Raw genomic sequence first — 55,081 nt, 5'->3', positions numbered from 1 at the left:
CGTGGTGGTATGTCCTAGCCGTCGTCGTCGCCCTGGCACTGGTCGTGACGGCCGCGCGGGTGCTGGACGCCCCGGACGGGCAGGTCCCCGCCCCTCCCGCGCAAGCGTCCGCGCCGCAAGACCAGCCGACGGACCCGCCGGGCACGCGCGGGCCGCGGGGCTTTCCCGGCGCGGATGACACCGGCGTGCCGCCCGGCACGCCGCTCACGGACGTCGTCGGCGACCAGACCTTCGCCGAGGACGGCGAGGTCGTCGAGGGCAAGGTCTTCTACGGCTTCGTCGTGGTGACCGCGAGCGACGTCACGTTCCGTAAGTGCGTCTTCCGCGGCGGCCCCACCCAGGACGTACGCCCGCTGCTCGACACCGAGCACGCCCGCGGCACCGTGATCGAGGACTCGGAGTTCCACCCCACCCGCCCCTCCCCCTCGATCGACGGCATCTGGGCCGCCCGCACGGAGATCCACCGCTCGGAGTTCCGCGGCACGGTGGACGGGATCAAGGCCCACACCGGCACTCTCGTCCAGGACTCCTACATCCATGACCTGAGCTGGTTCGCCGCGGACCCCGACCAGGGCGGCGGGCCCACGCACAACGACGGCGTGCAGGCGTTCGCCGGCCAGACGGGCGTCACGCTGCGGCACAACACGATCGACCTGTCCACCACCGAGGACCCGAACGCGGCCGTGCAGTCGTCGGCCGACGAGTTGCGCGTGGAGGACAACTACCTCGACGGCGGGGCCTGCGTCGTCAACATCGACCACACGCCGCTGGGCCGCCCGCTGACCGGCCAGCGCGTCACCGGCAACCGGTTCGGCCGTAATTCGGCGCACGAGTGCCCGATCCTGCTGAGCACGCGGTCCGAGCTCCGGGCCGCGGACGGAAACGTCTGGCACGACACGGGCGATCCCATACCGGCACCCGAGCAACACGACTGAAAGAGGGCGTATGTGGCAGGGGACGCGGGCCCTGGTGACGGGCGCGACCGGTTTCATCGGGGCGCACCTCGTCCGGAGGCTGGATGAGCTGGGGGCGGAGGTGCACGCGGTCAGCCGGCGGGGCCGGCCGGGGCGCGAGCGGTGGCACCAGGCGGACCTGACCGACGCCGCCGCCACCGCCGACCTGGTCGGGCGGGTCCGGCCCGAGGTGGTCTTCCACCTGGCCAGCGAGGTCACGGGGGTGCGCGAGCCGGCCGTGGTGGCCCCGACCCTGGCCGCCAACCTGGGGGCCGCGGTGAACCTCCTCACGGCGGTGACCGGCACCGGGGTCCGCAGCGTGGTGCTGGCGGGCTCGGTGGAGGAGCCGGGCGACGGCCGGGCCCCGGGCTCGCCGTACGCGGCGGCCAAGGCGGCGGCGACCGGTTACGCCCGCATGTTCCACGCTCTGTGGCAGGTCCCGGTGTCGGTACTGCGTGTGGCCATGGTCTACGGTCCCGGCGAGCCGAACCCGCGCAGGCTCGTCCCGTACGTGACGTCGTCGCTGCTGCGCGGCGAGTCCCCCGAGCTGACCTCCGGCACCAGGCTGGTGACCTGGGTGTACGTCGAGGACGTCGTGGACGCGTTCGTCCGGGCGGGGGCGGGCGGCGACGCGGCCGGGCACGTGCTCGACATCGGCGCGCCCGAGCCCGTCTCCATCCGCGACACGGCGGAGCTGATCGCCGGCATCGTCGGCGGCCCGGCCCGGCCGGTCTACGGCGCCGTGGCGGCCCGGCCGCTGGACCGCACGCAGCGTTCGGACATCGAGCCGGCCGCGCGGGTGCTGGGCTGGCGGCCGGCCACCTCTCTGACAACGGGCCTCACCAACACTGTCGAATGGCATGCAAAACATCTGTAACGGTCCATCCCGGGTGGCGATATCACTCCTGGCGGCACTCTGATCAGGGGGCGGGATGCGTGCGGTGACGAACCTGACCGTGCACGGCATCGGCGAGACGACCCGGGAGCTGGATCGGGGCGAGGACACGACGTGGGTGTCGGTCGAGCAGTTCGAGCGGGTGGTGGACGCGGTGGCCGGCCGGCCGGACGTGCGCATCACGTTCGACGACGGCAACGCCTCCGACGTGGAGATCGCCCTCCCCCGACTGCTGGAGCGCGGGCTGACGGCGGAGTTCTTCGTGCTGGCGGGGCTGCTCGGCGAGCCGGGCCGGCTGACCGCCGACGGGGTCCGGGAGCTGGTCGGCAGGGGCATGCGGGTCGGCTCGCACGGCTGGGCGCACCGCGACTGGCGCACGGTCACGGCCGATCAGGCGGCCGAGGAGTTGTCGCGGGCCCATGAGGTGCTCGGCGAGCTGACCGGCGGGCCGGTGTCGCGGGTGGCGATCCCGTTCGGCTCGTACGACCGGCGGGTGCTGCGCCGGTTACGCGGGGCCGGGGTGACCCGGGCCTACACCAGCGACGGCGGCCGGGCCAGGCCGGGCTCCTGGCTCCAGGCGCGCAACAGCCTCCGGCACGACCTCGACGCCTCCTGGATCGGCCGGGTGCTGAGCGGGCCCCCGCTCGGCCGCCGGGCGGGCAAGCTGGGCATGCGGCTGTACAAGCGGGTGCGTTGATGCGCCGGGTCGCGGTCGTCATCGTCACCTACAACAGCGCGGACGTGCTGGAGGGTTGCCTCGGCTCGCTGCGCGCGGGCGCGGAGGGCGTGGAGCTGGCCGAGGTCGTGGTGGCCGACAACGCCTCCAAGGACGCCTCCACCGCCGTCGCCGCGCGGGCCGGCCTGCCGGTCACCGTGGTCCAGGTGGGCAGGAACGCCGGGTACGCGGCGGCGATCAACGCCGGGATCGCCGCCCTCGACCTCGACCGCCTCGACGGCGTCTACGTGCTCAACCCCGACTGCCGCCTGCACGGGGGCGCCGTCGCGCCGCTGCTGGACGCGTTGCGGGAGCCGGGCCGGGGCATCGTGGTGCCGTACATGGTCAATCCCGACGGAACGTTGCAGCCGTCGCTGCGCCGGACGCCGACCGTGGGCCGGGCGGTGGTCGAGGCGGTGATCGGCGGCGGCCTGGCCGGGCGCCTCGGCACGCTCGGCGAACTGGTGACCGACCCGCGCGACTACGCCAGGCCGGGCGCGTTCGCCTGGGCGACGGGGGCGGCCATGCTGCTCTCGCCGCGGCTGATCCGCGAGGTCGGGCCGTGGGACGAGTCGTTCCTGCTCTACAGCGAGGAGACGGACTACTGCCTGCGGGCCGCGGACCTGGGCTGGGCCACCTGGTACGAGCCCGCGTCGGTGATCGAGCACATCGGCGGCGACTCCGGGGTGAACCCGATGCTGGCCTCCATGCTGGTCGTGAACAAGGTCCGCCTGTACCGGCGGCGGCACGGGCCGGTCGCCGGGACGGCGTACTACCTGGCCGTGCTGGCCGGTGAGGCCGTGCGGGCGCTGGCCGGGCGGCGGACGTCGCGGGCCAGCGTGGCGGCGTTGGTGCGGCCCTCCCTGCGTACGACGGCGCTGCCCCAATGAGCGGCGGGCTGCGGGTCAGGGGGTTCGGCGAGCTGACGGCGGCCGACCTGGACGCCTGGGAGGCGGTACGGGCCGGCAACCCGGCGCTGGACAGCCCGTACTTCCATCCCGGTTTCTCGGCGGCGGTGCACGCCAGCGGCCGGGAGGTGCGCGTGGCGGCAGGCGAGGGCGTGTTCGTGCCGCACCACCGCGACGGGCGGCTGCTGCGGCCGGTCGGCTGGCCCGGGGCGGACTTCCAGGGGCCGATCCTGGCCGCCGGGGCCGCGTTCCGGCCGCTGGAGCTGCTGGGCGGCGGCGCGGGCGGCTACGCGTTCGACCATCTCGTCGAGCAGGCCCCCGGGTTCGACCGGTGGGTGGTCTCGCGCCGGCCGTCGCCCTTCCTGGACGTCGCCGGCGGGCTGGCGGGCTATCTGGGCCGGGCGTCGAAGAGCGGCAAGGACAACATGGGGCAGGCCAGGCGGCGGGCCGCCAAGGCCGAGCGGGAGCACGGCACGCTGCGCTTCGAGGCCGACTCGGCCGACGCCGGGGCGCTGGCGCGGGTGATCGAGCTGAAACGGGCCCAGTACGCCGCGACGGGCGCGAAGGACTACTTCGCCGAGCCCGACCGGATCCGGCTGCTGGAGAGCCTGCTGAAGACCCGCGACCCGGCCTTCGGCGGTGTGCTGTCCACGTTGCGGGCCGGGCCGCACCTGCTCGCGGCGCACTTCGGGCTCCGGTCCGGCGGGGTGCTGCACTGGTGGTTCCCGGTCTACGACCCGGCGTACGCGCGGCTGTCGCCGGGCTGGATCCTGCTGCGCGAGCTGGTCTGCGCGGCCCCGGCGCTCGGCGTCACCCGGATCGATCTGGGCCGTGGCGAGGACGAGTACAAGCGGCGGGCCAAGACCGGCGAGAGCGTGGTCTGCCAGGGCCTGGTGACCCGCAATCCGCTGCGGCTGGCGGCGGCGTCGGCGGTGACCCGGGCCAGGTCAGCGGTGCGGGGCATACGTTCCAGAAGAAATCGGTAACGTTCCAATACGCATGCCCGACATATCCGTGGAGGCGGGGGAAATCACGCGCTGCCCTCCACAAGACGGTCCACGGTAGACGGTCCAACGCGGAGGGCGGCTATGCGGATCAGTGTCTTCGGGCTCGGCTACGTGGGGTGCGTCTCGGCCGCCTGCCTGGCATCCATGGGGCATCAGGTGACCGGCGTGGACGTGAACCCCGACAAGGTCGACCTGATCAACGACGGGCAGGCGACGATCGTCGAGGAGCGCATCGGCGAGCTGATCGCCCAGACCGTCGCCGACGGCCTGTTACGCGCCACCACCGACGCCGCCGGGGCGGTCGCGGCCAGCGAGGTGTCGCTGGTCTGCGTGGGCACCCCGTCGGCGGCCAACGGCAGCCTGGCCACGACGTACCTGGAGCGGGTGGCCGAGCAGATCGGCCGGGCGCTGCGGCCGGGGCACGTCGTGGTCTTCCGCAGCACCATGTTGCCCGGCACCTGCGCCGACCTGCTGATGCCGATCCTGGAGCTGTCGTCCGGGCTGCGGGTGGGGGTGGACTTCGGGGTGGCGGTCAACCCGGAGTTCCTGCGCGAGGGCACCAGCGTGCGCGACTTCTTCGCGCCGCCCAAGACCGTGATCGGCGAGTCGGACTCAACCTCGGGCGACGTGGTGGCCGCCCTGTACGACGGCCTGCCCGGCGAGGTCTTCCGGGTCCCGATCCCCGTCGCCGAGATGACGAAGTACGCGGACAACGCGTTCCACGCCGTCAAGATCGGCTTCGCCAACGAGATCGGCGCCGTCTGCCAGGCCATGGGGCTCGACTCGCACCGCGTCATGGACGTGTTCCTGGCCGACCGCAAGCTCAACATCAGCCCCGCCTACCTGCGCCCCGGCTTCGCCTTCGGCGGCTCCTGCCTGCCCAAGGACCTGCGCGGCCTGGTCTACGCCGCCAGGAAGGCCGACGTGTCGATCCCGCTGCTGTCGCACGTGCTGCCGGCCAACGAGGCCCACCTGCGGCGCGCCTTCGATCTCGTCGCCGCGCCCGGCAAGCGCAAGATCGGGATCTTCGGCCTGTCGTTCAAGCCCGGCACCGACGACCTGCGCGAGAGCCCGCTCGTCGAGCTGGCCGAGCGGCTCCTCGGCAAGGGCTACGACCTGCGCATCTACGACGCGAACGTGTCCCTGTCGCGGCTGGTCGGGGCCAACCGGGCCTACATCGCCGAGCGTCTGCCGCATCTCGGCGACCTGCTCGGCGACTCGGCCGACGACGTGCTCGACCACGCCGAGGTGTGCGTGATCGGGTGCCTGGACGCGCCGGTGCTCAAGGCGCTGGCCCGCGCCGGCGACCGCACGATCGTCGATCTCGTCCGTGTCCCCGACGCGGACGCCCAACGGGGCAGAAGGGACTACACAGGCATTGGGTGGTAGAGCGCTCATCCTCGTCGAGAACCTTTCCGTACCGCTCGACCGCCGGGTCTGGCAGGAGAGCACCGCCCTGCGCCAGGCGGGCTGGGAGGTGCACGTCATCTGCCCGCAGGGCACGAAGCAGGACACCGAGGCGGAGGCCGTCATCGACGGCGTCCACATCCACCGCTACCCGCTGCGCGCCGCCACCGGCGGCCCCGTCGGGTTCGTCCAGGAGTACGCCTCCGCCCTGTGGCACACCTTCCGGCTGGCCCGGAGGCTGACGCGGCGCTTCGGCCGGTTCGACGTCGTGCACGGCTGCAACCCGCCCGACCTGTTCTTCCTGGTCGCGCTGGCCATGCGCAGGCGGGGCACCCGGTTCGTCTTCGACCAGCACGACCTGGTGCCCGAGCTGTACCTGTCGCGGTTCGGGCGCGGCCGGGACCTGCTGTACCGGGCCGTGCTGCTGGCGGAGCGGCTGACGTACCGGGCGGCGCACGTCGTCATCGCGACCAACGAGAGCTACCGGCGGATCGCGCTGACCAGGGGCGGCAAACGGCCCGAGGAGGTGTTCGTGGTGCGCAGCGCGCCCGCGGTCGAGCGCTTCCACCAGGTGCCGCCGGACGAGTCGGCGCGGCGCGGCAAGCCGCACCTGCTGTGCTACCTGGGCGTGATGGGCCCCCAGGACGGCGTGGACTACGCCCTGCGCAGCCTGGCCAGGCTCCGCGACGAGCACGGCAGGACGGACTGGCACGCGGTGTTCGTCGGCGGCGGCGACACCTTCGACGCGATGGTGGCGCTCTCCCGCGAGCTGGGCCTCGGCGACCGCGTCGAGTTCACCGGCCGCATCCCCGACGAGGACCTGCTGCGCTACCTCTCGACGGCCGACGTGTGCCTGTCGCCCGACCCGCTCAACCCGCTCAACGACGTCTCGACCATGAACAAGATCATGGAGTACATGGCCATGTCCCGGCCCATCGTCTCCTTCGAGTTACGCGAGGCCCGCGTCTCGGCGGGCGAGGCGGCGCTGTACGCGCCCGCCGACGACGAGTCGGAGTTCGCCAAGCTGATCGCACGGCTCATGGACGACCCGGACGAGCGGCGGCGGATGGGCGAGATCGGGCGGGCGCGCGTGGCGGGCCCGCTGTCCTGGGAGCACTCGAAGACGGCGCTGCTGGCGGCCTACGAGGCCGCCGTGGGGTCGCGATGACGGCTGCCGGCGTCGGCGCCCCAGCCGGTCGCGCCGCGGCGGAGCCTGGCCAGCAGCCGGTCCACCGCCAGCACGGCCAGGTAGCAGGCGGCGTCGAGCGGGCCGACCTCGCGGGCGGCCAGCAGCCGGCCGAGCGCGCCGAGCCGCAACGTGCGGCCCCGCCTGCCGAGGGCGGCCAGTTGCCGGTTGCCCTGACGGACCCGGACCCGCCTGCGCAGGTGGGCGCGGACCGTACGGGGCGGGCACACCACGGATCGGGCCGCGCGCACCACGACGCGCTCGTCGCCGGTGAAGCAGCCGTCCACCCAGCCGTCGTCGGAGATCACCTCGGGCAGGGGGAAGGCCCGCTCGTGCCCCCGCTCGTTGAGCACGTACACGCCGACTCCGGCCAGCGCCCGCGCGGGCGCGATGAGCCGGTCGTGCACCCGGTGCACCCGCCGCACCACGGGGCCGGTGCCGCGCAGGTCCCACTCGGGTTCGGGCGCGCAGGCCAGCACGCCCGGCCGGCCCGCCGCCGCGGCCAGCGCGCGTACCGACCCGGCGTCGAGGCGCACGTCGGCGTCGAGATAGACGCGCGGGAAGACGCGGCAGGCGGCGTCGCCCAGGCGCAGCGCGCCGGCCTTGCCCGGGACCGGCGTCTCCAGCACCCGCACGCCCGGCCGGGCGGCGGCCCGCGCGGTGCCGTCGGTGCAGCCGTTGGCCACCACCACGACGTCGAACTCGCCCGGCGCGACGCCGTCGAGCAGCAGGTCCAGCCCGGCCGAGACGACGGCCTCCTCGTTGTGGGCCGGGATCACGACGCTGACCACGGGCTTCATCAGTCCGCCTCCAGGAAGGACGACACATGAAAGTGGAGCAGGGCGAGCTCGAAGGGGTGCTGCTGTTCACTCCGGCGCCGCACCGCGACGGCCGCGGCCTGTTCACCAGGACCTTCGACGCGGCCGTGGCCGCCGGCGCGGGCCTGGACCCCTTCGCGTTCATCCAGGACAGCCAGTCCAGGTCGCGCCGCGGCGTGATCCGGGGCCTGCACGGGCGCTCCGGCCAGGGCGAGGCCAAGCTGGTGCGCTGCGCCCGCGGGGCCGTCCACGACGTGCTGGTGGACGCCAGGCCGCACTCGCCCACGTTCGGCCGCAGCATGGCGGTGCGCCTCGACGACGAGGACTTCGTCACCCTCTACGTGCCTCCCGGCCTGCTGCACGGCTTCCAGGCGCTGACCGAGACGGCCGACACGTGTTACCGCATCGACAGGGAGCACGATCCGGGCGAGGACCTCGCGGTCCGCCACGACGACCCGGACCTGCGGATCGCCTGGCCGCTCGCGGCGACGGAGGTGAGCCGGCGCGATCTCGACGCGGGGTCCTGGGCCGAACTGCTGCCCCGGCTCGGCGTCCGAGAAAGCGCCTGAGAGGTGGCGGCGATGCGCGGACGTGTTCTCCTGCTCCTCCTGGCCGCGATGGCGCCGGTGGCCTGCCAGGCCGCGCCGCCGCCCGGCCCGCCGCCGCCCACCCGGACGACGTCCCCGCCGCCCGCCATCGTCCGGCCCGACGGCTCGTCCTGTCCCGACCATCCGACGCCCGCCTGCACGGGCGCGCCGCGCGGGCTCCCGTTGAAGCCGGTCCAGCTCGACACGGAGAACGTCGCCTTCCGCGTGCGCACCGCCGGGGCCGTGCTGGACGGCGTGCACATCCCCGGCCACCTGCTCATCCACGCCGACGACGTGACGGTCAGGAACAGCGTGATCGACGGCGACGTGATCAACGCCGACGGCCCGCAGTCGTTCCGGTTCACGATCACCGACTCCACGGTGGGCACCACGGCCAAGTGCGAGCCGCTGCCCGGGATCGGCCAGGACAAGTACCGGGCGACCAGGGTGCTGGTGCAGGGGCACAGCGACGGCTTCCGCGTCTCGGGCGACGACGTGGAGATCCGCGACTCTTACGTCAAGCTCTGCTCGCGGCCGGGCGACCACTCCGACGGCATCCAGGCCTACAACGGCGGCAAGGGCCTGCTGTTCCACCACAACACCGTGGACCAGCGGGAGGCGAAGGACATCACCGCGCCGATCTTCCTGGTGGACGAGAAGTCGGAGGACGTCGTGGTCACCGACAACCTCGTCATGGGCGGGACGTACAGCATCCAGGTGCGCAACGCGCGCGGCAGGCAGGTCGTACGCGGCAACAAGCTGGTCGACAGGTCGTGGGTGTACGGGCCGGTCGACTCCGAGTGCCGCAGGACGGAGTGGGCCGGCAACGAGCTGGTCACCATCGACGCGAACTATCGGGTCACCTCGATCGTCGGCCCGCTGGCCTGCGCGGGAGAGGGCTGACCGGCCGCCGCCCGCTCCGCGCGGGCGGCGCGCAGCAGCGCGCCCGCCGAGCCGACCAGCACGAACGCCAGGCCGGTCGCGGTGTGGAAGGACAGCAGGTCGAAGGTGAACGACCCGACGAGCGGCACGATCAGCACGGCGGCCAGGGTCAGGCCGAGGTCGCGGTCGCCGGGGTCGGCGCTGAGGTGCCGGGCGCGCAGCGCGGCGTAGCAGGCCGTCGCGAAGATCGCGGCGAAGGTGACGGTGCCGAACAGACCGGTCTCGACCATGGACAGGATGTACTGGTTGTCGAAGATCTGGTGTTTGGGGGCGTACCAGGTGCCCAGGCCGCGGCCGAGCCAGAAGTGCCGGCCGATCTGCTGGGCCGCGACGGCGTAGTCGTGCGTCCGGTACTGGATGCTCTCGTCGTGACCGAGGTTGGAGAACAGCCCGGTGATGGCCCCGAGCAGGCCCGGCACGGTGATCCTGATCACGACGAGGAATCCGGCGGCGACCAGCAGCGTGTACCCGCGCCGCCGCCACGACCAGCCCGCGAACAGCACCGCACCCACCGCGGCCAGGCTCAGCATGGCCGAGCGTGACACGGAGAACATCAGGCCGCACCCGATCAGCGCGGTGCACACCCACCAGCGCAGCGCCGGCTCGCCGCGCATGCGGGCCTGGGTGGCGTAGTGCGCGGCCAGCGGCAGCAGGACGGCGCAGGTGACGCCGAACTCGATCGGGTGCCCGGTGGTCGCGGCCACCCGGCGCAGGTCGGCCCGTTCCAGCACGAACGAGTCGCCCTCGCTGCTGTAGCGCAGGATGGGCAGCTCCAGGAACCGGGTCAGGTCGAACGACAGCAGGAACTGCGCGGCCGCGATCACGGAGATCACCGCGCCGCCGACGACCAGCGTCTGGAGCAGGAAGTCCAGCCGCCGCCGGTCACGCACGCCGTCGCAGACCGCCAGCGCGATGCCGACCAGGGCGATCACCAGGACGAACGCGTGGTCGCTCAGGTTCAGCTCGTCGGAGTCCAGGTAACCCCAGGTGGAGAACCCGTAGGTGGCCACCATCGAGGTGAGGTACGCGAACAGCGCCGTACGCACGGGGTTGCGCCCCTTGGCCGCCCCCAGCGTGAGCGTGAACTGCGCGCACAACCACAGGACGGCCGCGCCCAGGCTCACCACGTTGGCCGGGGTGAGCGAGAGCGGCAGGCCCTTCAGCACCAGCCGGGCGGGCACGATCAGCAGCACGGCGGCGAACACCGCGGCGACCGTGGCGCCGTCGGCGCGTCCGGGCGGCGACATGCCCGCGACCGTGCCGGCGCGTCCGGGCGGCGGCGGGCCCGGGGCCGTGTCGGCGGCCACCGCCTAGCTACCCGTCCTGCCGGAAGAACCGGAGGCGCCGGAAGAACCGGAGGAGACCGGGACCGGGTCTTGCTCCGGCCGCCCGGCCCCGGCTCCGTCCGGTGGCCGTCGCCGCAGGCGCCTCCCGGCCCGCCCGAGCGGTCCCGCCAGGCGGGCGCGCAGCGGCCCCGAGAGGCTCTCGGCGGCGAACGACGCGCACAGGGACGCGATCACCCCCAGGCCGAGGGCCGCGGCGGCCGAGCGCAGCTTCCTGCCCTGCTGCGGGCCCGGCGTGGTCGGCGGCACGGCCTCGCTGATCGTGATGTACGTCCCCTCGGGCGCCTGCACCTGCCGCTGGCGCACGTCCAGCTCCTCCTTGACCTGGTCGATGGCCTTGCGCGCGATCCGGGTCGCCTCCTCCGGCGTCTGGCCCTCCCCCTCGACGAACACCAGCGGTCCCGTGGCCAGCGACTCCAGGTTGTTGGTGCCGTTCGTCACCGCGTACGAGGTGGGGCCCTCGCTCGTGACGCCCATCTCGGCCACCATGTCCGGCGTGCTCATGACGCTGATCAGGATGGAGGCGGCCACGTCGAGCCCGTGGTCGAAGTTCAGCAGCGGGTTGACCCTGGGGGCGGGCTGGTCGGGGTCGGGCGGCAGGGTGCCGCCGCCGGGCGGCGCGGTCAGCAGCAGGACGGCGGTCGTGGTGTAGGTGACCGGGATCGTGGAGTAGGAGTAGAAGGCCGTGGCGACGGCCGCGAGGAAGGCGGGCAGGGCGACGTACCACCGCCGTAACAGGACGAGGATCGTCGCCCAGAAATCCACGCGCCCTCCCTCGCGAGTCCTGCCTCATACATGTCGCCGGGAACGGGGTGGAGCGTTACACAAAACCGTGTAACACCCCCTATTGCCGTCCGATATGGAGTACGAGGGGCGTCCATCACCCGGCGCGGGGACGGAGATCACTTTTCATGAGCGCATTGGCCGTCGTCACGCCCACGTACGCGCCCGACGCCGAGCTCTTCGCCCACCTGCACCGTTCCGTCCTCGACCACACCTCGGACGACACCGTGCACCACGTGGTCGTGCCCGGCTCCGACCGCCGCCTGTTCGCCGGGTACGCGGGCCCCCGCTGCCGGATCTGGACCTACGCCGAGATCCTGCCCCGGCGCATCGTGCGGGCGCCGTTCGCCGGCGTGTGGATCGATCCCGTGCGCCCGTGGCCGCCGCTGCGCGGCTGGGTGGCGCAGCAGGCGGTGAAGGTCGCGGTGACGGCCCGGCTCGACGCGAAGGTGGTGCTGGTCGCCGACTCCGACGTCGTCCTGGTCCGCGAGGTCACGCCGGACCAGTTCATCCAGGACGGCCAGGTGTGCATGTTCCGGATGGCCGACGGCGTGCACGAGGCCATGACGGACCACGTCACCTGGCACCGGGTGGCCCGCGAGTTGCTGGGGCTGCTGGGGCCGGCTCCGCTGCCGCTGCCGGACTACGTCAGCTCGCTGGCGTGCTGGGACCCGGCCGTCGTCCGGGCGATGCAGCGGCGGATCATCGAGGTCACGGGCCGCGACTGGCTCTCGGCCTTCATCTCGTATCTGCAGGTCTCGGAGTTCATCGTCTACGGCGTGTTCGTGGACGAGGTGCTCGGGCCCGCGCCCGCGATCAACACCTCTATCTGTCACAACCGGTGGGATCGCACCCCTCTGGACCCTGCCGGAGCCATCGCCTTCGCCGACCTGCTGCCCTCCGACGCGGTCGGAATGATGATCTCGGCCAAGTCGGAGACGCCCATGGCGGCCAGGTCCGCGGCGATCGCGCGATGCTCCCAGATCACCGGACCCGATGGGAGTCATTCGTGAGCAAGCTGGCGGTCATCACCCCGTCCTACGCCCAAGACGCCGAGCTGTTCGCCGACCTGCACCGTTCCGTGCTCGAGTACACCTCAGAGGACACCATCCACCACGTGTTCGTGCCGCCGGGCGACCGCGCGGCGTTCGCCCGGTTCGAGGGGCCCCGCTGCCACGTGTGGATCCGTTCCGAGCTGCTGCCCCGCCGGTACCTGCGGCTGCCGGGGGCCGACCTGTACGTCAACTACCGCCGGCCCTGGCCGCCGCTGCGCGGCTGGGTGATGCAGCAGACGGTCAAGATCGCCTCGGTGGGGCTGATCGACGCCGACGCCCTGCTCATCGTGGACTCCGACGCCGTGCTGGTCCGTCCGACCAGCGCCGAGTCCTTCACCAGCGACGGGCGGCTGTGCCTGTACCGCCTGGAGAACGGCGTGACGGCCGGGATGACGCGGCACGTCATCTGGCACCAGGTGGCCCGCGAACTGCTCGGCCTGCCACCGGCCCCGTTGCCACCGCTGCCCGACTACGTGACGGCGCTGACGTTCTGGGACCCGGAGATCGTGCGCGCGATGCAACGGCGGATCAGCCAGGTGACCGGCCGGGACTGGCTCGACGAGTTCAACGCGCGGCTGCACGTCTCGGAGTTCATCCTGTACGGCGTCTTCGTGGACGAGGTGCTGAAGGCGGACCCGCCGATCAACACCACGATCTGCCACCTGAGCTACAACCACGAGCCCTGGGACGAGGCCACCGCCGTCGCCTTCGCCGACCGGCTGCCGCAGGACGCGGTGGGGATGATGATCTCGGCCAAGTCGCACACCCCGATGGAGGTCAGGCAGGCCGCCATCAGGAGGTGCGCTCAGGTGGTCGAGTCGAGCTGACCGTCGCCGTCCTCGGTCTTCGGCTCGTCGTCGGGCTTGACCACCTGGATGGGTCCCGTCTGCTCCACGGCCAGTTCGTCCACCGTCATGGGGAAGCCCGGGACGGTCGGGTACGGCCGGGAGCCGTTGAGCGCCGCGGGCGGCGGCTCCCCAGCCCCGCCCCGCGCGCCGGGCTGCTCGGCGACGACCTCGGCCCACACCTCGGGCTCCCGCTCCAGCCCTTGTTCCGGCCCAGCTTGGGGCCCGGCTTGGGGCCCGGCTTGGGGCCCGGCTTGGGGCCCGGCTTGGGGCCCAGCTTGGGGCCCAGCTTCGGGCACGGTCTCGGCCTGGGCCCGTGACCAGCGCACGCGCTGGACGCCGTACGCCACGCCGATCCCGGCGACCACGCCGAACACGCCGCCGAAGGCCGCGAGCGTCAGGCGGTCGCCGAGCGCGGCCCTCGGGCCGGACGGCGGCATCACGTCCATGATCCCGATGTGCGTGCTGATCGGGGCGTCCAGCGCCGTCTGCCGCCTGGCCAGCTCCAGCCGCACCCGCTGCTGCGCCTTGCGCATGACCTCCCGCACCGTGGCAGGGTCGTCGCTCTCCACCTCGATGTAGATGAAGGGGCCGTTGGTGCTGATGCCCAGCAGGTCGGCGTTGGTCCGGCCGTCGTTGATGGTCACGGAGGTGGGCCCGCTCTCCGGCGCGCCGACCTCCTTGTAGACGTCGGCCGTGTTGGTGGCCAGGATCAGGATGCCGGCGGTGGTCCGCAACGCGTCGTTGAACTGCAGCAGCGGGTTGGTCAGGCCGGGCTTGCCGGCCGGCTGGGTCTCCAGCGTGCCGCCGGTGGCGGGCACGGTGAGCACCATGGAGGCGGTCGAGACGTAACGGCCCGGCATCAGGAAGTACGCCGCCAGGGCGAGCCCGACGGCCGCGAGAACCACCGGCGGCCCCACGACCTTCTTCCGGGCCAGACCGAGGATGGTCTTCCAGAAGCGCACTATTTCCGCCCCCGTCGACTTTTGTACCGATGCAAACGGGAAATCGCTCCGCTCATCGGACGTGTTACACCAGGCGGGCCATGGCCAGCAGCCTGCGACCGCGATGGGCGATCGTGCGCCGCTGGCGTCGGGCGTACATGCGCAGCACCGCGCCGCGTGCCCGCCGCCGCTGCTCCTCGGTGAGCTCCGCCTCGCTCAGCCATCTCAGCAGCTCCCTGCACTGAAGGGTGTTGGCCAGGCGGGACTGCCAGGACGGCACGTCGAGGCGGCGGGCGATGCGGCCGATCCGCTCCAGCCGCCAGTTGCGGTGCGAGAGCACCTCGGGGACGTGCGCCCACGGGCCCGCCAGGGCCAGCTTGGCCGCGAACACCTCGTCCTCGCGCAGCATGTTGCGCCGCGGGATGCCGGTCGCGGGCCCGCGCCGCAGCAGGCCGTAGAGCGGATCGATCAGGTACGGGCTCTCGTTGAGCAGGCGCAGCATCTCGGCGAAACGTTCCACCGGGTCGTCGGAGCCCAGCCCCGCACCGGTGTACGGGACCGTGCTGACCTGCCCGTCGGGGCCGGTGTAGGCGACCTGGTTGGTCACCAGCACGAGCCGCTCGTCGGCGGCGAAGGCGGCCAGCGCCCGCGAGACGCACGCGGGCTCCAGCCGGTCGTCGTCGCCGATCCACCGGATGTAGGCCCCGCGCGAGATGCGGGCCGCGTGCCGGAAGTTGCCGAGCAGGCCGACGTTCTCCGGATGGCGGTGGTAGACGATCCTGGGGTCGCGGGCGGCCAGGTCGCGGCACAGCTCCTCGGTGCCGTCCGTGGAGGCGTTGTCGGAGATGACCAGCTCGACGTGCGGATGGTCCTGGGCCAGCACCGAGCCGACCACGGCCGCCAGCCGGTCGGCCCCGTTGCGCACGGGCAGCGCGATCGAGACGAGCTCAGAGTGGTGCATGCGCCCTCCTTTGGCGTACGAGTCGCGTCAGCGCGGCGCGCGGCACCACGACGAGCGTGAACAGCAGCAGCCCACCGCCGCCGGCCACGCACAGCTCGGCGAACGCCCCGTCGACCACCGCGGCGAGCCCGGCCATGACGAGGCCCGCCGGCACCGCCCCCACCAGCGGCCTGACCAGCCCCGCGCCGACCAGCCCCACGGGCACCCCCGACCGGTTCAGGGCCACGGCCAGCAGCGGCAGCGCCACGACCACGGCGATGACCGCGTGCGCCATGGCGGCGCCCTGGATGCCGTCGAGCCGCGCCCCCAGCAGCAGCGCGGGCACCAGCGCGACGGCCCAGCACAGGTTGACCCACATGGTCGCCTTCGTCCGGCCGAGCGCGGCCAGGATGTCGGTGATGAGCAGCGTCAGCATGCGCACGGCCATCACGATCGCCAGGAAGCGCAGCACCTGGGCCGCGGGCAGCCAGGACGGGCCGTACAGGAACTCCACGACCGACGGGGCGAGCGTACCCATCAGCACGGCGATCGGCAGCACCATGCCGGCCAGCAGCGGGACGGCCCGCCGCACGCCCTCCCGCATCGACTCGGCGCCCTCCTCGGCCAGGCGCGCGAAGCTGGGCAGCGCGACGTACCGGACGGCGGTGCCGACCAGGCCGGGCACCCAGCTCGAGATGTTGAAGGCGAGCAGGTAGAAGCCCAGCCAGACCGGCCCGAGCACGTCGCCGACGATGACGGAGTCCACGTTGAGCAGCAGGCCCTCGATGCCGAGGCTGACGCAGAGCGGCAGCCCGAAGCGCAGCAGCCGCGCGGCCTGCACGCGGTCGAAGCCCAGTTCGATCCGGACCCGGGCCAGCACCACCACCAGCACCCCGGTCAGCACACCCCCGCTGAGCTGCCCCCAGGCGAAGCTGTAGGCCCCGGCGCCGTTCGCGGCCAGGGTGATGGAGACGGAGGCGTTGGCCACGAACCCGGCCAGGTTGGCCCAGGCCAGCTTGTCCTGCTCGAAGCGGCGCATGAGCGCGGCGCTGCGCACCGCGGTCAGCCCGTAGACGAGGTTGGTGGCCATGAGGATGCGGATCACCCAGATGGCGTCCTCGCTCCCGGCCAGCCGCGCGTAGAACGGGGCGATCACCCAGAACAGCGCGTAGAGGGCGACGCTGGACAGGATCGCCACGACGGTGGCGGTGGGCGCGATCTCCTCCAGCCGGCCCCGCCACTGCACGGTCGCCGCGATCACCCCGGCGTCGTTGATGTAGATGACGAACTGGGTGGCCGCCAGCGCGATCGCGAACACGCCGAAGTCCTCCGGCACCAGCAGCCTGGCCAGGATCAGGCTCATCACGAACGAGCCCGCCTTCATCACCAGGTTGCCCAGCAGGCTCCAGCGCAGGCCACGACCGGCCTTACGGCCGATGTCGCCGACCTCGCTCACGGACTCTCGACCCTCTCCAGCCAGATCTCCCGCCAGAACGGCACGAACTCGCGCGGGCAGTTGGCGTTGTAGACGCCCTCGCAGACGAGGTCGTCGAGGATGATGCACGGGCTCTTCATGGTGAGCATCCGGCCGGTCTTCTCATCCAGGCAGCGCTCGACCCTGGCCCGGACGCGGGCGGTCCTGCCGCAGTAGCGCGCCATCTCCTCCTCGAAGCCCATCCCGCGGTTGAGCAGGTCGTCGTTGAGCGTGTCGAGGATCTCGTCCTTGGACCTGATCCGGACCAGCTCGCCGGGCCGCAGGCCGAGCGTGGCCGTCGGCGTGACCTTGCCGGCCCGGCCCTCGATGAAGCCCCAGCGCAGCCCGCGCCGGATCCACAGGGGGCGCGGCAGGCGCTTCCTGCTGACGTCCTGGAAGCGGTTGAACAGGCCCACCAGGAACGTGCGGACGGTCTGGGCCACGCCCACGTTGCCGCTGCGCACGTCGGTGACGTACTGGCCGAGGTCGCGGAAGGGCAGGCAGGTGGGCGCGGCCCGGAGCAGCTCGGTGGCCTGGCAGGCGTAGCCGTCCGGGCCCTTGCGGGTGTTGGCGTCCAGCAGTTTCAGCAGCCGCTCCTCCGGGATCGCCGGGGCCGCCGGCTCGCCGGGCTCGACCCGTTTGAGCCAGGCCGACTTCCAGTACAGCGAGCAGGCGGTCTGGCAGCCGCCGTGGCCGCCGCCGTCGCACCGCGCGCCGGTCAGGTGCACCGCGTCGTCCATGCGCCGCATGCCGCTGCGGCTGATCGTGTCGCACAGCTTGTGCGCGACCTTGTGCACGGTCATCCGCCGCCCGCAGAAGGCCAGCATCTCCGGCATGAACGGGAGGTCGTCCAGTTCGCCCCGCTCGTCCAGCGTCGCCAGGATCTCCGCCGCGCTCCGCACCTCGACGAGGTCCCCCACCCGCAGATTCATCCGCCCTCTCCCACCCGTTTGAGCAGGCCCGCGGCCTCCAGCGCGGCGGACGCCTCGGCGACCGCGCGGAAGGGCAGGCCCGACCGGCCGGCGACGTCCAGCAGGCTGTGCTCGCCGTCGGACAGGTTCAACACCCATAACATCGCCATTTGCGCTTGTTTCGTGTCACTCCGGCCGCCGAGAGATCCGTACAGGCCGCGCCTGCCGAGTTGCGGCTCGCCGTACGGGCTGAGGTTCTCGTAACGGCCGTCCTGCTCCAGCACCTCGACCGCCGACCGCAGCGCGTCCAGGGTGTCGGCCATGGCCCGCGGCGAGACGAAGTCCAGGTCGTCACCGGAGGTGTGGTACTCGGGGTAGCCCGCGTACGGCGTCCTGGTCAGGCTGCCGACCGGCAGGTCGAAGCCGGGCGAGCAGAACTGCCGCTCGTCGTAGCCGTACGGCGAGAAGTCCACGATCGTGTGCGGCCGCTCGCGCAGCACGTGCGCCATCACCCTGTCGATGGGCGCGTCGCCGCGCCTGCTGCGTTTGTACGTCAGCCCGCCCCGGTCGCCCGCGCAGGCCAGCGTGAGCCCGTGCCGGACCCGCCCGGCCCGCTCCCGGTTGCGCGCCAGCCACGTGATCGCGCCGATCGTGCCGGGCGCGAACAGGAACCGGTAGGTGTGACGCGGGCGCGGCCCGCGCGCCAGCCCGGCGGCCAGGGCGGTGGCGACGGCGATCCCGGCCAGGTTGTCGTTGGCCAGCGACGGGTGACAGACGTGGCACGAGATCAGCACCTCGTCGTCGGTGCGCCCCGGCACGACGTGCTCGGCGTAGGTCAGGTGCCCGTCGGACAGCGTCGAGTCGATCACCACCTCGTACGGCCCTTCGCCCATCCCGTCGAGCGTGTCCTGGCTCAGGCAGAACCCCCACGTCTCGGCGTAGTACGAGGTCCGGTACGGCACCAGCCCCGGCTGCCCGGGCAGCGTGTGCAGGCGGGGCCGCAGCTCCTCCAGGGTCATGGTCGCCGACACCGGCACGCTGTAGCCCACGACGTGCAGGTTGGAGCGTTCGAAGTCCACCACCCGGCGGCCCGCCGGATCCTTGACGTAGGCGTCGCGGATGTTCCACTCCTGGGGGATCGTCCAGTCGAGCACCCGCGTCCCGGTCGGCACCTCGTGCACCGCCAGCTCCAGCAGTTCCCCGACGACGTCCAGGGTGGCGCGCACGCCGTCGCCCGTGATGGAGCGGCACAGCGGGTAGAGCCGCTCCACCAGGGCGTGCATCTCCTCCCCGGTCACGTGCGCAGCTCCTCGGAGACGGTCCCGTCCGTACGCCGGTCGGCCAGCCAGGCCAGCCGGGTGTAGCGCTGCCGGAAGTCGTCGGCGGTCAGCCCGTGGTAGCGGTAGGCGTCGGCCAGCTCGACGGCGCCCGCCTTCACCGTCCAGCGGGCGTGGTAGCCGGGCAGCGCCTCGCGGATGCGGGTGAAGGAGACCCGGTAGGAGCGCGGGTCGGCGCCGGTCTCACCGGTGATCAGCAGCTCCGAGCCGGGCACCGCCTCCACGACGTGCTCGGCGATCTCGGCCACGGTCAGGTTGTTCATCTCGCCGCCCACGTTGAACGCCCTGGCGTGCACGGCCTCGCGCGGCGCGGTGAGCGCGGCCAGGAACGCGTCGGCGATGTCGGCGACGTGCACCAGGGGCCGCCACGGGGTGCCGTCCGAGAGCACCCGGACCTGCCCGGTCAGGTGGGCGTGGCCGACGAGGTTGTTCAGCACGATGTCGGCCCGCAGCCGGGGCGAGAACCCGAACGCGGTCGCGTTGCGCAGGAACACCGGCGTGAAGCCGGCGTCGGCCAGCTCGACCAGCTCGTCCTCGACGCGCACCTTCGACTCGGCGTACGGGGTGACGGGCCGCAGCGGGGCGTCCTCGTCGAGCAGGTCGTCGCCGCCGGAGGCCCCGTACACGGAGCAGGTGGAGGCGTACAGGAAGCGGCGCACGCCCGCCTCCTTGGCGAGCCGGGCCAGCCGTACGGAGGCGTGGTGGTTGATGTCGTAGGTCAGCTCGGGCGCGAGGGCGCCGAGCGGGTCGTTCGAGAGCGCGGCCAGGTGGATCACCGCGTCGATGCCCTCCAGCAGATCCGCCGGTACGTCGCGCAGGTCGACGCGGTGTCCCCGCGGCTCGTCCGGCGCGGGGCCGAGCACGCACGCGGCGAAGAGCCCCGAGTCCAGGCCCACCACCTCGTGGCCGGCCTTGGCGAGCATGGGGGCCATGACCGTGCCGAGGTAGCCCTGGTGCCCCGTGAGTAAGACACGCATGTGCGATCAGCCTCCAGCTAGATCTAGAGCGAGTTTGGGCAGGTAGAACGCCTCGGCGTAACGTGCGTGACACTCGATGCCGCGGATCCTGGCCAGCCCGAGGAACGCCTCCCTGTCGAACCAGGGGCGGTGTCTCTGGGAGGGGTAGTGCTCCCAGAGCAGGGAGATCTTGCGCTCGGCCAGCGCGAGGTCGAGCGGCTGGTACGCGTTGGGCCGGCCGAGGTCGCCGTCCCACTTGAGGATCTCGTAGCCGAGCGTGAGGTGGTCGCGGAAGGCGGTGGGCACCAGCCGCGCCAGGCCGCGGTGGTCCTGGTGCGCGTCGCCGGCCTGCGGGGCGAGGATCAGGTCCGGCTCGGTGCGCATCCGCAGTTCCTCGACCGCGTTCTTGGCGTCGTCCCAGTGGGCCGGCAGCCGGCCGTCGGGCAGTTTGCCCACGGTCAGCCGCAGGTCGGCGCCGGGGCAGAAGGCGGCGAGCGCGTTGTGCTCCTCCTCCTCGCGGGCGGTCCCGCCCCCGGAGAGCACCAGCGCGTCCACCTGGAGGCCGGGGTGGGAGGTGCACATCACCAGGAGGGTCGCGCCCGCGCCGATGGCGAGGTCGTCGCAGTGCGCGGCGAGCAGGGCCACCCGGCGCAGGCCGCTGGGGTAGAGCCGGTTCACGCGTGCTCCCACAGGGCCCACGGGCGGTGGCCGCGCGAGTAGGCGCGGTCCAGTTCCAGGCGCTGGTTGACGGTGTCGGTGGGCCGCCAGTAGCCGCGGTAGGGGTAGGCCATCAGCCGGCCGCGCTTGGCCAGTTCCTTGCAACCGTCCACGAGCAGGTCGCCGTTCTCCGGGATGTGATCGAAGATCTCCTGGCGTAAGACGAAATATCCGCCGTTGACCCATAACGGCATCTCGGTGACGGCGGTGATCTGCCCGACCAGGCCGTCCTCGGCGATCTCCACGCAGTGGAAGGTGCCGGGCGGCGGCACGGCCATCAGCGCGCCCCCGGCCTCCGACGTCTCGAACCTCGTGATGATCTCCGGCAGCGGCGCGTCGGTGAGCACGTCGGCGTAGTTGGCCAGGAACATCTCGTCGCCCTGGAGGTGGTCGCGGACCCGGCGCAGCCGCTCCCCGATCGACGACTCGACGCCCGTGTGGATGAACGAGATCGTCCAGTCGGAGATGTCGGTGGCCAGCAGCTCGACGCCGCCGCCGCGCAGCACGAAGTCGTTGGAGGCGGTCTCCTCGTACCTGAGGAAGAAGTCCTTGATCTGCTCGGCCCCGTAACCGAGGCAGAGCACGAACTCCTTGTGCCCGAAGTGCGCGTAGTAGCGCATGACATGCCAGATCAGCGGCCTGGGCCCGACGAGCTGCATCGGTTTGGGAGCGTCGCCGGGAGCGCCCGTGCGCATCCGGGTGCCGTAGCCGCCGCAGAAGAGGACGACCTTCACACGACCTCCAGAGTGGGGATGGGGAAGACCAGCCGGCCACCCCAGTCGCGGATGTAGGAGAGCTGGTCGATCAGCTCGTCACGCAGGTTCCACGGCAGGACGAGCACGTAGTCCGGCCGGTCGGCGGCGATGCGCTCGGGCGGGAAGATCGGGATGCGCGCGCCCGGCGTGAACCTGCCGTGCTTGTACGGGTTGCGGTCCACCGTGTACGGCAGCAGGTCCGGCCGCACCCCGCAGTGGTTGAGCAGCGTGTTGCCCTTGCCCGGGGCCCCGTACCCGACCACCGTGGCGCCGTCCTCGACTGTGCTGACCAGGAAGCTCAGCAGGTCGCGCCGGACCTTGGCCACCCGCTCGGTGAAGTGGATGTAGCCGGAGATGTCGTGCAGCCCGGCGGCCTTCTCCATGGCCAGCACGTCGGCCACCCGCGGGGACGGGACGCCGGACGGCGCCGCCCACAACCGGATCGAGCCGCCGTGGGTGGTCAGCAGCTCCACGTCCACCAGCGTCAGCCCGCCACCGGCCAGCGCCCGCTGCGCGGAGGCGACCGTGTAGTACTGGAAGTGCTCGTGGTAGATCGTGTCGTACTGGTTGAGCTGCATCAGCGTGAGCAGGTGCTGCACCTCGACGGAGACCAGCCCGTCGTCGGCGACCAGGGTGCGCAGCCCCTCGGTGAAGCCGATCACGTCGGGGATGTGCGCGTAGACGTTGTTGGCCACCACGTAGTCGGCCTTGCCGTGCTCCCGCACGACCGCCCGCGCGCTCTCGGGCGTCAGGAACGCCGTCACCGTGGGCACGCCGCGGTCCCTGGCGGCCTGGCCGACGTTCACCGACGGCTCGACGCCCAGGCAGCGCACCCCCCGGTCCACCACGTGCCGCAGCAGGTAGCCGTCGTTGCTGGCCACCTCGACCACGAACGAGTCCGGCCGCAGGTCGAGCCCCGCCACGAAGGCGCGGGCGTGCTCGACCCAGGAGGCCGAGTAGGAGGAGAAGTAGGCGTAGTCCGTGAAGGTCTCCTCGGGGGTGATCAGCGGCGGGATCTGCGCGAGCCAGCACGACGTGCACACGCGCAGGTGCAGCGGGTAGGTCACCTCGGGCTCGTCGAGCTGCTCGGCGGTGAGGATCCGTTCGCAGGGCGGAGTCGCCCCCAGGTCCACCACACCGGCGAGGTCGGTCGATCCGCATAACCGGCAAGTCATCATTCGCACGCTCCAACAGATTGATATTTCGCGGGGGCCGGTGCTGTCGTTACTGTCAGCCCATGGATCCCCTCGGCATCGATGGCGCCTGGCGCCACACGCCGCCCGTCCACGCCGACCCCCGCGGCTCGTTCTTCGAGGCCTTCCGCGCCGACGCCCTTCCCGGACGGCGGTTCGACCTGGCCCAGGTCAACTGCTCCGTCTCGGCCCGCGGCGTGCTGCGCGGCGTGCACTTCGCGGACGTGCCGCCCGGACAGGCCAAGTACGTGATGTGCGTGTCCGGCAGCATCCTCGACGTCGTCGTGGACCTCCGGGCCGGATCGCCCGGCTTCGGCCGGTGGGAGGCCGTGCCGCTGGACGACGTGACCAGGAGCGCCGTGCTGGTCTCCGAGGGCCTCGGGCACGCCTTCATGGCGCTCAGCGAGCGGGCCACGGTGCTCTACCTGTGCTCCGAGCCGTACGCGCCGGCCCGGGAGCACGCCGTGCACCCGCTCGACCCGGCGCTCGGGATCGCGTGGCCGGCCGGCGTGCGGCCCGTGCTGTCGGACAAGGACGCCAAGGCCCCCACCCTGGAGGAGGCGCTCGGCGCCGGGCTGCTGCCCGACCACCGGGCCTGCCAGGACCTCTACGCCACGCTGCGCCGGGCGGGCTAGGCGGGGCTGCACTGGGGGCTCCTCGCCAGGACGGGCCAGGCCGCGTGCAGCGCCGCGCGCCAGTGCCGGATCGGCTCCCACCGGGTGTGCGCCAGCACGCTGTTGGCCGGCCGCCGGGCCGGGCGGGGGAAGGCCGACGCGGGCACCGGCCGCACCCGCTCCGGGTCCGCGCCCAGCAGCGTGAAGATCTCCTTGGCGAACCCGCACCAGGTCGTCTCGCCGGCGCTGGTGCCGTGGTAGACGCCGGGCGGCAGGTCCGAGCCCGCCAGCCGGACCAGGTAGTCGGCCAGGTCGGCGGTCCAGGTGGGCTGGCCGTGCTGGTCGTCCACCACGTCCACGGCGGGCCGCTCCCCGGCCAGCCTGATCATGGTGGTGGCGAAGTTCGCGCCGTGCGCGCCGTACAGCCAGGCGGTGCGCACCACGTAGTGGCCGTGCTCCAGCACCGCGCGCTCGCCCGCCAGCTTGGTCCTGCCGTAGGCGTTCAGCGGGCCGGTCGGCGCGTGCTCCGCGTACGGCGGCCCGGCCGCCCCGTCGAAGACGTAGTCGGTCGAGACGTGCACGAGCCGGGCCCCCACCCGGTCGCACGCCTCGGCCAGCCAGCGCGCGGCCTGCCCGTTGACCGCCAGCGCCTCGGCCTCGTGCGTCTCGGCGTCGTCCACCGCCGTCCAGGCGGCGCAGTTCAGCACCACCCCGGGGCGGTAGGCGGAGACGAAGTCGCGCACCGCGCGCCGGTCGCACACGTCCAGTTCGGCCCGGCCGAGCGCGAGCACCGGCTCGCCGGTCAGCGCGGTCCGGTCGAGGACGTCGGCGGCCAGCATGCCGCCGGCCCCCGTGACGAGCCACCTCATGCGGCCTCCCGGCCTGAAGGGAAGGTCAACTCCGCCACCGGTCCCGGTGCTCGGCGTACCAGCGGACCGTGTCCTTGAGCCCCTGCTCGAACGGGATCTCCGGCCGGTAGCCGAGTGCCCGCAGCTTGGAGTCGTCCAGCGAGTACCTGCGGTCGTGGCCCTTGCGGTCGGCGACGTACTCGACCATGTCCCAGCCCCGGCCGCAGGCTTCGAGCAGGCGGGTGGTGAGCTCCTTGTTGGTCAGCTCGGCCGTGCCCGCGATGTGGTAGACCTCGCCGGGGCCGCCCCGCTCGGCGACCAGGCGGATGCCCGCGCAGTGGTCCTCGACGTGGATCCAGTCCCGTACGTTGCCGCCGTCCCCGTACAGCGGCACCTTCCTGCCGCGCAGCAGGTTCGTGACGAACAGCGGGATGAGCTTCTCGGGGTACTGCCGGGGCCCGTAGTTGTTGCCGCACCGGGTGATCGAGACGTTCATCCCGTACGTGACCGCGTAGGCGCGGGCGATCAGGTCGCCGCTCGCCTTCGAGGCCGCGTACGGCGACCGGGGCCGCACCGGGGCGGCCTCGTCCCACGAGCCGATGTCGATGGAGCCGTACACCTCGTCGGTCGAGACCTGCACCACCTTCGGCACCCCGGCCTCCAGGCACGCCTGCAGCAGCGTCTGGGTGCCGAGCGCGTTGGTGCGCATGAACGCGGCCGGGCCCTCGATCGAGCGGTCCACGTGGGACTCGGCGGCGAAGTTGACCACGAGGTCGTGGCCGGGCACCACGCGCGCGAGCAGGTCGGCGTCGCAGATGTCCCCGTGCACGAACTCGTGGGGCGCGCCTTCGAGGTTGGCGCGGTCGCCCGCGTACGTCAGCTTGTCCAGGACGGTGACGTGCGCGTCGTGGAGGTTCCGGACGAAGTGGGAGCCGATGAATCCCGCGCCACCCGTCACCAGAATTCTTGTCATGAACTGATCTGTACCTTGCTGTGATCGCCCAGTACGAGACGGTGGGCTCTGGGCGTGTTGGGCGCCGGGGTGACCTCGACGTCATGTCCGATCAGCGAGGACTCGATCCGGCCGACGCCGGCGATCGAGGCTCTGGGCAGCACGATCGAGTACTCGATCTCGCTGCCCGTGATGGCGCAGGAGGCGCCGATGGAGGTGTACGGGCCCACGTAGCTGTCCTGGATCCGGGCGCCGCCGCCGATGATCGCCGGGCCGACCACGCGCGAGCGTTCGACCACCGCGCCCGGCTCGATCGCGACGCGGCCGATGAGCTCGCTGGCCGCGTCCACCCGCCCCTCGATCCTGGGCTCGACCGACTCCAGCACGAGCCGGTTGACCTCCAGCATGTCGGTGACGTTGCCGGTGTCCTTCCAGTAGCCCGAGATCACCGACGACTCGACGCGCCGGCCCGACTCGATCAGCCACTGGATCGCGTCGGTGATCTCCAGCTCGCCCCGCCACGACGGTTTGAGCTCCGCCACCGCCGCGTGCACGGCCGGGCTGAACAGGTAGACGCCGACCAGCGCCAGATCGCTCTTGGGCCGCTCGGGCTTCTCCTCCAGGCCGATCACGCGTCCCTCGGCGTCGAGTTCGGCCACGCCGAACTGGCGCGGGTCGCCGACCTCGGTCAGCAGGATCTGGGCGGCCGGCCGCTCCTCGGCGAACCTGTTCACCAGGTCGCTGATGCCGCCCACGACGAAGTTGTCACCCAGGTACATGACGAAGTCGTCGTCGCCCAGGTAGTCGCGGGCGATCAGCACGCCGTGGGCCAGCCCGAGCGGGGCCTCCTGGCGCAGGTACGTCACCTGGAGCCCGAACGCCGAGCCGTCCCCCACGGCCGCCTCGATCTCCGCGTGCGTGTCCCCCACCACCAGGCCGAGCTCCTCGATCCCCGCCTCCGCGATGGCCTCCAGCCCGTAGAACAGGACCGGTTTGTTCGCGACCGGGACCAGTTGCTTGGCCGAGGTGTGCGTGATGGGCCGCAACCGGGTGCCCGCCCCTCCGGCGAGCACGAGTGCCTTCACCTCTAGTACGCCCCTTCTCCACGGGTGACGACGGACCAGGTCTTCCACAGGATCTGCAGGTCGAGGATGAGCGACCAGTTCTCCACGTACCTCAGGTCGAGGCGGACCGACTCCTCCCACGTCAGGTCGGAGCGCCCGCTGACCTGCCACAACCCGGTCATGCCCGGCTTGACCATCAGGCGGCGGCGGACGTCGGCCCCGTAGGCGGCCACCTCTTCCGGCAGCGGCGGACGCGGGCCGACGAGGGACATCTCGCCGCGCAGGACGTTCAGGAGCTGGGGGAGCTCGTCGAGGGAGTACTTGCGCAGGAAGGCGCCGACCCGGGTGATCCTTGGATCGTTCCTAATCTTGAACAGCACTCCGTCGAACTCGTTCGCCTCCAGCAGCGCGCCCTTGAGCCGTTCGGCGTCCACCACCATTGTCCGGTATTTGAAAACACGGAACTCTTTGCCGCTTTTGCCGACTCTTGTCTGGTAAAAGAACGCCGGCCCCGGGCTCGTCAGGCGGATCAGCAGCGCTATCCCCAGCAGCGGCAGTGCCAGCACCAGCAGCGCCAGCCCGGCCACCACCCGGTCGAACACGCTTTTCACGAATCCGCGCATGCCGTCGAACTCGGGATGCTCCACATGTAGCAGCGGCATCCCCGCGACCGGCTTGATGCTGATCCGCGGCCCGGCCACGTCGAGGAGCGCGGGGGCCACGAACAGGTCCGTACGCGCGCTCTCCAGGCTCCAGGCCAGCCGGCGCAGCGCCGCGCCGTCCAGTTCCGGGCAGGCCAGCACCGCCACCGCGTCGGCCCGCTCCCGCTCGACCACCCCGGCCACGTCGCCGAACGAGCCCAGCACCGGGATGCCGTCGAGGTCCACGTCGATGGAGCCGTCGGGCAGGCACGCGCCCACCACCCGCATGCCGTGGTACGGCTGCCGCCGGAACTGCACCACCAGGTCGAGAATCGACTCCCGGTGCCCGACCGCGATCACCTGGCGCATGTAGTCGCCCACCGCTCTCCTCCGGTGGAGCCGCTTGCGCATGCGGTAGCGGTAGTACAACGTCGTGAGCAGGGCCAGCGGCAACATCGCCATCACGAAGCTGCGCGCGATGGCGGCCTGCGTGGCGTAGGCCGTGATGGCCACGGTCGCCATCAGCCCGGCGCCGCCGTTGAAGACGGCCTTGAACTCCTCCGTTCCCTCGCCGTTGGCGCGCTGGCGATACGCGCCGCCCATCATCAGCGCGACGGGCCAGGCGATGACGAGGCCGAGTCCCAGCAGGAACTCGACCAGCGGGACGTACGCGCCGGCGATCAGCCGCAGGCCCAGCACGCAGACGCATGCGAGCAGCGCGCACACCGTGTCCCCGGATAACAGGAGCCGTAAGTACGCACGCGTCCAGATGCTCGACGCGCGGCGCGGCACGGCCTCGAGGAGCACGACGACGGACTCCCCAGTCCCCACCCTCATAGCACCACCCTGACAACTCTGTGCACCGCGATAACTGGACGTTCCTTGAGCCACATGGGTTGACAAGTCCCACGCACAACAAGGGCGGCGGCCCCCACTAAAGAGTAAAGATCGATTCCGGCATGAGGAATACCGGCAATTGTCCACATTCGGACGATTGTCAGGCCCTCCGAGGGCTTGACGGAACGGTCCACAAGTGGCAGCAGTTCAAGAGGTGAAATGGGGTATTTACTGCGACATTTCCGCAGGTTGCCGTTATGTGAAGCAGCCCGGCGCGGCTAGTCGTACTCGAGGTCGGGCAGCGCCGACGGCGGGTCGGGGCTGCGCCAGACGACCACCACGCCGTCGTGCGCCGAGTCGGCGGCCAGGGTCAGCCGGTCGAGGTCGAAGTCGGGCAGGTACCGCAGGCGGGCCAGAAACGTGGCGTCGGTGGCCGAACGCGGCACGACGCAGTTCTCTCCCTCGCGGTCGAGCAGGATGTAGTGGACGTCTTCCCCGGTTTCGGTGACGACACGGACCTCCACCACGTCCTCCCACGCGAGGGCTTCGACGCTACCGTCCGCATAGTGACGAGTGACGCCCTCTTCCGTGACGTACACGTAGGAGTCCGGCATCGGATTGCCGTGCATGGCCGCGATTCTTGCGAGTTACCGGCCGGTCCCGCAAGGGTTCGCGCTCAAAGGTGCCCGCGCACCCGGCCGTCGCCGCCCCAGGAGTGGCCGAGATGGGCCTCGACCGCGGCCCTGGCGGCCTCCTCCGGCCCGTTCGCGATGGCGTCGAGCAGTTCGCGGTGTTCGCTGACCAGTACGTCCCGATCCTTGTACACCTCGCGCAGGCGCACCAGCCCGAGCCGCGTCTCGGCGGCCAGCACGCCGTAGAGCCGCTCCAGCCGGGGGCTGCCGACGGCCTCGATGAGCGCCTGGTGCAGCGCCATGTGCTCGGCCACGGTCTCCGACCAGGGCGCGTCCGCGGGCAGCGCGGCCAACCGGTGCAGCGCCGCCTCCGCCCCCGGCACCGCCCGGCCGGTGACGGCCCTGGCCATGAGATCTTCCAGGGGGCGACGGACGTACATGAGATCTTCGAGGTCCGAAAGCGTCACTTCCGGGACATAGGCACTGCGGTTGCGCTCACGTCTGAGCAGCCCCTCGTGAACCAGGCTCGCCAGCGCCTCCCGCACGGTCGGACGGGCGACGCCGTAGGAGGCGGCGATCTCCTGCTCGGGCAGCGCGGTGCCGGGCGCGATCTCGCCGGACAGCACCCTGCCGCGCAGGGCGTCGGCGAGCGCGCCGACGGTGGAGACGGGTCTGAGCGGCAAGGTCACGGTTGGGACTCTAGCTCTCTTTCCGGCAGCCGTCCGTTTTCCGCTTTTCGTTCACGTACGCTCCCCTTTTCGGGTACGGCCACCACCGCCAGGCTCAGCCCCAGCAGGACCAGCCCGGCGATCGAGACCGGGGCCAGCCGCTCGCCCAGCACCACCAGCCCGAGCAGCGCGGCGACCGCCGGCTCGGCCAGCGTCAGCGTCGCGGCGGTGGCCACGGGTGTGCCCCGCAGCCCCCGGCCGTACAGGAAGCAGGCCAGGGCCGTGGTCCCGAGCCCGAGGTAGAGCACGGCGAGCAGGGCCCGCGGCTCGCCCAGCCACCCGACCCCGCCGACGGCGAGCACCGGCACCATGAGCACCGCGGCCCCGCCGAACAGCACGCCCATGACCGCGTTCGACTCGCCGCCCCGGCCGATCGCGCGGGCCGCGATGACGGCGTAGAAGGCGTACAGCAGCCCGCCGAGCAGCGCGAACGCGATCCCGGACAGCACCTGCGCCCCCGCGTCGGCGCCGCCGCCCACGATCAGCGCGGCGCAGCCGCAGATGGCCGCCGCGGTCGCCGCCGCCCACCGCCCCGACGGCCTGCGCCGGTGCAGCACCCAGACCAGCAGCCCGGTGAACACGGGGCCGCTGCCGATCGCGACGACTGTCCCGATGGCCACCCCGGTGCGGGCGACAGCCGCGAAGAAGCAGAGCTGGTACCCGGCCGCCGCCACCGCGCCCAGCACCAGCGCCGGCGTGATCACCTTCCTGATGCCGGCCCCGGCGACCACCAGCAGCACCGCGCCACCGATCACCAGACGGGCGGCGGCCAGCGCCACCGAGTCGGCGGACACCAGCAACCCGGCCGTGCCCGCGGTCCCCCAGAGCATGGCGGCGCCGACGACGGCGAGCGGTCCATTTCGCATGCCCTCATTGTCAGACAACCAGACATCGTTCGTCTAGTTGTCCGACAATTCTTCCACCATCTCCCCGATCAGCCGTGCTGCCGGCGCCGCCACCTCCGCCGCGTAGTCGTCGAACACCGCCAGCCCGTCGCGCAGATCGCGTACGCTCCGCCGCGACAGCTCCAGCAGCCTCTCCCCCTCCGACTCCACCGCTCCTTCCACCTGAAAGGCGTCGCCGGACGCGGAGATCGAGACCTCGAAGCGCACCTCGCGGCCGTCGGGCAGGGTGAGCGCGGTGCCGACGCGGGCTCCGGCGGGCGGGAAGAAATAGGAGTAGTGCTCGCTGCGCGCGAACGGGTGGCGTAATCCGGCGAGAATCTCCGACGCCCGGCTCAGGGCCGCCAGCAGCCCGGCCGCGGCGCGGCTCTCGCTGTCCACCCGCCACAGGCTAGTTCAGCGGCCCCCTCACTGGCCAGGCGGCCCCAGGGCGAGCCTCGGACGAGCTTTTAGGCGGGCGTGCCACCGAGAGACCCTTGGACGGGCCCGGTCGGGCCCGGGTTGGGCTCAGTCGGTGGCCAGCCGGGCGTGCCGCTCCACGTCGTAGCGGACGCCCTCGGAGCAGAGCTTCCCCCGCTCGATCCCCTCCGGCAGGAACCCCGCCTTCGTGGCCACCCGGCACGACGCCGGGTTGTTCGTCCGGTGCCCGAGTTCCAGCCGGAACAGCCCGCGCTCGTCGAAGGCCCAGCGCGCCAGTAACCGGGTGGCCGCCACCGCGACCCCCCGCCCCCTCGCCTCGGGCACGACCCAGTACGACACCGACCCGGTGCCGTGCCCGTCGAGCCGGGCCACCGCGACGTTGCCGACGACCCGCTCCTCATCGACCCCCGGGACGTCCCCCTGAACCGTCACGGCGAAGGCGTGCCCGGCCCCCGCCCAGGAGGCGATCCACCCCGAGGCGTCCTTCAGCGTGACGACGGGCCAGGGCGCCTGCCCGCGCAGGTCGGGCACCTGGAAGGCACGCAGCACCGCGGGCGCGTCGTCCGCGCGCCACTCCCGCAGCCGGACGTCCATGAGGGGCATATGTCAGAGATTATCCGGATTGCACTTTCTGCCCGAGGGGATGGGTCGCCTCGAAGTCGGCCACGAGCTGCTTCGGCGCGGTCAGGCACCACGCCTCGGCCGTCAGCTCGAACAACTCCTCTGCGTCGATCTTGTCAAGGTGCACCACCACCCACCCGAAGCGCCCGGCCGTGAACTGCACCTCGAACACCTCGGGCCGCTCGGTGACGAGCGCGATCTGCTCCTCGATCGTCGCCTTCAGCCCGACGGTCTCCGTCTGCTCCCACAGGTAGCCGAAGCCCTTGCCGTGCACCTTGATGCCGATCCACTCGCCACCGTGGTTCGTCCGGACTCCGGGCAGCTCATCCAGCGACTGCAGGAACTCATCGACGCTCACACCCATGCCGCCTGTGTACCAGAACGCACCGACACTTCCGGCCACCGGGCGGCCCGGCTCACTCGTAGTAACGGACCTCGATCACGTTCCCGTCGAGATCGGGAAAGTACATGGTCTCGGGGGCGATGCCCCGTGCGCCGAACGAGTTCGTGCCGCTGCCGGTGATCTCCACACCGTGCTGCTTCAGCCGCACCTTCAGCGCGTCGAAGTCCTCCCTGCCGACCGCCAGGCAGAGATGGTTCACCGGATGCCCGGCACTGCCCCCGACGCCGGTGCCCTCGTCGACGCCGCGCATCGCCTCGTACGCCATCAGATCGAGGATGGTCTCGGGCGAGATCCGCACGCTGGGAAAAGGCGCCTTCCCGTCGCGAAACTGCTCGGACCGCACCCCGGGCAGGCCGATCACCTGCTCGTAGAAACCCAGTGACGCGAGAGGATCCGCGACCCAGCAGACGAGATGGTCAAGCCGTGCGTGCATGAAACACCTCCGCTTTGCTACCAATATCCGTTGCCCCCACCCCCCTGTCCACAGCGGGTTTCGAACGCCGCGCAACGGACTCCCGTTCGCAAGGACCGGTTCACCGCCGGTTCCCGCGAAAAACACCGCGCGGGGATGTCAAGAACGCGCGGGCGGCTCCGACCTCACCCCGGAAGCGACGACACGGGAGGTAGTGAGATGGGCAAGGTCACCTGTGACATGGCGATATCGCTCGACGGCTTCGCGGCGGGCCCGAACCAGAGCCTGGAGCGGCCGTTCGGCGACGGCGTGGGCGATCGCCTGCACCGGTGGATGTTCGAGGAGGCCGAGCGGTACAGCGCGGTCATCGAGAGCATCACCGCCGCCGGAGCCTTCATCATGGGACGCAACATGTTCGCCCCCGGCCGGGGCGCCTGGGACCCGGACTGGACCGGCTGGTGGGGCGAGGAGCCGCCGTACCACGCGCCGGTCTTCGTCCTCACCCACCACCCGCGCGAGCCGCTGACGCTCAAGGGCGGCACGACGTTCACCTTCGTCACCGACGGGATCGAGGCCGCCATGGCGCAGGCGCGCGAGGCGGCCGGCGAGAGCGACGTGTCCATCGCCGGCGGCGCACAGACCGTGAACCAGTACCTGGCGGCGGGGCTCATCGACGAGTTGCGCCTGCACGTCGCGCCGGTGACGATCGGCGGCGGCGAGCGGCTGTTCGACGGCGTCGGCGCGCTGGCCCTCGAACCCGTCGGCAGCCCGTCGGGCAGCGACCTCGTCACCCACCTGACGTACCGGGTGACGCGATAGGGAAACGCTGCAACCCGGTCACCCGCAGCAGGTCCAGCGCCGCCGCCTCCGGGCTGCCGGGGGCGGCGGAGTACACCAGCACGGTCTGGTCGGTGTCGGGGAGTTGGAGGGTGTCGCAGTCGAGCGTGATCGTGCCCAGTTCGGGATGGTTGACGCTCTTGGACGCCGTCCGCCAGGTGGCCGAACGCGCCTCGCGCCAGAGCTCGTCGAACACCGGGCTGCCGCCGCGCAACTCGCGGATCATCCGCGCGAGGTCGGGATCGCGGGGGTAGCGGGCCTGGGCGGCGCGCAGCGTGCCGACGGCGGCCCGGGCGGCGGCGTCGTCCTCGCCCGGGAGCGCGGCGGCCTGGCAGCGGCTGCTGCCGAGGAAACGTTGCCAGATGAGGTTGCGGCGGTGCCGGGGCCAGGCCGACATGTCCCCCTGCAGCGCCGCCGCCAGCGGATTCCACGCCAGGACGTCGCCCTTGGCCGACAACACCAGCACCGGCAGGTCCGACATGCGGTCGAGCAGCCGCAACACGCTCGGCCGGACGATCGTCCCGACGCGTCCCGGCTGCGGCGGCTCGTGGCCGGCGAGCCGGAACACCAGGTCGCGGTCGTCGTCGTCCAGCCGCAGCGCCTGCGTCAGCGCGCCGACGACCTGCGCGGACGGCCGCGCGCCACGCCCCTGTTCGAGACGGACCACGTAGTCGACGCTCAGCCCGGCCAGCAGCGCCACCTCTTCCCTGCGCAGCCCGCGCACCTGCCGGCGCGTACCGGCGGGCAGCCCGACGTCGTGGGGCTGGAGGCGGGCGCGGGCCGATCGGAGCACTGCGGCGAGTTCTGCGCGGTTCACCCTTCGATCCTGCCTCCGCGGACGCCGCCGGGGGTGGTACCACCCGTCCCTGGCGGTGGCTCGGGCCCTCCCGCCAGGATCGGTCCATGGCAGAGAAGAAGACGGTGGCCCTGGTCACCGGAGCGAACAAGGGCCTGGGCCGGGAGACGGCCCGCCGCCTGTCGGGCCTCGGCTGGCGGGTGTTCCTGGCCGCCAGGGACCGCGAGCGCGGCGCCGGAGCGGTGAAAGAGCTGGCGGGGCTCGACGTGGAACTCGTGGAGCTCGACGTGACCTCCGACGCCTCCGTGGCCGCGGCGGCACGGGACGTGGCCGAACGGGCGGGCCGCCTGGACGTCCTGGTCAACAACGCGGGAGTCGGCGGGCCGCCGCTGAGCCCCGCCGACACGGACGCGGGCCCGCTGCGCGCGCTCTACGAGGTGAACGTGTTCGGCCCGGTACGCGTCACGCGCGCGTTCCTGCCGCTGCTGCGCAGGTCGGAGCTGCCCCGCGTGGTCATGGTGTCCAGCGCGCTGGCCTCGCTGACCCACGCCGCCGACCCCGCACGTCCCGAGCACGGCTTCCTGGCCATGGACTACGCCTCCTCCAAGACCGCGCTCAACATGATCGTCTCCCAGTACGCCCGCGCGCTGCCCGGCTTCAAGGTCAACGCCGCCGATCCGGGCAACCCCGCCACCGACATGAACCACCACACGGGCGTCCACACCGTCGAGGAGTCCGCCGAGGTGATCGTCCACCTCGCCACCCTGGACCGCGACGGCCCGAGCGGCGGGTTCTTCGACCGTCACGGCAGCGTCCCCTGGTAGGAATGACGAGATGACCAAGATCCTCACGATCGGGCTGCACCCGAGCGCGATCGACTACACCGATCACCCCGGCCTCGACGAGGCCACCCTCACGGCCAGGATCGAACAGGGAGAGGCGGCCCTGCGCGCGGCCGGCCTCGACACGACGGCCTGCCTCGTCCCCGCCGACCCGGACACCGCCGAACAGACCGTCCGCGACCACCTCACCGACGGGCCCTTCGGCGTGGCCATGATCGGGGCAGGCGTCCGCATGGCCCCCGAACACACACTCCTGTTCGAACGCCTCGTCAACCTGCTCATCACGACGTCACCAGGCATCCGCCTCTGCTTCAACACCACCCCGGAGACAACTCTCGACGCGATCCACCGCCTGCTGTAACACGCGTTCCCCAGTCCCCGCCCACGAGCCGCCGAGAACGTCATCCTCCACGTCAAGCGACCGAGGAAGGCCCAAGAATGTCATGGCTCAGATGCCCAGCTCTTGCCCCAGCGCAGCGAGTTCGTCGGCCGCGGTCCGGCGTTCGGCGTCATCACGACGCTTGTATTCCTGGAGATCCTCGCACTTGATTGGGCGGTGCTTGCCGATCAACCGGAAGGGAATCTCTCCCGTCTCCAGAAGTTTGATCACATACGGGCGCGAGACGTTCAGCATGTCCGCCGCTTGCTGTGTCGTCAGCTCAGCATGCGACGGAGTCACCGTGACTCCGCGCCCTTCGGCCGCTTGGGCAAGGATGAAGGCAAGCAGAGTCACGGCTTCACGAGGCAGGATCAGGGGGTCCTCGTCCCCGTGCTCACCAACGACATGTACGGTCGGCTGCTCGGGAGACCGCATGAGGTAATCCTTGATCCGGCCTACCGCGCGACCGGCTACCTCGGCATCGATGCTTCCCGGCTGAACTCGCTTGGCCTGCACGTCAGTCATGAGCCACCTCCTCTTCGCAGTATCGGCAACAGACGAAATAGACGCAGGCAAAATCGCCAGCGGCTTACGGCCAGGCCGAGAGCCAGAACCCGGCAGGTCTACGCCCCGCCGGACACCGGACGAACGCAGCAGGCCACCCCGGTCCCGCCTTCGTCAGGCTCGATGGGGAGCACTGTGCGCACGGGATACGACGCTGGATGCCGCGTTGGGACAGACCTCAGCGACCTGCACCGGTAGCCCGGCCCACCGGCCACCAGCCCGAGGGCAGGTCGTTCGGTCTCCGAGTCCACCACCATCCGGTCTCGCGCCCCTCCGCGAGAGGCCGCCAGTACCGTCCGAGCTCAGCGCCGATCTTGCAATCCCATTAGGCGATTTATACAGGCGTTGCCGGTTATAGCGCTTCGCTTCAGGCCGCAGCTCGGCCATGCCGGCAACCGCTCACGGCTGGCGTTCGGGTAATCCATGCTTTCCGCATCCAACGGAGTTAGGATATTTCCCGAACACCAAGGGACTGGAGAGCACCGATGGAGGCGAGGCCGCAGCCTCAGGACGAGGTTGAAATTCTGCGGGCCGGAATGGCTGTGCTGGCCGACCGGCTGCCGGCCGGGTGGGGCGTCCAACCGCTGAGCCACGGACCCGCCGACGCCCTCTGGAAGGTGACGGCACCGGACGGAACCTCGGTCGTGCTGGTCGTGGCAGCCAAGCGCGCGGTGGAGAGACGTGACACCGCAACGCTGCTCCAGCAGTTGACCGCCGCGGCGGACGAGCATCCGGGCAGCCATGGGGTGGTCGCCTCCCGATACCTGTCGCCGCCCGTGCGTAAGCGGCTCTCGGAGGCCGGCCTGTCCTACATCGACGCGACGGGAAACATCACCCTGAACGTCTCTCGGCCCGGCCTGTACGTCGCGGATCGAGGGGCCGACCATGATCCGTGGCGCGGTCCAGGAAGACCGCGCGGAACGTTGAAGGGCACTCCCGCGGCGAAGGTCGTGCGTGCGCTGCTGGACCACGAAAGATCATGGGCGATCCGTGAGCTGATCGACGTCGCTGACGTGTCCACCGGGTCGACCTACCGGGTGATCGAGTTCCTCGAGAGCGAGAACCTGGCGACACGGACCGGTTCGGGCGCGGTCGTCGTTCCCGACTGGGTCGCGCTGCTGCGGCGTTGGAGCGAGGACTACGGGTTCGTCCGAAACAGTCGGGTCACCAGGTGGATAGCACCGCGAGGGCTGCCCAACCTGATGCGTCGGGCGGCTGACCATCCCACCCGGTACGCCGTGACCGGGACTCTGGCCGCAGCCAACTGGGCCCCCTATGCCCCGGCCCGCTCCGCCATGATCTACACGACGGACGCCGAGCACACCGCCCGGCTCTGGGATCTTCGCCCCGCTGACGCCGGAGCGAATGTGATGTTGGCCGAGCCGGAGAGCGACGTCGTCTTCATCCGTACCAGCACCGACGCTTCCGGCCTCACGATCGCGGCACCACCCCAGGTCGCCGTCGATCTGATGACAGGCCCTGGACGCAGCCCCTCCGAAGCCGAAGAACTCATTGGATGGATGACGCGACATGAATCCTCCTGGCGCGAGCAGTAGCGACATCCTCGTCCGATCTCGGTCCGCGCTGCTCGATGCGCTGGCCGCGTTGGACGCCCATCGCGACGCCGTGATCGTGATCGGAGCCCAGGCCGTCTACCTGCGTACTGCGGGAAGTCCGGTCGCACTCGCCGAGACGACGAAGGACAGCGATCTCGCGCTCGACCCGAGGGTCCTGGAGGATGATCCGCTTCTGGAGCAGTCCATGGGCCGCGCGGGGTTCTACCGCGATCCCGTCGGCGGACAACCCGGAGCGTGGCTGAACCTCGCGGGCATTCCCGTCGATCTGATGGTGCCCGAGGCACTCGCCGGAGCAGGTACGCGGGGCGCCCGCATCCCACCGCACGATCGCCACGCCACCCGGCGCGCTCGAGGTCTCGAAGCCGCCGTCATCGACAACACGATCATGGACGTGGCCGCCCTCGACCCGGCCGATGCCCGCGTTTATCGAGTCAGAGTCGCCGGGCCCGCAGCCTTACTGGTGGCCAAGCTCCACAAGATCGCCGAACGGGTCTCGGTGCCCCACCGGCTGAACGACAAGGACGCACACGACATGTACCGCATCCTCATCGACGCCGACACCGCCGAACTGGCCACCGCCTTCAGGCTCCTGGCGCGTGACTCGATCAGCCGTGACGTCACCGAGCAGGCGGTCGAACATCTGGCGACCCTGTTCGCGCCAGGGCCGGACGCGCTCGGCTCAACGATGGCCGGACGCGCGGAAGAGGGAATCGGCGAGCCCGAGACGGTTGCTCTGGCGACGTCTCTGCTGGCTGCCGACCTCGTGCAGGCACTGGAGCGCACCTGAGCCCCGGCCGAGACGAGCCGCATCGTATGCCCTGGCCGCCCCGGGCTCGGACAGCCGTCGGTCACGGAGACCAGCCCAATCGGTCCGCTCGGTCATCCCCACTCCTCCTCCACCGAGCGCGCCTCGTCCTTGCAACGAGACAACGCCCGCAGCTTGCCACCAAGCTGTGGCGTGTAAGGCTCTCCCAGCAGCGAGCCTTCCGCCGCCAACAGATCAATGGAGAAAGCCGCTCGCGCGAAGCGCTCCACTTCTGACCACGGGCCAATACGACCGTTCTCCGTAAGCAACCTCTTTGAGCTGGGTAAACGGTTTATGGTGAAGAAGTCGCGCAACAGAAAAGGGGCTGATGATATGGCCGATTTGGACTGGAATCCCGAACCAGCGGCCACCCCGAACAGCGAGCACACAGGCTATCGAATAGCGAAAGCACGCAATCTCCGAGGGTTCACGCAAGAGGGCCTGGCCCTGCGGGTGAATGTGTCACGCAGCCTCCTCTCCAAGGTCGAGTCGGGCGCGAAGCCCGCCACTCCGTCTCTGGTCGCCGCCGTGGCGAGAGCGTGCGCCGTTGACCCGGCGGAGATCAACGGACAGCCGTACCGAGGTACCGACAAGAACAGCGATGCCGTACATGCGACCATTCCGGCGATTCGGATGGCTCTGGCATATGTGGATATCGCCCCCGAACTCGAAGCGCGCCCCCGGACGCTGGACGAGTTGCGCACGGAGATTACCGAACTGCGCAAGCTCCAGAAGGCCGCTTCACATGTTCGTCTCGGAGCGCGTCTGCCCGCCGTCCTGGAAGAGCTGACCGTCCACGTCATGGAGTCGGACGCCGCCCGCGCCTGGCGGTTGCTCAACCGCGCCCAAGCCCTGGCCGGGTCGCTGGCCCGACGACTGGGTTACAACGACCTTGCTCAGGTCATCGTCGAACGGACTTCGGTCTCCGCCCAGCACGCCGAGGACGAGCACCTGCCCTGCCTCGTCTCACTCGGAAGGGCAAGGCTGCTCATGACGCTAGGCGCCTGGGACGTCGCGCTCAAGATGATCAAGCAGACAGCGAGCAAGGTTGACCAGGACAATCCCGTCTCGACGGAGGTCTTCGGCTCCCTTCACCTCAGTGCCGCCATCACCGCCGCACGAGCCGCCAAGGCTGCGGACGCGTGGGAGCACCATGGCACGGCTACGGACGCTGCGGCGCGGATCAGCCCACGCGACCGCCGCGACCCCTACGGACTTCAGATGAACCCTCAGAACGCTGCCATCCACGGTTGCGCGGTGGCCGTCGAACTGGGCGATGCCGACGAGGCGATCAAGCTGGATCGTGAACTCAACCTAGGGGGACGGGGTGTCGGCGGTGAGCGGCGGGCGCACCACGACCTCGACATGTCCCGTGTCCATCTCTGGGGTAATGATCACGAGAAGTCCCTCAAGCGCATCCTGCACACGGAACACATCGCGCCGCAGATGGCACGGTTCCATCCCTCCGCCAGAGAGACCGTGCGCCAACTCCAACGCAGCTACCGCAAGCCTCCCGAGTCATTGCGCTTGCTGGCAGGCCGCATGGGCATATAGGCGCCAGCCTGTCAAGAGGGCTCGTGCGCACCAGACGTGCACACTGGCCCCCTTCGCCGTTCCTACGGTCGCAGTGATGCGAGACCTACTGGTCTTCGCCTCGCGAACATCGAGGCTGCGACCTTGGAGGACGTGTGAGACGGCGTACGGCGTCGATCGGCGGAGCGAATCGAAACGATCCACGATCACAAGCAAGCTTCGGAATCTGGGACCCTGGTCAGCGACGCGCCGCATGGGAGCTGGACCGCTCAGAATCCCGGTGGGTCGTGTTCTACGGGCCGTACACCCGGCAGTTCTATGCCATTGCCGCGTGGCCCTCTCCGTGCCCGCTCGTCCTGAACGCCGGCGACATCGCGACATTGCGGGAGCTCATGCACGAGGCGGAGGCCGCGTACACCTTCACTCAAGGTCCGAAGAGGGCATGAGGGCACGCGACACGTGGCGTCAGAAAGGGAGTCGCGTTCTGATCGCCAGTATGGAACACAGCCCGATGACGACACGGGCGCTCGGGCCATCGGTCATTGGCCACACCGGCGTGGTCATCGCCGTCATGCGGAACGGTCGCCTTGCCTTCGTCAGCCTTGATGGAGAGCCCTGTGATCTCCCTAAGGCCATACGACGCTGGATGCTGCATTGGGATGACCTCACCGAACTGCACCGGTAGCCCGTTGAGCCGAGGCTGAGGAACGAAAGCCCTGGACCGTCGATCGCCCCCAGCCGGATACGAAGATCAGCCCGGCTTTGGCGATCATGAGGCCGGGCTGAAGTAGGGCGCTCCCAGCATGTACACCCGACCGCGGCCGGCTTGGCCGCTCCCGCCGGGACGGGCCCCAGGCCGCATGCCCGGCGGGAAGGGCGGCCGCTCTGCCGCCCGCGCGGCAGTGTCAAGCATCATCCGATGCCAAAGCGTCAAGCATCAAGTGAGACCAGACACACACCTAGAGCCCCATTAGCCGCCTGACCAGGCACTTAGCGTCTAGAGGCTCCTAATCTCGCCGGGCTCCATCGGGCCAGATCACCCGGACGGGCATCTCCCGCCGCCGCGCCTCGGCCACCACGTCAGCAGTGCCGCCATAGCCTCGGGCAGGCTGCCCGTCCCAGACGGCGAACAACACCTCGGCGTCGTCCAGCATCCGCGCACTGGCCGTCATGTGCGATTCCGAGGTGGACTCCACAAAGTCCAGCCTGTGAGTCCGGACCGCCCGGCCCAGCAACTCGTCGTATGCAGCACGGCACTCACCCGGCAGCCCGTCCCGGTACTCCGTGGCCGGGACCACAGCCTCCAGCATTCCACCGAGGTCGAGTACCGCGCGAGCGAAGATTTGATCAGCCCCGTCCGCCAGGCAGGACAACCCGGTCACGCCGGGGCGGTACTCCGCGAGCGCCTTACGTACCGCCCCGTCGATCAGTACGGCGGTCTCCTCCGGCAAGCCGCGATGGCCGGACACAGCGATGCGAACCATGATCCCCCTAGAAGAAGAGTGGCGTGAAGACGCTCGTCGAACAAGCGCAGAGTGCTGGACACCAGCCCGGCATACGATCGGCGGAAGTTCTTGACCCGGTGCAGGACACGCTCAGAGCCATACGTCGTCTCCACAGTGAGCGCGTTGGACGCCAGATACAGCGCCTCGTCGTATCGCCCCGACATGGTCTCAGCCGTCGCCACCTCCGTCATGAGCACACCCCGCTGCTTCGCACCAGGCTGGGCCGACGAAAGCGACTCGTTGAAGGCGGCAACGGCTTCGGCCGGCCGCTTGAGCCGTACCATCACCAGGGCGCGATAGCCCGCCAGCTTGGCGTGATCGAACGGGAACACCCACGGCCAGGGCGGTGCGGCGGCCCGCTCACCAGCCCGGACCGCAGCCTCGGCCGCGCTCAACGCCTGAAGCGCTGCCGCCTCGTCTCGCGCGCTCGCATGGCCGAGCGCTTCGAGACTCGACAGCCACGCGCGGGCGATGGCCGGTGGCCGTTCACCGATCTCCCGCCGCGCCCTCGCCAGCAGATTCAGGCCGATCAGCGGATCATCGGCGTCGATCTCGAACGCGGCCAGACTGCCGATCATGTACGCCGCCAGCAGCGCATGGTTGGCCTGTCGAGCGCAGTCGACGGCGCGTCGGTAGTAGAAGCGCGCCGAACCGGTGTCCTGCATGTCGGCATGCACCCAGGCCGCGAAGCCTACCGCCTCACTCAGACCGGCCCGGATCTCGTCAGCATGCGCAGATCGCGACGCACGGCCGAGAACCCGGCTCGCGAGATCGACCTGCGCCACGGCCGGCCGAGCGAGTTCACGCGCAGGCGTGACAGCCTCCAACCGACGCTGGGCGCCGGTGATACTGCTCAGCGTGGCGGCCGTCGTCTCGTCCACATCCGGACGCTTGGGCAGGGCCACGCCCGCCAGCGCAGTCAACGCCAGCGCCTTGCCGAAATCTCTGCGCTTCGTCGGATCGTCATCCCCTCGGACTCCGAATCGGAGCAAGTGAAGCGGCACCCCGATCTGGATGGATATCTCCCGAACCTGGTCCGCGGTGAGCGGCTGACGGCCACGCAACACCTTGGACACCCAGCTCTGGGAGTAGCCAACCGCCTCAGCGAGCTGGCCCTGCGTCCAACCGCGCACTCGCCGCACCTCTTCGAGAATGGTTGGTAGATCTCACTGGGCCAGAGCGGCGGCCACGACTGGCCCGGACCAGAACTGCGGCGGTATCTGGCTCACAACGCTAGGTTAAGCCGCCGCCCTCGGCCGTACCGATATTCGTGACGGGAATAGGCGTACCACCAGCAGCACTAGGCCGTTCACCTGCGGTTTCGTGACGGCAACGCTCAGTACATGAACGAACTGCCGCCCCCCTTGGCCGCCGCACAACAACTGGCCGCCGTCCTTGAACCCGAGCAGGGCACCCCTTCACCCAACCGGCCCGCGCCGCCCACCGAGTCGCCCTCCGCTACACGCAACTGCGCATGTCGCATCCGCTCTCGTCACTGATCGCCGGAGCACAGCCGTGCCCCTGACCGTGCAGCAAGTGCTCAGCAGATTCCCCGGCTGGCAGATCACCGACATGTCCGGCGGCTGGGTCGCCATACGAGTCACCTTCGTGCCCAAGAACAGCGGCCTCTCCAACGTGCGTTGCGGAGAGACCTTGGAGGAGTTGGCCGGGCATCTACAGGCCGAGATCAGGCACCAGAAGTCACGGGCATCGGTAGCAGATAACTCGATAGCAAGCTGACCAGGAGCGAGGATCTCCATGTCCGGCTGCGGATACGTTGCGGCAACCCGAGCTTCCGCTCTTCAGGCGCACCAATCACCCTGATCGGATGCCGGATGCCGTGGTCAGAGGGTGGTGGACGGTCGTCGAAGTGAGCCCGTGTGCGGGGACGTTGCTGTCAGGGCTGCTGTCATCGCGCTTGCGGGATCATGACCTTCGTCCGCTACTGTCGCCCGAGTCGATCTACCGGCAAGCGGGAGAACGGAGGGGCCGTCGTGGCGCAGACACCTCATGCAGAGATGCACCTCCTCGCAGGTGCACTCCGCGCTGGGGCGGTCCTGGCCGCCTCCGGGCCGGTCATCCTGAAGACCTCCAGGATCAGCGCGGCAGAGCTGAACGTCGGGATCTGCCGGGGAACCGACTCCGTCGTTCCCTTCCTCATGACGACAAGTCCATGGTGGCAACTGCTCTCGTGGGCCGAACTCCTGCTGCCGGTGATCCTGGCCGGTCTCCTGCTGCGCGCCTCGCCACGGACCACGCCCTTCGGGGTCGCGGCGATCTGCGCCGTCCTCGCGTTCCGAGTGTTCGCGATCTTCCTCCCGCCCAGGACCCACTCCCTCACCGACCAGTCCCTTCCCGTTGACGGGCCCTGGCCGTCGATCCTCTGTTACGCCGTGGCTATCGCCGCGCTGCTCCTGGCGGCTCGTTCGCCCCTGCCTCCGGCGCGGAAGGGAGCCGTGTTCTGGGCGGGGGCCATCGTGGCGGCTGCGTGGACGGTCGGCCGGCTCTCTCTCCCGAGCGGTGAGTCCACCTCCTTCGGCTGGTTCGCTTACACACCGCCTGCGGAGCTGTTGTGGAACCAGCCGGGGGCGTGGTCCTGCAAGGCTGACGTGGACGGCGTGCTGATCGTGCTCATCGCCTTGGCTGCGGCGGCCGGCGGCGTCATGGCGGGCCGGACCCGGCGCCTGGTCGCGCTGGGGATCGGTGCGCTCTTCGTCTTCGCCACCTTCGAGGGATTCGCAGCGATTCTCATCGTCGTGGGCAGCAATTACCTCACGGACGCGGCCATGATGATCCGATGGCACTTACTGGTTGCAGCGGCGCTCGTCATCGCGACCACTTTCCAGGATCGAACACCATCGACAGATCCTGAAAAGGCTCACCCGCTGTAGAGGCAGACCAAGAAACGGTGAAGACGAAGACCCTTCCTTCGTCCCGCGCATATCCCGCGAGGCCGAGTCAGTCATGATCGCTCTGTGTTGTTCGTCGTTGAACCCCGCCGTCGCCGTACTGCCCCGTAGGCAAGAAGAGCGAGACCCGTCAGAGCCAGCAGGGCGCCGGCCGTCATTGCACGGAGGTTCAGCAAGTCCGCACGGGCGATGGCCTCGGCTTGCTCCTTCAGCAGTTCCGGCGTCGGGTCCTGGTAGGGCAGATAGGTCCCCGCGGTCGCCATGCAACTGGCAACCGGTAGCAGGAGTCCGCCGCAGATGGCTAAGACCCCGATCATCCTTCCGCTGGTCGTCACGGGGCCAGGCTACCGAGTAGCCGCTGTCAGCTTGGGAACTGCACGGATCACCGCACGTGAGGGCTCTGAGCTGGGTGGAAGTCCAGTTGTGAGTGACCGTGGCTGACCCCTCGTCGCCCTGTCTAATTGCACGGCGATCAGCCCGTGGCCTGGAGCTTCCCGCGCGACGCGCGCACCCTGCCCGCCTGATCATCCCGTCTGCCGTCGACCCGTCGGGCAAACCATTGCGGAGGCTCAGCGGGCCTATCAAGTCCCGCGCCGTCCGGGACCGGCCCCCAGGTCGCATGCCCGGCGGGAAGGGCGGCCGCTTTGCCGCCCGCGCGGCAGTGCGCAGCGCCGACGCCTTGACCCTGTACCGAAGATTGTCGCCGGATCGGCTCCGTGTATCAGCATGCGCTCATGAACGGCTCATGCCGTAGGCAGCGGCCACATCACAGGCCAGCTCTACCTGTCCCCGAAGCACCTCGTCCACCACGCCGTACACCTCGACCGAGATCACCGTGCCGCCCACGGCCTGCGCCAGCTCCAGGTCAAGCCGCCCCGTCTCACCGACGAGCGGATAGCTGTGCCTGCCGTTCTCCCGTTCATCGTCGGTACCGGTCAACCCGGTCTCGACCGCTTGCCAGTCGAGGTCATCGAACTCGGACTCGACGAGCCACGTGAGGATCTCGCAGAAGACCCTCACGTTTGCTTCCTTGATCCACCCAGCGTGGATCAGACCGGGCCGATCACGCCTCACCGGACGTCAGCCCGACCGGGCAGGCGACGCCTGTTCCGCCGATTCCGCAGTACCCGTTGGGCACTTGTAGAGGCATTGCTGGTGGTAGCGCTCTGCTTCAGGCGATAGGTGCGCGACCTAATGAGGCTTGGACCGGTACTCAGCCCACGTGTCGACCGCCTCTTCAAGGTCAAGAGCGGCAACATCCTCACGCGCCATCCCGACCGTGTAGATCAATCGGTCTGCGAGCCAATCTGGGACGGGTTCCCTGGGAGATGCTTTCTCCACCCGAATGTGATCGGCCAGCGCGCCGAGGCGTTCGATCACCTGGCCGAGCTGGATGATCTCGGGACGGCCTGCACCCGCCTCCCGGACCCTCGCCGTCGCCTCCTCGTACACTTCGGCGTCGGCACGTTCACCGACAGCCCACACCTCGCAGATCTCCACCGACTTGTCCTCGGTGATGCGGTAGACGACACGCCAGGTGTTGCGACCGACCACCAGCTTCCGGAAACCGGTCAGTTCCCCGCCAAGCGGATAACCAGCTTCAGGGTTGTCCAGCAGGAGAAGGATCTTCTTGAGCACCTTGGGTACCGCGTCTGGGCCGATCCGCCGAAGGTCGTCGACTGCCGGCGCCGTGAAGGCGACGTCGGACACGATTCACTCATCGTCCGGGATGGCGGACAGCGACTCGCGAGTATGCCCGAAAGCGGCAAGCACCTCATCGAGTGAGACCCGCTCCCCCGTGTCCGTAACCGACCGGGCGAGCACCAGCGCCAGATCACGCAGATCAGCCGCCGCCTCCTCCAGCTCATTGAGCCGGCGGATGCTCACCACGGCCGCCACTGGCTGACGCCGACGGGTGACCACCAGATCGGTCCCCTGCTCCGCATCAGCCACTAGGCGGGCAACCCCTCGCTGGGCCGCCTCTGTGACGCTCAGCTCAGTAGCGTCGTGCAGAACAGTCATATATGAACTGTATATCTATCTGCACAGAAGTGCGATGCCGTGGGCCCGCGTTCGGCTCACGCCTCGCCGGACGTCAGGCCTACCGGACAGGCCACGCCCGTTCCGCCGATGCCGCAGTATCCGTTGGGAACTTTAAAAAGATACTGCTGGTGATAGTCCTCGGCGTTGTAGAACGGCCCCGCGGGGGCGATCTCCGTGGAGATGTCCCCGTAGCCGGCCGCCTTCAGCACCCGCTGGTACGACTCCCGTGACGCCTCGGCCGCCTGCTGCTGCTCCGGCGAGTGGTAGTAGATGGCCGAGCGGTACTGGGTGCCGACGTCGTTGCCCTGGCGCATGCCCTGCGTCGGGTCGTGAGCCTCCCAGAAGATCTTCAGGAGGTCCTCGTACGACACCTGGGCGGGGTCGAAGACGACCCGGACGGCCTCCGTGTGGCCGGTGAGGCCGGTGCAGACCTCCTCGTACGTCGGGTTGGCGGTGTAGCCGCCCTGGTACCCGACCGCGGTCGTGACCACCCCTGGCGTCTGCCAGAACGTACGCTCGGCGCCCCAGAAGCAGCCGAGGCCGAAGTCGGCGATCTCCAGGCCCTCCGGGTACGGCGGGGCCAGCGGCGCGTCGAGGACGGCGTGCCTGGCCGGGACGGGGATGGGGTCGGGGCGGCCCGGGAGCGCGTCCTCGGGTCGGACCATCGATGTCTTGTTACCGCCGAACAGCCAGCCCATAGCCCTACCTCCATAGGTCGGTTCAAGCCTACACACGCACCAACACTTAAGGATGTCTACACATTTCCGCTTAGTACCCAAGATTTGTGTTTAAAGGTGGTAAGGCCCGACAATCTGATACATGCCTGACCTCCGGCGTGGCGTGTTCTTCGGGATCGCCGCCTACACCATGTGGGGGCTGTTCCCCCTCTACTGGCCGCTGCTACAACCCTCCGGAGCCGTTGAGATCCTCGCCCATCGGATGGCGTGGTCCCTGCTCGTCGTCGCCGCGGTGCTGATCGTCCGGCGGCACTGGTCCTGGGTCAGGGAACTGGCCCGGCAGCCCGCCAAGCTCGCCCTGCTGACCGTCGCCGCCCTCGTCGTGACCGTCAACTGGGGCACCTACATCTACGCCGTCAACGCCGGCCACATCGTGGAGAGCGCGCTCGGCTACTTCATCAACCCGCTGGTCAACGTGCTGTTCGGGGTCGCGCTGCTCCGTGAGCGGCTGCGTCCGCTCCAGTGGGCGGCCGTCGGCTTCGGCACGGTGGCGGTGCTGGTGCTGGCCTTCGACTACGGACGTCTGCCCTGGATCGCGCTCGTCCTGGCCTTCAGCTTCGGCCTGTACGGGCTGATCAAGAAGCGGGCCAACGTGCCGGCCACCGAGAGCCTGGCGGTCGAGACCCTGGTGCTGCTGCTCCCGGCCCTCGGCTACCTGGGATTCCTCCAGGTGACGGGCGCGGGAACGTTCGCCCAGCAGGGCGCGGGCCACGCGCTGCTGCTGGTGGGAGCCGGGGTGATCACCGCCCTGCCGCTGCTCTGCTTCGGGGCCGCGGCCATCAGGATCCCGCTGAGCACGATGGGGCTGCTGCAGTACATCGCGCCGATCCTGCAGTTCGCGTGCGGGGTGCTGGTCGCCAAGGAGGTCATGCCGTCCAGCCGGTGGATCGGCTTCTCGATCGTCTGGCTGGCCCTGGCCCTGTTCACGTACGACAGCCTGCGGGCGGCACGGAAGACCCGTACCGCCCGCAGAGCCGCCGAAGCGGCGGCCGTCGCCCCGGCGGCTCAGCCGGAGCGCTCCACCACGTAGTCGCACAGCGCCAGGAACGCGTCCTTGGCCGGGATGTCGGGCAGGCCCGAGATGTCGGCCCGGGCGCGGTCCACCCAGGCGTCCAGCTCCGCCCGCGCCCGCGCCATCCCGGTGTGGGCGCGCAGCAGCGTGAGCGTCTCCTCGACGTCCTGCTCGGCCACGGGGCCCGACAGCAGGGCCGTCAGGCGCGGGGAGTCGCCGGCGGCCAGCGCGTACAGGACGGGCAGGGTCTTGACGCCCTCCCGCAGGTCGGTGCCGGGCGTCTTGCCCGACTGGGCGCCGGTCGAGGCCACATCGAGCAGGTCGTCCCCGAGCTGCCAGGCCACCCCGATCGCCTCGCACGCCCTGCTGAGACGCTCCACCACGTCCGAGGGAGAGCCGGACAGCAGCGCGCCGAACCGGCCGGAGGCGGCGATGAGGGAGCCCGTCTTGTCCGACAGCACGCTGAGGTAGTGGCCGATCGGGTCCTCGCCGGCGCGCGGGCCGATGGTCTCGCGGATCTGCCCCTGCACGAGACGCGAGAACGTCTGGGCCTGGATGCGGATCAGCTCGGGACCGAGGTCGGCCAGGATGTCCGACGCCTGGGCGAACAGATAGTCGCCGGTGAGGATCGCCACGGTGTTGTCCCACCGCGCGTTGGCCGACGCGGAGCCCCGGCGCACCGAGGCCTCGTCCATGACGTCGTCGTGGTAGAGCGAGCCGAGGTGGGTCAGCTCGATGACCACGGCGCCGGGCACGACACCCGGCGCCGACGGGTCGCCGAACTGGGCGGCGAGCAACACCATCAAGGTACGGAACCGTTTGCCACCGGCCTCGATGAGGTGCTTGGACGCCTCCGTGACGAAGGCGTCCTCGCTCTCCACCGACGAGCGCAGCAGCTTCTCGACCGCGGCCAGCCCGGTGGCCACGTCCTGCGCCAACCGTTCGTCCGCAATGGGAAGGTCAACCACGGGAGGCGCAGACATAACGAGATCCCCTTGTCTCTATCTGATGAACAGGCCGCTGGCAGCGTCGTTGGCGACGCCGAGCACGGACTCCGGGTAGAGCCCCACTCCTACGGTAACCAGCAGCGAAAGAGCGATGACGGCCACGGTCCCCATACTGGGCACCGCGACGGCCGGGCCGTCGGCCGCCGGCTCGCTGAAGAACATCAGCACGATCACGCGGACGTAGAAGAACGCGGCGATCGCGGAGGCGATCACACCCACGACGACCAGGCCGGCCATCCAGCCGCCCATGGAGTCGCCGAACTGCGTGCCGCTGTCCAGCGCGGCGGCGAAGACGGCGTACTTGCCGAAGAAGCCGCTCGTCAGCGGGATACCGGCGAAGGCCAGCAGGAAGAAGGCGAACACCCCGGACAGGACCGGCGCGCGCTTGCCCAGCCCGGCCCAGCGGGACAGGTGCCCCGCCTCGCCGCCCGGGTCACGCACCAGCGTCAGCACGGCGAACGCGCCGACCGTGGTGATGCCGTAGACGGCCAGGTAGAACAGGACCGCCTTGAGCGAGCCGACGTTCTGCTCGGCGCTGCCGAACGTGGCCATCACACCGACCAGCAGGAAGCCGGCGTGCGCGATGGACGAGTACGCCAGCATGCGCTTGATCTCGGTCTGCGTGATCGCCAGGATCGAGCCGACGATCATCGTGAGCGCGGCGACGCCCCAGATGACCGGCCGCCAGTTCCAGTCGAGGTTGCCCAGACCCACCCAGAACACCCGCAGCACGGCGCCGACGGCCGCCACCAGCGTGCCGGAGGCCATGAGAGCGGTGATGGGGGTCGGAGCGCCCTGGTAGACGTCCGGCTTCCAGGCCTGGAACGGAGCCGCGCCGATCTTGAACAGCAGGCCCACGCCGAGCATCGCCAGCCCGATCAGCAGCAGCGGGTCGAGCGAGGCGCTCGCGGCCATGGCCTGGTTGATGCCGGGCAGCGAGACGGTGCCGGCGTAGCCGTACACCATGGCGGTGCCGTACAGGAAGAAGGCCGAGGAGAAGGCTCCCAGCAGGAAGTACTTCATCGACGCCTCCTGCGAGAGGAGGCGACGCCTGCGGGCCAGGCCGCACAGCAGGTACAGCGGCAGCGACATGACCTCGAGGGCCACGAACATCATCAGCAGGTCGTGCGCGGCCGGGAAGAGCAGCATGCCGCCGACCGCGAACAGGACCAGCGGGTAGACCTCGGTGTGGCCGGAGCCGCTGTCGTGCTGCTCGGACTCCTCCTCGTCGGCGCTGCCCGGCACGGCCGCGGCGGAGGCCACGAAGTGCCCCTCGTCGTTGATCAGCAGCACACAGACGAACGACAGGACGAGGATGACGCCCCAGATGAACAGCGAGGGCCCGTCAACGGCGAGCGCCCCCATGGCGGAGGGCTCGGTGGACACCTGGCCGCGCACCGTCTGGACGAGCACCAGCGCGAACGCGCCGGCCAGGCTCAGCAGGGTGAGCGGAACGTGGATCGACTTGCGCAGATAGCGCGGCGCGAACGCCTCGACGAGCACGCCGATGATGGCCGCGCCGAAGACGATCAGCAGCGGCGCCAGCGTGCCGTACTCGATCGTCGGCGCTTCGACGGCGGGGTTCACTGACCTGTCCCCTTCTCAGCGATGGTGGAGGTGGGCACCTGCACGTTGGTCAACGTCTGCTGCACAGACGGGTTGATCACATCGAGCAGCGGCTTGGGGAAGAAGCCGAAGCCGATGATCAGGGCGACCAGCGGAGCCAGCACCCAGACCTCGCGGGCGTTCAGGTCCTTGAACGCCTTGACCGGCTCGGCCGTCGGCCCGTTCATGGTGCGCTGGACCATCCACAGGATGTAGACGGCCGCGAGGATCACGGCGACCGCGGAGACGATCGCGGCGACCGTCAGCGCGCCGGACCCGTGCGCCTGGCTGGAGTACGTACCGATCATGACCATGAACTCGCTGACGAAGGACGACAGGCCCGGCAGCGAGAGACCGGCCAGACCGGCGACCAGGAAGAAGCCCGCGAGCAGCGGCGCCACCTTCTGCACGCCTCCGTAGTCGCCGATGAACGGCGAACCGCGTCTGGCGATGAGGAAGCCCGCCGCGAGGAAGAGCGCGCCGGTGGCGAAGCCGTGGTTGACCATGTAGAGCGCCGCGCCGGACTGGGCGACGGACGACATGGCGAACACGCCCATGACGATGAAGCCGAAGTGCGAGATCGACGTGTAGGCGATGAGCCGCTTCATGTCGGTCTGCCCGATGGCCACGATCGCGCCGTAGACGATGCTGATGACCGCCAGGACGATGATCGGCATCGTGAACGCCTTGGCGGCGTCGGGGAACAGCTCCAGGCAGAAGCGCAGCATGCCGAACGTGCCGACCTTGTCCAGCACGCCGACGAGCAGCACCGCGGCGCCGGCCGGAGCCTGGGCCGCCGCGTCGGGCAGCCAGGTGTGCACCGGCCACAGCGGCGCCTTGATGGCGAAGGCGATGAAGAAGCCGCCGAACAGCCACTTCTGCATCGCCGGGTCCTGGATGGCCCCGACGAGCTCGGGGAACATGAAGGTCTGCTTGCCGGCGACGTAGTACAGGCCGATGACCGCGACCAGCATGAGCAGGCCGCCGAACAGCGAGTACAGCAGGAACTTGACGGCCGCGTAGGAGCGCTGCGCCCCGCCGTACGACCCGATCATGAAGTACATCGGGATCAGCATGGCTTCGAAGAAGACGTAGAACAGGAAGATGTCGGTCGCCGCGAAGACGCCGATCATCATCGTCTCGAGCACGAGCAGCAGCGAGAAGTACGTCTTGACCGACCGCTTGGGCGTGATCAGCGTGCCGTCGGCGGTCTTGACGCCGTCGGCGTCGTGCCAGGAGGCCAGCACCACGATCGGCACCAGCACCACCGACAGCGCGATGAGCACCAGGGCCACGCCGTCCACGCCGACCCCGAACTTCACGCCGAAGCTTGGGATCCAGTCGAACTCGGCCTTGAACTGGAAGCGTTCGCCGCCCGGCTTGAACCCGGCGGCCACGACTCCGGTGAGGACCAGCGTCAGCAGCGAGAACAGCAGCGCTACCTGCTTGGCCAGCTTGTCACTGCCCTTGGGAAGCAGGGCCACCACGATGGCGCCCACCACGGGCACCGCCATGAGTATCGGAAGCCAGGGTGACATCAGATGTTCCCAACGAGGAGCAGGGCGCCGGTCAGCAGGGCGGCGCCGATGAAGATGGACAGCGCGTACGTTCTGGCGAAGCCCGTCTGGAGTCGCCGAAGGCGCCCGGAGCTGCCGCCGATGCCCGCCGCCAGGCCGTTGACCAGACCGTCGATGCCGCGGTTGTCGAAGAACACCGCGATCCGGGTCAGCCACTGGCCGGGGCGCATGAAGAGCGACTCGTTGAGCGCGTCACCGTACAGGTCGCGCCGGGCGAACGTGGTGAGGAAGGAGCCGCGCGGCTGCACCGACGGCACCTCGACCCGGCCGTACTTCATCCAGGCGATGATCGCGCCCACCGCGACCAGCGCGAGGGTCGCCAGACCCGGCGTGCTGGTGAAGTGGAACTCCGGCAGCGCCTCGGGCCTGCCCACCGCGGGGGCCAGGAAGAGGAGCAGCCGGTTGCTGAGGATGAGGTAACCACCCAGGACGATCGAGCCGAGCGACAGGATCATCAGCGGCACCGTCATGACGGCCGGCGACTCGTGCGGGTGGGCGTCGTCGGCCCAGCGCTTCTCGCCGAAGAAGGTCATGAAGATCATCCGCGACATGTAGAAGCCGGTGATGCCCGCGCCGAGCACGGCCAGCCAGCCGAGGACCGGCTGGTGGTGCACTGCGGTCTCGATGATGCCGTCCTTGGTGAAGTAGCCGGACAGCAGCGGGAAGCCGATGATCGCCAGGTAGCCGATGAAGAACGTGGCGAAGGTGATCGGCATGTACTTGCGCAGGCCGCCGTACTTGCGCATGTCGACCTCGTCGTTCATGCCGTGCATGACCGAGCCGGCGCCGAGGAACATGTCGGCCTTGAAGAAGCCGTGCGTGATCAGGTGGCCGATCGCGAAGGCGTAACCCGCCGGGCCGAGGCCCGCGCCGAGCATCATGTAGCCGATCTGCGACATCGTCGAGCCGGCCAGGCCCTTCTTGATGTCGTCCTTCGCGCAACCGATGATCGCACCGGCGAGCAGCGTGGCCGCGCCGACGATGGCGACGGCGAGCGCCGCGCCCGAACCCTCGGGGAAGAAGAACGCCCCGGAGCGGACGACCAGGTAGACACCGGCGGTGACCATCGTCGCGGCGTGGATGAGGGCCGAGACCGGGGTCGGGCCCTCCATCGCGTCGAGCAGCCAGGACTGCAACGGGAGCTGCGCCGACTTGCCGCACGCCCCGAGGAGCAGCAGCAGCCCGATGGCGAGCATGGTGCCGTTCGTCTGGCCCGGCGTGATCTGCTCGCCCAGCCCCTGGAAGGTCAGGGTGCCGAACGTGGTCCAGATGATGAACATGCCGACCAGCAGACCGAAGTCGCCGACGCGGTTGACGACGAACGCCTTCTTCGCCGCTGTCGCCGCCGACGGCTTGAACTGCCAGAACCCGATCAGCAGGTACGACGCCAGACCGACGCCCTCCCAGCCGATGAACAGGCCCACGTAGTTGTCGGCCAGCACCAGCAGGAGCATCGCGGCCACGAACAGGTTCAGGTAGGAGAAGAACCTGCGGCGGTGCTCGTCATGAGCCATGTAGCCGATCGAGTAGATGTGGATCAGCGAACCCACACCGGTGATCAGCAGCGCGAAACAGATGGACAGGGGGTCGATGAGCAGCCCCATGTCGACCATGCCGGGGATGAACTCGTACAGGTGCACGGCCCGGCGGCGCTCCTCCTCCCCGAACCCGAGCAGCTCGAAGAACGCCAGCACCGCCACGACGAACGAGGCGAGGGACATGGCCACGCCCAGCAGATGGCCCCAACGGTCGGTGAACCGGTTGAACACCAGCAGGATGAACGCCCCGACGAGCGGGAAGGCGATCATCAGCCAGGCGTTGCCGATCACTCCACCGGTGTGCTGGACGATCTCAGCGATTTGAGATTCCACCAGTCACCTCTTAGTACTTCAGCAGGTTGGCGTCGTCGACCGACGCGGACCTGCGGGTTCGGAAGATCGTCACGATGATGGCCAGGCCGACCACGACCTCGGCCGCGGCCACCACCATCACGAAGAACGCGATGATCTGGCCCTCCAGGTTGCCGACCTGCCTGGAGAAGGTGACGAAGGCGAGGTTGCAGGCGTTGAGCATGAGCTCCACGCACATGAACACCACGATCGCGTTGCGCCTGATCAGCACGCCGAAGGCGCCGATGGCGAAGAGCAGGCCGGACAGTACGAGGTAGTGCGTCGTCACTTGGTCACCTCATTGCTCTCGGCGTCCTGCTCCGCCTCGGTCGGCGCCTCGTCGGCCTCGGCCGTGGCCTTGAGCGCCTCGGCGAGCTTCGGGTCCTTGGGCAGGTGGTCGTGCTCGACGTCGTAGCGCGCGAGGTAACGGTTGACCGAGGACTCGGCGACGGAGCCGTCCGGCAGCAGGGCCGGCATGTCGATCGCGTTGTTCCTGGCGTACGTGCCGGGGCCGGGCAGCGGCGAGGGGCGGTCGCCGAGGAAGCGGGCCCGCGACAGGTCCTTCTGCGTGGCCTTCTCGGTGACCTTCTCGCGGTGCGCCAGCACCATCGCGCCCAGCGCCGCCGTGATCAGCAGCGCGGAGGTGATCTCGAACGCGAACACGTACTTGGTGAACAGCAGCAGCGCGATCGAGCGGACGTACCCGCCCGTCCCTGTCGCCTGGGCCAGTCCGGCCTGCGGCGCGAAGACCACGTTGCCGATGGCCAGCACGATCAGCGCGAGGAAGCCGGCGCCCGCGATGAAGGCCCAGAAGCGCTGCCCCTTGAGCGTCTCCACGAAGGAGTCGGAGGAGTCCACGCCCACGAGCATGAGCACGAACAGGAACAGCATCATGATCGCGCCGGTGTAGACGATGATCTGCACCGCGGCCAGGAATGGCGCCTCCTGCACGGCGTACAGGACGGCCAGGCAGAGCATCACGGTGCCGAGCATCAGCGCGGAGTACACGGCCTTGCGGTTGAAGACCATGCCGAGCGCGGCGCCGACGGACACGACGGCGAGCACCCAGAAGGTTATGGTCTCACCCATTGGTCCGTCCCAGCCGGTAGTAGTCCTCTTCGGTCTCACCGAGCCGCATGGGGTGCGGCGGCTGCTCCATGCCCTGGGTCAACGGCGCGAGCAGCATCTCCTTGGTGTAGATGAGGCTTTCGCGGTTGGTGTCGGCGAGCTCGTACTCGTTGGTCATGGTGAGCGCGCGGGTCGGGCAGGCCTCGATGCACAGGCCGCACAGGATGCACCGCAGATAGTTGATCTGGTAGGTGCGTCCGTACCGCTCGCCGGGCGAGAAGCGCTCCTCCTCGGTGTTGTCCGCGCCCTCGACGTAGATCGCGTCGGCCGGACACGCCCAGGCGCACAGCTCGCACCCAATGCACTTCTCCAGCCCGTCGGGCCAGCGGTTGAGCTGGTGACGCCCGTGGAAGCGAGGAGCCGTGGGCTTCTTCTCCTCCGGGTAGTTCGTCGTGACGGGCTTCTTGAACATCGTGTGGAAGGTGACCCCGAAGCCCTTGACGGGGTTCAGCCAATCAGTTAGTCCCACTGGGAATCTCCTTGTGCTGCACCCCGTGGTAGTGCGGCAGGTCGAGCGGCGGCACAGGGAAGCCACCGGCCGTCGGCTCCTCGGACAGTTGCTCGAACTCGGCGTCCACCTGTGCCTTGCGC

At 70.1% G+C, this 55,081-nt stretch carries 61 protein-coding genes and 1 pseudogene (1 of these 62 cut by a window edge); 21 read left to right on the top strand and 41 right to left on the bottom strand.

Features of this window, described 5'->3' with window-relative positions; genetic code table 11:
* The 7 genes from FAF44_RS13520 to FAF44_RS13490 form a co-directional block, all read left to right on the top strand.
* Positions 1-935, top strand: the 3' portion of a protein-coding gene (locus FAF44_RS13520) for a hypothetical protein (protein ID WP_237103463.1). 10 nt of this gene lie to the left of the window's left edge; only the last 935 of its 945 coding nucleotides appear in the window; the start codon falls outside the window, past its left edge; it ends in the stop codon at positions 933-935.
* A 10-nt stretch (positions 936-945) separates the two neighbouring features.
* Complete coding sequence (locus FAF44_RS13515; RefSeq protein WP_237103462.1) at positions 946-1,830, top strand: NAD(P)-dependent oxidoreductase; 885 nt, start codon at positions 946-948, stop codon at positions 1,828-1,830.
* A gap of 55 nt (positions 1,831-1,885) precedes the next feature.
* Complete coding sequence (locus tag FAF44_RS13510) at positions 1,886-2,545, top strand: polysaccharide deacetylase family protein (RefSeq protein ID WP_237103461.1); 660 nt, start codon at positions 1,886-1,888, stop codon at positions 2,543-2,545.
* Positions 2,545-3,453 carry a glycosyltransferase family 2 protein gene (locus FAF44_RS13505; protein WP_237103460.1) on the top strand — a complete coding sequence of 303 codons (909 nt, stop codon included), beginning with the start codon at positions 2,545-2,547 and terminating at the stop codon, positions 3,451-3,453. Before FAF44_RS13510 ends, FAF44_RS13505 begins: the two co-directional genes overlap by 1 nt.
* Positions 3,450-4,457 (top strand): GNAT family N-acetyltransferase, encoded by a 1,008-nt coding sequence (locus FAF44_RS13500; RefSeq protein WP_237103459.1) that lies wholly within the window; start codon positions 3,450-3,452, stop codon positions 4,455-4,457. Before FAF44_RS13505 ends, FAF44_RS13500 begins: the two co-directional genes overlap by 4 nt.
* Before the next feature lie 102 nt (positions 4,458-4,559).
* Positions 4,560-5,867, top strand: coding sequence for a nucleotide sugar dehydrogenase (locus tag FAF44_RS13495; protein WP_237103458.1), 1,308 nt, complete (start codon positions 4,560-4,562; stop codon positions 5,865-5,867).
* Positions 5,857-7,053, top strand: a complete 1,197-nt coding sequence (locus tag FAF44_RS13490) for a glycosyltransferase family 4 protein (RefSeq protein ID WP_237103457.1) — start codon at positions 5,857-5,859, stop codon at positions 7,051-7,053. The genes FAF44_RS13495 and FAF44_RS13490 overlap by 11 nt, the downstream gene beginning before the upstream one ends.
* Here FAF44_RS13490 and FAF44_RS13485 read toward each other — a convergent pair.
* Positions 7,026-7,871, bottom strand: a complete 846-nt coding sequence (locus FAF44_RS13485; RefSeq protein ID WP_237103456.1) for a glycosyltransferase family 2 protein — start codon at positions 7,869-7,871, stop codon at positions 7,026-7,028. The genes FAF44_RS13490 and FAF44_RS13485 overlap by 28 nt on opposite strands.
* 26 nt (positions 7,872-7,897) lie before the next feature.
* Between FAF44_RS13485 and FAF44_RS13480 the strand changes: the two genes are divergently transcribed.
* A complete protein-coding gene (locus FAF44_RS13480; protein WP_237103455.1) occupies positions 7,898-8,458 on the top strand; it encodes a dTDP-4-dehydrorhamnose 3,5-epimerase family protein in 561 nt (186 codons plus the stop codon).
* 12 nt (positions 8,459-8,470) lie between these two features.
* Positions 8,471-9,379 (top strand): hypothetical protein, encoded by a 909-nt coding sequence (locus FAF44_RS13475; RefSeq protein WP_237103454.1) that lies wholly within the window; start codon positions 8,471-8,473, stop codon positions 9,377-9,379.
* Here the strand turns inward: FAF44_RS13475 and FAF44_RS13470 are convergent.
* Together FAF44_RS13470 and FAF44_RS13465 are read right to left on the bottom strand one after the other, a co-directional pair.
* On the bottom strand, positions 9,328-10,725 hold the full coding sequence (locus FAF44_RS13470) for an O-antigen ligase (RefSeq protein ID WP_237103453.1): 1,398 nt from the start codon (positions 10,723-10,725) through the stop codon (positions 9,328-9,330). The two genes, FAF44_RS13475 and FAF44_RS13470, sit on opposite strands and share 52 nt — an antisense overlap.
* Positions 10,726-10,728: 3 nt before the next feature.
* Positions 10,729-11,526, bottom strand: coding sequence for a hypothetical protein (locus FAF44_RS13465; protein WP_237103452.1), 798 nt, complete (start codon positions 11,524-11,526; stop codon positions 10,729-10,731).
* A 146-nt stretch (positions 11,527-11,672) separates the two neighbouring features.
* Here FAF44_RS13465 and FAF44_RS13460 point away from each other — a divergent pair, with 146 nt between their 5' ends.
* Both FAF44_RS13460 and FAF44_RS13455 read left to right on the top strand, forming a co-directional pair.
* On the top strand, positions 11,673-12,557 hold the full coding sequence (locus FAF44_RS13460) for a DUF6492 family protein (protein ID WP_237103451.1): 885 nt from the start codon (positions 11,673-11,675) through the stop codon (positions 12,555-12,557).
* Entirely contained in the window at positions 12,554-13,426 is an 873-nt protein-coding gene (locus tag FAF44_RS13455; RefSeq protein WP_237103450.1) for a DUF6492 family protein, read from the top strand. Before FAF44_RS13460 ends, FAF44_RS13455 begins: the two co-directional genes overlap by 4 nt.
* Here the strand turns inward: FAF44_RS13455 and FAF44_RS13450 are convergent.
* The 9 genes from FAF44_RS13450 to FAF44_RS13410 all read right to left on the bottom strand — a co-directional run bounded on the left by FAF44_RS13450 (position 13,405) and on the right by FAF44_RS13410 (position 22,656).
* On the bottom strand, positions 13,405-14,409 hold the full coding sequence (locus FAF44_RS13450) for a hypothetical protein (RefSeq protein ID WP_237103449.1): 1,005 nt from the start codon (positions 14,407-14,409) through the stop codon (positions 13,405-13,407). The genes FAF44_RS13455 and FAF44_RS13450 overlap by 22 nt on opposite strands.
* A gap of 64 nt (positions 14,410-14,473) precedes the next feature.
* The gene (locus tag FAF44_RS13445) at positions 14,474-15,349 is read right to left on the bottom strand and encodes a glycosyltransferase family 2 protein (protein WP_237103448.1); all 876 of its coding nucleotides are present in this window, start codon (positions 15,347-15,349) and stop codon (positions 14,474-14,476) included.
* The gene (locus FAF44_RS13440) at positions 15,336-16,784 is read right to left on the bottom strand and encodes an oligosaccharide flippase family protein (protein WP_237103447.1); all 1,449 of its coding nucleotides are present in this window, start codon (positions 16,782-16,784) and stop codon (positions 15,336-15,338) included. Before FAF44_RS13440 ends, FAF44_RS13445 begins: the two co-directional genes overlap by 14 nt.
* Positions 16,781-17,734, bottom strand: a complete 954-nt coding sequence (locus FAF44_RS13435; protein WP_237103446.1) for a hypothetical protein — start codon at positions 17,732-17,734, stop codon at positions 16,781-16,783. The genes FAF44_RS13440 and FAF44_RS13435 overlap by 4 nt, the downstream gene beginning before the upstream one ends.
* A complete protein-coding gene (locus FAF44_RS13430; protein WP_237103445.1) occupies positions 17,731-19,011 on the bottom strand; it encodes a DUF4910 domain-containing protein in 1,281 nt (426 codons plus the stop codon). The genes FAF44_RS13435 and FAF44_RS13430 overlap by 4 nt, the downstream gene beginning before the upstream one ends.
* Positions 19,008-20,027 (bottom strand): NAD(P)-dependent oxidoreductase, encoded by a 1,020-nt coding sequence (locus FAF44_RS13425; RefSeq protein WP_237103444.1) that lies wholly within the window; start codon positions 20,025-20,027, stop codon positions 19,008-19,010. Before FAF44_RS13425 ends, FAF44_RS13430 begins: the two co-directional genes overlap by 4 nt.
* A 6-nt stretch (positions 20,028-20,033) precedes the next feature.
* Positions 20,034-20,684 (bottom strand): PIG-L deacetylase family protein, encoded by a 651-nt coding sequence (locus tag FAF44_RS13420; RefSeq protein WP_237103443.1) that lies wholly within the window; start codon positions 20,682-20,684, stop codon positions 20,034-20,036.
* Positions 20,681-21,457 (bottom strand): glucose-1-phosphate cytidylyltransferase, encoded by a 777-nt coding sequence (locus tag FAF44_RS13415; RefSeq protein WP_237103442.1) that lies wholly within the window; start codon positions 21,455-21,457, stop codon positions 20,681-20,683. Before FAF44_RS13415 ends, FAF44_RS13420 begins: the two co-directional genes overlap by 4 nt.
* The gene (locus tag FAF44_RS13410) at positions 21,454-22,656 is read right to left on the bottom strand and encodes a class I SAM-dependent methyltransferase (RefSeq protein ID WP_237103469.1); all 1,203 of its coding nucleotides are present in this window, start codon (positions 22,654-22,656) and stop codon (positions 21,454-21,456) included. The genes FAF44_RS13415 and FAF44_RS13410 overlap by 4 nt, the downstream gene beginning before the upstream one ends.
* 59 nt (positions 22,657-22,715) lie before the next feature.
* Between FAF44_RS13410 and FAF44_RS13405 the strand changes: the two genes are divergently transcribed.
* Positions 22,716-23,306 carry a dTDP-4-dehydrorhamnose 3,5-epimerase family protein gene (locus tag FAF44_RS13405; protein WP_237103441.1) on the top strand — a complete coding sequence of 197 codons (591 nt, stop codon included), beginning with the start codon at positions 22,716-22,718 and terminating at the stop codon, positions 23,304-23,306.
* Here FAF44_RS13405 and rfbD read toward each other — a convergent pair.
* The 11 genes from rfbD to FAF44_RS13350 all read right to left on the bottom strand — a co-directional run bounded on the left by rfbD (position 23,303) and on the right by FAF44_RS13350 (position 31,766).
* Positions 23,303-24,154 (bottom strand): dTDP-4-dehydrorhamnose reductase, encoded by an 852-nt coding sequence (gene rfbD, locus FAF44_RS13400; protein ID WP_237103440.1) that lies wholly within the window; start codon positions 24,152-24,154, stop codon positions 23,303-23,305. The genes FAF44_RS13405 and rfbD overlap by 4 nt on opposite strands.
* Before the next feature lie 25 nt (positions 24,155-24,179).
* The gene (rfbB, locus tag FAF44_RS13395; protein ID WP_237103439.1) at positions 24,180-25,106 is read right to left on the bottom strand and encodes a dTDP-glucose 4,6-dehydratase; all 927 of its coding nucleotides are present in this window, start codon (positions 25,104-25,106) and stop codon (positions 24,180-24,182) included.
* Complete coding sequence (locus FAF44_RS13390; protein ID WP_237103438.1) at positions 25,103-26,170, bottom strand: glucose-1-phosphate thymidylyltransferase; 1,068 nt, start codon at positions 26,168-26,170, stop codon at positions 25,103-25,105. Before FAF44_RS13390 ends, rfbB begins: the two co-directional genes overlap by 4 nt.
* 2 nt (positions 26,171-26,172) lie before the next feature.
* A complete protein-coding gene (locus FAF44_RS13385) occupies positions 26,173-27,627 on the bottom strand; it encodes a sugar transferase (protein ID WP_237103437.1) in 1,455 nt (484 codons plus the stop codon).
* A 278-nt stretch (positions 27,628-27,905) separates the two neighbouring features.
* Complete coding sequence (locus FAF44_RS13380) at positions 27,906-28,256, bottom strand: hypothetical protein (protein WP_237103436.1); 351 nt, start codon at positions 28,254-28,256, stop codon at positions 27,906-27,908.
* Between the two features lie 47 nt (positions 28,257-28,303).
* Complete coding sequence (locus tag FAF44_RS13375; RefSeq protein WP_237103435.1) at positions 28,304-28,948, bottom strand: GntR family transcriptional regulator; 645 nt, start codon at positions 28,946-28,948, stop codon at positions 28,304-28,306.
* Positions 28,945-29,853 carry a DMT family transporter gene (locus FAF44_RS13370; protein WP_237103434.1) on the bottom strand — a complete coding sequence of 303 codons (909 nt, stop codon included), beginning with the start codon at positions 29,851-29,853 and terminating at the stop codon, positions 28,945-28,947. The genes FAF44_RS13375 and FAF44_RS13370 overlap by 4 nt, the downstream gene beginning before the upstream one ends.
* Before the next feature lie 33 nt (positions 29,854-29,886).
* Complete coding sequence (locus FAF44_RS13365) at positions 29,887-30,270, bottom strand: hypothetical protein (RefSeq protein WP_237103433.1); 384 nt, start codon at positions 30,268-30,270, stop codon at positions 29,887-29,889.
* Positions 30,271-30,396: 126 nt separating this feature from the next.
* Positions 30,397-30,912, bottom strand: coding sequence for a GNAT family N-acetyltransferase (locus tag FAF44_RS13360; RefSeq protein WP_237103432.1), 516 nt, complete (start codon positions 30,910-30,912; stop codon positions 30,397-30,399).
* Positions 30,913-30,922: 10 nt separating this feature from the next.
* Positions 30,923-31,294 carry an MmcQ/YjbR family DNA-binding protein gene (locus FAF44_RS13355; protein ID WP_237103431.1) on the bottom strand — a complete coding sequence of 124 codons (372 nt, stop codon included), beginning with the start codon at positions 31,292-31,294 and terminating at the stop codon, positions 30,923-30,925.
* Between the two features lie 52 nt (positions 31,295-31,346).
* Positions 31,347-31,766 (bottom strand): VOC family protein, encoded by a 420-nt coding sequence (locus tag FAF44_RS13350; RefSeq protein WP_237103430.1) that lies wholly within the window; start codon positions 31,764-31,766, stop codon positions 31,347-31,349.
* Positions 31,767-31,964: 198 nt separating this feature from the next.
* Here FAF44_RS13350 and FAF44_RS13345 point away from each other — a divergent pair, with 198 nt between their 5' ends.
* Entirely contained in the window at positions 31,965-32,564 is a 600-nt protein-coding gene (locus FAF44_RS13345) for a dihydrofolate reductase family protein (RefSeq protein WP_272894454.1), read from the top strand.
* Here the strand turns inward: FAF44_RS13345 and FAF44_RS13340 are convergent.
* Positions 32,533-33,399 (bottom strand): helix-turn-helix domain-containing protein, encoded by an 867-nt coding sequence (locus FAF44_RS13340; RefSeq protein ID WP_237103428.1) that lies wholly within the window; start codon positions 33,397-33,399, stop codon positions 32,533-32,535. The two genes, FAF44_RS13345 and FAF44_RS13340, sit on opposite strands and share 32 nt — an antisense overlap.
* An 86-nt stretch (positions 33,400-33,485) precedes the next feature.
* Here FAF44_RS13340 and FAF44_RS13335 point away from each other — a divergent pair, with 86 nt between their 5' ends.
* The gene (locus tag FAF44_RS13335; RefSeq protein ID WP_237103427.1) at positions 33,486-34,202 is read left to right on the top strand and encodes an SDR family oxidoreductase; all 717 of its coding nucleotides are present in this window, start codon (positions 33,486-33,488) and stop codon (positions 34,200-34,202) included.
* 10 nt (positions 34,203-34,212) lie between these two features.
* A complete protein-coding gene (locus FAF44_RS13330; RefSeq protein ID WP_237103426.1) occupies positions 34,213-34,581 on the top strand; it encodes a hypothetical protein in 369 nt (122 codons plus the stop codon).
* Positions 34,582-34,668: 87 nt separating this feature from the next.
* On the opposite strand, the gene FAF44_RS13325 is transcribed toward FAF44_RS13330, so the two are convergent.
* Entirely contained in the window at positions 34,669-35,124 is a 456-nt protein-coding gene (locus FAF44_RS13325) for an excisionase family DNA-binding protein (protein WP_237103425.1), read from the bottom strand.
* Between the two features lie 524 nt (positions 35,125-35,648).
* On the opposite strand from FAF44_RS13325, the gene FAF44_RS13320 reads away from it, so the two are divergent.
* Positions 35,649-36,719 (top strand): hypothetical protein, encoded by a 1,071-nt coding sequence (locus FAF44_RS13320; protein ID WP_237103424.1) that lies wholly within the window; start codon positions 35,649-35,651, stop codon positions 36,717-36,719.
* Positions 36,694-37,527, top strand: coding sequence for a hypothetical protein (locus FAF44_RS13315; protein WP_237103423.1), 834 nt, complete (start codon positions 36,694-36,696; stop codon positions 37,525-37,527). The genes FAF44_RS13320 and FAF44_RS13315 overlap by 26 nt, the downstream gene beginning before the upstream one ends.
* A gap of 92 nt (positions 37,528-37,619) precedes the next feature.
* Here the strand turns inward: FAF44_RS13315 and FAF44_RS13310 are convergent, their stop codons facing one another.
* On the bottom strand, positions 37,620-37,859 hold the full coding sequence (locus FAF44_RS13310; RefSeq protein ID WP_237103422.1) for a hypothetical protein: 240 nt from the start codon (positions 37,857-37,859) through the stop codon (positions 37,620-37,622).
* Between the two features lie 19 nt (positions 37,860-37,878).
* Between FAF44_RS13310 and FAF44_RS13305 the strand changes: the two genes are divergently transcribed.
* A complete protein-coding gene (locus tag FAF44_RS13305) occupies positions 37,879-39,099 on the top strand; it encodes a helix-turn-helix domain-containing protein (protein WP_237103421.1) in 1,221 nt (406 codons plus the stop codon).
* A gap of 986 nt (positions 39,100-40,085) precedes the next feature.
* Here the strand turns inward: FAF44_RS13305 and FAF44_RS13300 are convergent.
* Both FAF44_RS13300 and FAF44_RS13295 read right to left on the bottom strand, forming a co-directional pair.
* Positions 40,086-40,529 carry a hypothetical protein gene (locus FAF44_RS13300; RefSeq protein WP_308193320.1) on the bottom strand — a complete coding sequence of 148 codons (444 nt, stop codon included), beginning with the start codon at positions 40,527-40,529 and terminating at the stop codon, positions 40,086-40,088.
* Positions 40,505-41,725: a helix-turn-helix transcriptional regulator gene (locus FAF44_RS13295; protein WP_308193319.1), complete on the bottom strand. Its 1,221-nt coding sequence runs from the start codon at positions 41,723-41,725 to the stop codon at positions 40,505-40,507. Before FAF44_RS13295 ends, FAF44_RS13300 begins: the two co-directional genes overlap by 25 nt.
* A gap of 373 nt (positions 41,726-42,098) precedes the next feature.
* Here FAF44_RS13295 and FAF44_RS13290 point away from each other — a divergent pair, with 373 nt between their 5' ends.
* On the top strand, positions 42,099-42,323 hold the full coding sequence (locus FAF44_RS13290) for a hypothetical protein (protein WP_237103418.1): 225 nt from the start codon (positions 42,099-42,101) through the stop codon (positions 42,321-42,323).
* A 254-nt stretch (positions 42,324-42,577) separates the two neighbouring features.
* Positions 42,578-43,474, top strand: a complete 897-nt coding sequence (locus FAF44_RS13285; protein WP_237103417.1) for a hypothetical protein — start codon at positions 42,578-42,580, stop codon at positions 43,472-43,474.
* Positions 43,475-43,545: 71 nt separating this feature from the next.
* Here the strand turns inward: FAF44_RS13285 and FAF44_RS13280 are convergent, their stop codons facing one another.
* The 6 genes and pseudogenes from FAF44_RS13280 to msrA all read right to left on the bottom strand — a co-directional run bounded on the left by FAF44_RS13280 (position 43,546) and on the right by msrA (position 46,233).
* Positions 43,546-43,827 carry a hypothetical protein gene (locus FAF44_RS13280; protein ID WP_237103416.1) on the bottom strand — a complete coding sequence of 94 codons (282 nt, stop codon included), beginning with the start codon at positions 43,825-43,827 and terminating at the stop codon, positions 43,546-43,548.
* Between the two features lie 397 nt (positions 43,828-44,224).
* Positions 44,225-44,512, bottom strand: coding sequence for a hypothetical protein (locus tag FAF44_RS13275; RefSeq protein WP_237103415.1), 288 nt, complete (start codon positions 44,510-44,512; stop codon positions 44,225-44,227).
* 43 nt (positions 44,513-44,555) lie between these two features.
* Positions 44,556-44,662 (bottom strand): annotated as a pseudogene (locus FAF44_RS13270) (peptide-methionine (S)-S-oxide reductase); the annotation flags it as partial.
* 21 nt (positions 44,663-44,683) lie between these two features.
* Positions 44,684-45,202 carry a type II toxin-antitoxin system RelE/ParE family toxin gene (locus FAF44_RS13265; RefSeq protein ID WP_237103414.1) on the bottom strand — a complete coding sequence of 173 codons (519 nt, stop codon included), beginning with the start codon at positions 45,200-45,202 and terminating at the stop codon, positions 44,684-44,686.
* A 3-nt stretch (positions 45,203-45,205) separates the two neighbouring features.
* A complete protein-coding gene (locus tag FAF44_RS13260; protein WP_237103413.1) occupies positions 45,206-45,514 on the bottom strand; it encodes a type II toxin-antitoxin system prevent-host-death family antitoxin in 309 nt (102 codons plus the stop codon).
* A gap of 56 nt (positions 45,515-45,570) precedes the next feature.
* Entirely contained in the window at positions 45,571-46,233 is a 663-nt protein-coding gene (gene msrA / locus FAF44_RS13255; RefSeq protein ID WP_237103412.1) for a peptide-methionine (S)-S-oxide reductase MsrA, read from the bottom strand.
* A gap of 121 nt (positions 46,234-46,354) precedes the next feature.
* Here msrA and rarD point away from each other — a divergent pair, with 121 nt between their 5' ends.
* Positions 46,355-47,302: an EamA family transporter RarD gene (rarD, locus tag FAF44_RS13250; RefSeq protein ID WP_237103411.1), complete on the top strand. Its 948-nt coding sequence runs from the start codon at positions 46,355-46,357 to the stop codon at positions 47,300-47,302.
* Here the strand turns inward: rarD and FAF44_RS13245 are convergent.
* The 7 genes from FAF44_RS13245 to nuoI all read right to left on the bottom strand — a co-directional run bounded on the left by FAF44_RS13245 (position 47,278) and on the right by nuoI (position 54,959).
* Entirely contained in the window at positions 47,278-48,267 is a 990-nt protein-coding gene (locus tag FAF44_RS13245) for a polyprenyl synthetase family protein (protein ID WP_237103410.1), read from the bottom strand. The genes rarD and FAF44_RS13245 overlap by 25 nt on opposite strands.
* A gap of 18 nt (positions 48,268-48,285) precedes the next feature.
* A complete protein-coding gene (gene nuoN / locus FAF44_RS13240) occupies positions 48,286-49,878 on the bottom strand; it encodes an NADH-quinone oxidoreductase subunit NuoN (RefSeq protein WP_237103409.1) in 1,593 nt (530 codons plus the stop codon).
* A complete protein-coding gene (locus tag FAF44_RS13235) occupies positions 49,875-51,434 on the bottom strand; it encodes an NADH-quinone oxidoreductase subunit M (RefSeq protein WP_237103408.1) in 1,560 nt (519 codons plus the stop codon). The genes nuoN and FAF44_RS13235 overlap by 4 nt, the downstream gene beginning before the upstream one ends.
* Positions 51,434-53,281: an NADH-quinone oxidoreductase subunit L gene (gene nuoL, locus FAF44_RS13230; protein ID WP_237103468.1), complete on the bottom strand. Its 1,848-nt coding sequence runs from the start codon at positions 53,279-53,281 to the stop codon at positions 51,434-51,436. The genes FAF44_RS13235 and nuoL overlap by 1 nt, the downstream gene beginning before the upstream one ends.
* A gap of 73 nt (positions 53,282-53,354) precedes the next feature.
* A complete protein-coding gene (nuoK, locus tag FAF44_RS13225) occupies positions 53,355-53,651 on the bottom strand; it encodes an NADH-quinone oxidoreductase subunit NuoK (RefSeq protein WP_237103407.1) in 297 nt (98 codons plus the stop codon).
* Positions 53,648-54,451: an NADH-quinone oxidoreductase subunit J gene (locus FAF44_RS13220; protein ID WP_237103406.1), complete on the bottom strand. Its 804-nt coding sequence runs from the start codon at positions 54,449-54,451 to the stop codon at positions 53,648-53,650. Before FAF44_RS13220 ends, nuoK begins: the two co-directional genes overlap by 4 nt.
* On the bottom strand, positions 54,444-54,959 hold the full coding sequence (gene nuoI, locus FAF44_RS13215; protein WP_308193318.1) for an NADH-quinone oxidoreductase subunit NuoI: 516 nt from the start codon (positions 54,957-54,959) through the stop codon (positions 54,444-54,446). The genes FAF44_RS13220 and nuoI overlap by 8 nt, the downstream gene beginning before the upstream one ends.
* Positions 54,960-55,081: the final 122 nt, after the last annotated feature.

This window comes from Nonomuraea sp. MG754425 (assembly GCF_021699195.1).
Classification (GTDB): domain Bacteria; phylum Actinomycetota; class Actinomycetes; order Streptosporangiales; family Streptosporangiaceae; genus Nonomuraea.
The sequence above is the reverse complement of the archived record's forward strand: the minus strand, read 5'-3'. Positions and strand labels throughout refer to the sequence as shown.

What these genes read in the sequence shown, in the direction of transcription:
- FAF44_RS13475 (WP_237103454.1), top strand. Translation starts at nt 8,471, where the DNA reads ATGCGCGGACGTGTTCTCCTGCTCCTCCTGGCCGCGATGGCGCCGGTG.
- msrA (WP_237103412.1), bottom strand. Translation starts at nt 46,233, where the DNA reads ATGGGCTGGCTGTTCGGCGGTAACAAGACATCGATGGTCCGACCCGAG.
- nuoL (WP_237103468.1), bottom strand. Translation starts at nt 53,281, where the DNA reads ATGATCGCCTTCCCGCTCGTCGGGGCGTTCATCCTGCTGGTGTTCAAC.
- FAF44_RS13405 (WP_237103441.1), top strand. Translation starts at nt 22,716, where the DNA reads ATGGATCCCCTCGGCATCGATGGCGCCTGGCGCCACACGCCGCCCGTC.
- FAF44_RS13380 (WP_237103436.1), bottom strand. Translation starts at nt 28,256, where the DNA reads ATGCACGGCAATCCGATGCCGGACTCCTACGTGTACGTCACGGAAGAG.
- FAF44_RS13330 (WP_237103426.1), top strand. Translation starts at nt 34,213, where the DNA reads ATGACCAAGATCCTCACGATCGGGCTGCACCCGAGCGCGATCGACTAC.
- FAF44_RS13260 (WP_237103413.1), bottom strand. Translation starts at nt 45,514, where the DNA reads ATGACTGTTCTGCACGACGCTACTGAGCTGAGCGTCACAGAGGCGGCC.
- rfbB (WP_237103439.1), bottom strand. Translation starts at nt 25,106, where the DNA reads ATGACAAGAATTCTGGTGACGGGTGGCGCGGGATTCATCGGCTCCCAC.
- FAF44_RS13360 (WP_237103432.1), bottom strand. Translation starts at nt 30,912, where the DNA reads ATGCCCCTCATGGACGTCCGGCTGCGGGAGTGGCGCGCGGACGACGCG.
- FAF44_RS13315 (WP_237103423.1), top strand. Translation starts at nt 36,694, where the DNA reads ATGAATCCTCCTGGCGCGAGCAGTAGCGACATCCTCGTCCGATCTCGG.
- FAF44_RS13350 (WP_237103430.1), bottom strand. Translation starts at nt 31,766, where the DNA reads ATGCACGCACGGCTTGACCATCTCGTCTGCTGGGTCGCGGATCCTCTC.
- FAF44_RS13510 (WP_237103461.1), top strand. Translation starts at nt 1,886, where the DNA reads ATGCGTGCGGTGACGAACCTGACCGTGCACGGCATCGGCGAGACGACC.
- FAF44_RS13220 (WP_237103406.1), bottom strand. Translation starts at nt 54,451, where the DNA reads ATGGGTGAGACCATAACCTTCTGGGTGCTCGCCGTCGTGTCCGTCGGC.
- FAF44_RS13355 (WP_237103431.1), bottom strand. Translation starts at nt 31,294, where the DNA reads ATGGGTGTGAGCGTCGATGAGTTCCTGCAGTCGCTGGATGAGCTGCCC.
- FAF44_RS13385 (WP_237103437.1), bottom strand. Translation starts at nt 27,627, where the DNA reads ATGAGGGTGGGGACTGGGGAGTCCGTCGTCGTGCTCCTCGAGGCCGTG.
- FAF44_RS13305 (WP_237103421.1), top strand. Translation starts at nt 37,879, where the DNA reads ATGGCCGATTTGGACTGGAATCCCGAACCAGCGGCCACCCCGAACAGC.
- FAF44_RS13345 (WP_272894454.1), top strand. Translation starts at nt 31,965, where the DNA reads ATGGGCAAGGTCACCTGTGACATGGCGATATCGCTCGACGGCTTCGCG.
- rarD (WP_237103411.1), top strand. Translation starts at nt 46,355, where the DNA reads ATGCCTGACCTCCGGCGTGGCGTGTTCTTCGGGATCGCCGCCTACACC.
- FAF44_RS13460 (WP_237103451.1), top strand. Translation starts at nt 11,673, where the DNA reads ATGAGCGCATTGGCCGTCGTCACGCCCACGTACGCGCCCGACGCCGAG.
- FAF44_RS13445 (WP_237103448.1), bottom strand. Translation starts at nt 15,349, where the DNA reads ATGCACCACTCTGAGCTCGTCTCGATCGCGCTGCCCGTGCGCAACGGG.
- FAF44_RS13500 (WP_237103459.1), top strand. Translation starts at nt 3,450, where the DNA reads ATGAGCGGCGGGCTGCGGGTCAGGGGGTTCGGCGAGCTGACGGCGGCC.
- FAF44_RS13495 (WP_237103458.1), top strand. Translation starts at nt 4,560, where the DNA reads ATGCGGATCAGTGTCTTCGGGCTCGGCTACGTGGGGTGCGTCTCGGCC.
- FAF44_RS13480 (WP_237103455.1), top strand. Translation starts at nt 7,898, where the DNA reads ATGAAAGTGGAGCAGGGCGAGCTCGAAGGGGTGCTGCTGTTCACTCCG.
- FAF44_RS13335 (WP_237103427.1), top strand. Translation starts at nt 33,486, where the DNA reads ATGGCAGAGAAGAAGACGGTGGCCCTGGTCACCGGAGCGAACAAGGGC.
- FAF44_RS13245 (WP_237103410.1), bottom strand. Translation starts at nt 48,267, where the DNA reads ATGTCTGCGCCTCCCGTGGTTGACCTTCCCATTGCGGACGAACGGTTG.
- FAF44_RS13485 (WP_237103456.1), bottom strand. Translation starts at nt 7,871, where the DNA reads ATGAAGCCCGTGGTCAGCGTCGTGATCCCGGCCCACAACGAGGAGGCC.
- FAF44_RS13325 (WP_237103425.1), bottom strand. Translation starts at nt 35,124, where the DNA reads ATGACTGACGTGCAGGCCAAGCGAGTTCAGCCGGGAAGCATCGATGCC.
- FAF44_RS13435 (WP_237103446.1), bottom strand. Translation starts at nt 17,734, where the DNA reads ATGAATCTGCGGGTGGGGGACCTCGTCGAGGTGCGGAGCGCGGCGGAG.
- FAF44_RS13370 (WP_237103434.1), bottom strand. Translation starts at nt 29,853, where the DNA reads ATGCGAAATGGACCGCTCGCCGTCGTCGGCGCCGCCATGCTCTGGGGG.
- rfbD (WP_237103440.1), bottom strand. Translation starts at nt 24,154, where the DNA reads ATGAGGTGGCTCGTCACGGGGGCCGGCGGCATGCTGGCCGCCGACGTC.
- FAF44_RS13410 (WP_237103469.1), bottom strand. Translation starts at nt 22,656, where the DNA reads ATGATGACTTGCCGGTTATGCGGATCGACCGACCTCGCCGGTGTGGTG.
- FAF44_RS13235 (WP_237103408.1), bottom strand. Translation starts at nt 51,434, where the DNA reads ATGTCACCCTGGCTTCCGATACTCATGGCGGTGCCCGTGGTGGGCGCC.
- FAF44_RS13425 (WP_237103444.1), bottom strand. Translation starts at nt 20,027, where the DNA reads ATGCGTGTCTTACTCACGGGGCACCAGGGCTACCTCGGCACGGTCATG.
- FAF44_RS13505 (WP_237103460.1), top strand. Translation starts at nt 2,545, where the DNA reads ATGCGCCGGGTCGCGGTCGTCATCGTCACCTACAACAGCGCGGACGTG.
- FAF44_RS13320 (WP_237103424.1), top strand. Translation starts at nt 35,649, where the DNA reads ATGGAGGCGAGGCCGCAGCCTCAGGACGAGGTTGAAATTCTGCGGGCC.
- FAF44_RS13515 (WP_237103462.1), top strand. Translation starts at nt 946, where the DNA reads ATGTGGCAGGGGACGCGGGCCCTGGTGACGGGCGCGACCGGTTTCATC.